This is a genomic window from Nocardia sp. MH4 (assembly GCF_019266065.1).
GTDB classification, from domain to species: domain Bacteria; phylum Actinomycetota; class Actinomycetes; order Mycobacteriales; family Mycobacteriaceae; genus Nocardia; species Nocardia canadensis.
The window spans coordinates 1-55243 of sequence record NZ_LPNR01000108.1; the positions used below are offsets into that span (position 1 = coordinate 1).

General features: G+C 69.1%; 56 protein-coding genes, 1 tRNA gene and 2 pseudogenes (1 of these 59 cut by a window edge). 26 read left to right on the forward strand and 33 right to left on the reverse strand.

Annotated elements, in window-relative coordinates; genetic code table 11:
- Window positions 1–288 (reverse strand): annotated as a pseudogene (locus ATM97_RS19440) (iron hydroxylase); the annotation flags it as partial.
- Between the two features lie 327 nt (window positions 289–615).
- Here ATM97_RS19440 and ATM97_RS19445 point away from each other — a divergent pair.
- From ATM97_RS19445 to ATM97_RS19485, 8 genes are all read left to right on the forward strand, one after another.
- Entirely contained in the window at window positions 616–2127 is a 1512-nt protein-coding gene (locus ATM97_RS19445) for an ABC transporter substrate-binding protein (RefSeq protein ID WP_218719454.1), read from the forward strand.
- Window positions 2124–3062: an ABC transporter permease gene (locus tag ATM97_RS19450; RefSeq protein ID WP_218719455.1), complete on the forward strand. Its 939-nt coding sequence runs from the start codon at window positions 2124–2126 to the stop codon at window positions 3060–3062. The genes ATM97_RS19445 and ATM97_RS19450 overlap by 4 nt, the downstream gene beginning before the upstream one ends.
- 124 nt (window positions 3063–3186) lie before the next feature.
- Window positions 3187–5892: an ATP-binding cassette domain-containing protein gene (locus ATM97_RS34505; RefSeq protein WP_308248553.1), complete on the forward strand. Its 2706-nt coding sequence runs from the start codon at window positions 3187–3189 to the stop codon at window positions 5890–5892.
- 106 nt (window positions 5893–5998) lie between these two features.
- Complete coding sequence (locus ATM97_RS19465) at window positions 5999–6724, forward strand: lytic transglycosylase domain-containing protein (protein WP_255588087.1); 726 nt, start codon at window positions 5999–6001, stop codon at window positions 6722–6724.
- Between the two features lie 115 nt (window positions 6725–6839).
- Window positions 6840–8126 (forward strand): phosphopyruvate hydratase, encoded by a 1287-nt coding sequence (gene eno / locus ATM97_RS19470; protein ID WP_218719456.1) that lies wholly within the window; start codon window positions 6840–6842, stop codon window positions 8124–8126.
- Between the two features lie 49 nt (window positions 8127–8175).
- Complete coding sequence (locus ATM97_RS19475; RefSeq protein WP_218719457.1) at window positions 8176–8769, forward strand: septum formation initiator family protein; 594 nt, start codon at window positions 8176–8178, stop codon at window positions 8767–8769.
- Window positions 8766–9287: a DUF501 domain-containing protein gene (locus ATM97_RS19480; RefSeq protein WP_218719458.1), complete on the forward strand. Its 522-nt coding sequence runs from the start codon at window positions 8766–8768 to the stop codon at window positions 9285–9287. Before ATM97_RS19475 ends, ATM97_RS19480 begins: the two co-directional genes overlap by 4 nt.
- A 67-nt stretch (window positions 9288–9354) precedes the next feature.
- Window positions 9355–10305 (forward strand): Ppx/GppA phosphatase family protein, encoded by a 951-nt coding sequence (locus tag ATM97_RS19485; protein ID WP_218719459.1) that lies wholly within the window; start codon window positions 9355–9357, stop codon window positions 10303–10305.
- Window positions 10306–10432: 127 nt separating this feature from the next.
- Here the strand turns inward: ATM97_RS19485 and ATM97_RS19490 are convergent, their stop codons facing one another.
- Together ATM97_RS19490 and ATM97_RS19495 are read right to left on the reverse strand one after the other, a co-directional pair.
- The gene (locus ATM97_RS19490) at window positions 10433–11083 is read right to left on the reverse strand and encodes a hypothetical protein (protein ID WP_218719460.1); all 651 of its coding nucleotides are present in this window, start codon (window positions 11081–11083) and stop codon (window positions 10433–10435) included.
- 155 nt (window positions 11084–11238) lie between these two features.
- Entirely contained in the window at window positions 11239–12441 is a 1203-nt protein-coding gene (locus ATM97_RS19495) for a TfoX/Sxy family DNA transformation protein (RefSeq protein ID WP_218719461.1), read from the reverse strand.
- Window positions 12442–12469: 28 nt separating this feature from the next.
- Between ATM97_RS19495 and ATM97_RS19500 the strand changes: the two genes are divergently transcribed.
- Both ATM97_RS19500 and ATM97_RS19505 read left to right on the forward strand, forming a co-directional pair.
- Window positions 12470–13705, forward strand: coding sequence for a cytochrome P450 (locus ATM97_RS19500; protein ID WP_218719462.1), 1236 nt, complete (start codon window positions 12470–12472; stop codon window positions 13703–13705).
- On the forward strand, window positions 13702–14286 hold the full coding sequence (locus tag ATM97_RS19505; protein WP_218719463.1) for a TetR/AcrR family transcriptional regulator: 585 nt from the start codon (window positions 13702–13704) through the stop codon (window positions 14284–14286). Before ATM97_RS19500 ends, ATM97_RS19505 begins: the two co-directional genes overlap by 4 nt.
- 18 nt (window positions 14287–14304) lie before the next feature.
- Here the strand turns inward: ATM97_RS19505 and ATM97_RS19510 are convergent, their stop codons facing one another.
- Complete coding sequence (locus tag ATM97_RS19510; RefSeq protein WP_218719464.1) at window positions 14305–14871, reverse strand: carboxymuconolactone decarboxylase family protein; 567 nt, start codon at window positions 14869–14871, stop codon at window positions 14305–14307.
- A 115-nt stretch (window positions 14872–14986) separates the two neighbouring features.
- Between ATM97_RS19510 and ATM97_RS19515 the strand changes: the two genes are divergently transcribed.
- Window positions 14987–16213: an acyl-CoA dehydrogenase family protein gene (locus tag ATM97_RS19515; protein WP_218719465.1), complete on the forward strand. Its 1227-nt coding sequence runs from the start codon at window positions 14987–14989 to the stop codon at window positions 16211–16213.
- Window positions 16214–16256: 43 nt separating this feature from the next.
- Window positions 16257–16703 (forward strand): cupin domain-containing protein, encoded by a 447-nt coding sequence (locus ATM97_RS19520; protein WP_218719466.1) that lies wholly within the window; start codon window positions 16257–16259, stop codon window positions 16701–16703.
- A 115-nt stretch (window positions 16704–16818) separates the two neighbouring features.
- On the opposite strand, the gene ATM97_RS19525 is transcribed toward ATM97_RS19520, so the two are convergent.
- Window positions 16819–18057 (reverse strand): hypothetical protein, encoded by a 1239-nt coding sequence (locus ATM97_RS19525; RefSeq protein ID WP_218719467.1) that lies wholly within the window; start codon window positions 18055–18057, stop codon window positions 16819–16821.
- 227 nt (window positions 18058–18284) lie between these two features.
- Between ATM97_RS19525 and ATM97_RS19530 the strand changes: the two genes are divergently transcribed.
- Window positions 18285–18725 carry a hypothetical protein gene (locus ATM97_RS19530; RefSeq protein WP_218719468.1) on the forward strand — a complete coding sequence of 147 codons (441 nt, stop codon included), beginning with the start codon at window positions 18285–18287 and terminating at the stop codon, window positions 18723–18725.
- 234 nt (window positions 18726–18959) lie between these two features.
- Here the strand turns inward: ATM97_RS19530 and ATM97_RS19535 are convergent, their stop codons facing one another.
- Both ATM97_RS19535 and ATM97_RS19540 read right to left on the reverse strand, forming a co-directional pair.
- The gene (locus ATM97_RS19535) at window positions 18960–19139 is read right to left on the reverse strand and encodes a hypothetical protein (RefSeq protein ID WP_218719469.1); all 180 of its coding nucleotides are present in this window, start codon (window positions 19137–19139) and stop codon (window positions 18960–18962) included.
- Window positions 19136–19366 (reverse strand): hypothetical protein, encoded by a 231-nt coding sequence (locus ATM97_RS19540; protein ID WP_218719470.1) that lies wholly within the window; start codon window positions 19364–19366, stop codon window positions 19136–19138. The genes ATM97_RS19535 and ATM97_RS19540 overlap by 4 nt, the downstream gene beginning before the upstream one ends.
- Window positions 19367–19543: 177 nt before the next feature.
- Between ATM97_RS19540 and ATM97_RS19545 the strand changes: the two genes are divergently transcribed.
- Window positions 19544–20518, forward strand: a complete 975-nt coding sequence (locus tag ATM97_RS19545; protein ID WP_218719471.1) for a helix-turn-helix domain-containing protein — start codon at window positions 19544–19546, stop codon at window positions 20516–20518.
- A 39-nt stretch (window positions 20519–20557) separates the two neighbouring features.
- A complete protein-coding gene (locus ATM97_RS19550; protein WP_218719472.1) occupies window positions 20558–21208 on the forward strand; it encodes a hypothetical protein in 651 nt (216 codons plus the stop codon).
- On the opposite strand, the gene ATM97_RS19555 is transcribed toward ATM97_RS19550, so the two are convergent.
- From ATM97_RS19555 to ATM97_RS19580, 7 genes and pseudogenes are all read right to left on the reverse strand, one after another.
- Window positions 21120–22664, reverse strand: coding sequence for a site-specific integrase (locus ATM97_RS19555; protein ID WP_218719473.1), 1545 nt, complete (start codon window positions 22662–22664; stop codon window positions 21120–21122). The genes ATM97_RS19550 and ATM97_RS19555 overlap by 89 nt on opposite strands.
- 1 nt (window position 22665) lies before the next feature.
- Complete coding sequence (locus ATM97_RS19560; protein ID WP_218719474.1) at window positions 22666–23307, reverse strand: recombinase family protein; 642 nt, start codon at window positions 23305–23307, stop codon at window positions 22666–22668.
- A 133-nt stretch (window positions 23308–23440) separates the two neighbouring features.
- Entirely contained in the window at window positions 23441–23947 is a 507-nt protein-coding gene (locus ATM97_RS19565; protein ID WP_218719475.1) for a hypothetical protein, read from the reverse strand.
- 63 nt (window positions 23948–24010) lie between these two features.
- Window positions 24011–24238 (reverse strand): annotated as a pseudogene (locus tag ATM97_RS35055) (hypothetical protein); the annotation flags it as partial.
- Window positions 24239–24538: 300 nt separating this feature from the next.
- Window positions 24539–26671: an AAA family ATPase gene (locus tag ATM97_RS19570; RefSeq protein WP_218719476.1), complete on the reverse strand. Its 2133-nt coding sequence runs from the start codon at window positions 26669–26671 to the stop codon at window positions 24539–24541.
- Window positions 26672–26811: 140 nt separating this feature from the next.
- Window positions 26812–27531 (reverse strand): hypothetical protein, encoded by a 720-nt coding sequence (locus ATM97_RS19575; protein ID WP_218719477.1) that lies wholly within the window; start codon window positions 27529–27531, stop codon window positions 26812–26814.
- On the reverse strand, window positions 27528–27773 hold the full coding sequence (locus ATM97_RS19580; protein WP_218719478.1) for a hypothetical protein: 246 nt from the start codon (window positions 27771–27773) through the stop codon (window positions 27528–27530). Before ATM97_RS19580 ends, ATM97_RS19575 begins: the two co-directional genes overlap by 4 nt.
- Window positions 27774–28181: 408 nt before the next feature.
- Here ATM97_RS19580 and ATM97_RS19585 point away from each other — a divergent pair, with 408 nt between their 5' ends.
- On the forward strand, window positions 28182–29345 hold the full coding sequence (locus ATM97_RS19585; protein WP_255588072.1) for a hypothetical protein: 1164 nt from the start codon (window positions 28182–28184) through the stop codon (window positions 29343–29345).
- 632 nt (window positions 29346–29977) lie between these two features.
- Here ATM97_RS19585 and ATM97_RS19590 read toward each other — a convergent pair.
- Window positions 29978–30322, reverse strand: a complete 345-nt coding sequence (locus tag ATM97_RS19590) for a hypothetical protein (RefSeq protein WP_218719479.1) — start codon at window positions 30320–30322, stop codon at window positions 29978–29980.
- A 105-nt stretch (window positions 30323–30427) separates the two neighbouring features.
- Here ATM97_RS19590 and ATM97_RS19595 point away from each other — a divergent pair, with 105 nt between their 5' ends.
- On the forward strand, window positions 30428–30688 hold the full coding sequence (locus ATM97_RS19595; protein WP_218719480.1) for a helix-turn-helix domain-containing protein: 261 nt from the start codon (window positions 30428–30430) through the stop codon (window positions 30686–30688).
- A gap of 87 nt (window positions 30689–30775) precedes the next feature.
- On the opposite strand, the gene ATM97_RS19600 is transcribed toward ATM97_RS19595, so the two are convergent.
- The 3 genes from ATM97_RS19600 to ATM97_RS19610 form a co-directional block, all read right to left on the reverse strand.
- Window positions 30776–30852, reverse strand: a tRNA-Leu gene (locus ATM97_RS19600).
- Between the two features lie 115 nt (window positions 30853–30967).
- Window positions 30968–32476, reverse strand: coding sequence for an amino acid permease (locus ATM97_RS19605; RefSeq protein ID WP_218719481.1), 1509 nt, complete (start codon window positions 32474–32476; stop codon window positions 30968–30970).
- 48 nt (window positions 32477–32524) lie between these two features.
- Window positions 32525–34012: a peptide MFS transporter gene (locus ATM97_RS19610; RefSeq protein ID WP_218719482.1), complete on the reverse strand. Its 1488-nt coding sequence runs from the start codon at window positions 34010–34012 to the stop codon at window positions 32525–32527.
- Between the two features lie 163 nt (window positions 34013–34175).
- Here ATM97_RS19610 and ATM97_RS19615 point away from each other — a divergent pair, with 163 nt between their 5' ends.
- From ATM97_RS19615 to ATM97_RS19625, 3 genes are all read left to right on the forward strand, one after another.
- Complete coding sequence (locus ATM97_RS19615; protein ID WP_218719483.1) at window positions 34176–34622, forward strand: SRPBCC family protein; 447 nt, start codon at window positions 34176–34178, stop codon at window positions 34620–34622.
- Window positions 34623–34649: 27 nt separating this feature from the next.
- Window positions 34650–34727, forward strand: coding sequence for an SWIM zinc finger family protein (locus tag ATM97_RS35060; protein WP_218719576.1), 78 nt, complete (start codon window positions 34650–34652; stop codon window positions 34725–34727).
- Between the two features lie 156 nt (window positions 34728–34883).
- Window positions 34884–35681, forward strand: coding sequence for an MHYT domain-containing protein (locus ATM97_RS19625; RefSeq protein ID WP_218719484.1), 798 nt, complete (start codon window positions 34884–34886; stop codon window positions 35679–35681).
- Between the two features lie 6 nt (window positions 35682–35687).
- Here ATM97_RS19625 and ATM97_RS19630 read toward each other — a convergent pair whose 3' ends face one another.
- The 3 genes from ATM97_RS19630 to ATM97_RS19640 all read right to left on the reverse strand — a co-directional run bounded on the left by ATM97_RS19630 (window position 35688) and on the right by ATM97_RS19640 (window position 36814).
- Window positions 35688–35903 (reverse strand): hypothetical protein, encoded by a 216-nt coding sequence (locus tag ATM97_RS19630; RefSeq protein WP_218719485.1) that lies wholly within the window; start codon window positions 35901–35903, stop codon window positions 35688–35690.
- A gap of 32 nt (window positions 35904–35935) precedes the next feature.
- Window positions 35936–36091: a DUF6131 family protein gene (locus ATM97_RS19635; protein ID WP_218719486.1), complete on the reverse strand. Its 156-nt coding sequence runs from the start codon at window positions 36089–36091 to the stop codon at window positions 35936–35938.
- 123 nt (window positions 36092–36214) lie between these two features.
- Window positions 36215–36814 carry a TetR family transcriptional regulator gene (locus ATM97_RS19640; protein ID WP_218719487.1) on the reverse strand — a complete coding sequence of 200 codons (600 nt, stop codon included), beginning with the start codon at window positions 36812–36814 and terminating at the stop codon, window positions 36215–36217.
- Between the two features lie 172 nt (window positions 36815–36986).
- Here ATM97_RS19640 and ATM97_RS19645 point away from each other — a divergent pair, with 172 nt between their 5' ends.
- From ATM97_RS19645 to ATM97_RS19655, 3 genes are read left to right on the forward strand one after another with little or no spacing between them, the layout of a single operon-like run.
- Window positions 36987–38513, forward strand: a complete 1527-nt coding sequence (locus ATM97_RS19645; RefSeq protein ID WP_218719488.1) for an LVIVD repeat-containing protein — start codon at window positions 36987–36989, stop codon at window positions 38511–38513.
- Window positions 38510–39133: a DUF305 domain-containing protein gene (locus tag ATM97_RS19650; RefSeq protein WP_218719489.1), complete on the forward strand. Its 624-nt coding sequence runs from the start codon at window positions 38510–38512 to the stop codon at window positions 39131–39133. Before ATM97_RS19645 ends, ATM97_RS19650 begins: the two co-directional genes overlap by 4 nt.
- A gap of 41 nt (window positions 39134–39174) precedes the next feature.
- Window positions 39175–40767 (forward strand): GMC oxidoreductase, encoded by a 1593-nt coding sequence (locus tag ATM97_RS19655; RefSeq protein ID WP_218719490.1) that lies wholly within the window; start codon window positions 39175–39177, stop codon window positions 40765–40767.
- A 42-nt stretch (window positions 40768–40809) separates the two neighbouring features.
- On the opposite strand, the gene ATM97_RS19660 is transcribed toward ATM97_RS19655, so the two are convergent.
- The 8 genes from ATM97_RS19660 to ATM97_RS19695 form a co-directional block, all read right to left on the reverse strand.
- Window positions 40810–41088 carry a hypothetical protein gene (locus ATM97_RS19660; protein WP_218719491.1) on the reverse strand — a complete coding sequence of 93 codons (279 nt, stop codon included), beginning with the start codon at window positions 41086–41088 and terminating at the stop codon, window positions 40810–40812.
- Window positions 41089–41151: 63 nt separating this feature from the next.
- Window positions 41152–41883, reverse strand: coding sequence for a GntR family transcriptional regulator (locus ATM97_RS19665; RefSeq protein WP_218719492.1), 732 nt, complete (start codon window positions 41881–41883; stop codon window positions 41152–41154).
- A gap of 163 nt (window positions 41884–42046) precedes the next feature.
- Window positions 42047–42421, reverse strand: coding sequence for an SHOCT domain-containing protein (locus ATM97_RS19670; protein WP_218719493.1), 375 nt, complete (start codon window positions 42419–42421; stop codon window positions 42047–42049).
- Window positions 42422–42604: 183 nt separating this feature from the next.
- Window positions 42605–43912, reverse strand: coding sequence for a serine hydrolase (locus ATM97_RS19675; protein WP_218719494.1), 1308 nt, complete (start codon window positions 43910–43912; stop codon window positions 42605–42607).
- An 87-nt stretch (window positions 43913–43999) separates the two neighbouring features.
- Window positions 44000–44515 carry a hypothetical protein gene (locus ATM97_RS19680; RefSeq protein WP_255588074.1) on the reverse strand — a complete coding sequence of 172 codons (516 nt, stop codon included), beginning with the start codon at window positions 44513–44515 and terminating at the stop codon, window positions 44000–44002.
- 171 nt (window positions 44516–44686) lie between these two features.
- Entirely contained in the window at window positions 44687–45310 is a 624-nt protein-coding gene (locus tag ATM97_RS19685) for a DUF305 domain-containing protein (RefSeq protein ID WP_218719495.1), read from the reverse strand.
- Window positions 45311–45382: 72 nt separating this feature from the next.
- Window positions 45383–46063 (reverse strand): hypothetical protein, encoded by a 681-nt coding sequence (locus ATM97_RS19690; RefSeq protein ID WP_218719496.1) that lies wholly within the window; start codon window positions 46061–46063, stop codon window positions 45383–45385.
- Window positions 46064–46126: 63 nt separating this feature from the next.
- Window positions 46127–46705 carry a hypothetical protein gene (locus ATM97_RS19695; RefSeq protein ID WP_218719497.1) on the reverse strand — a complete coding sequence of 193 codons (579 nt, stop codon included), beginning with the start codon at window positions 46703–46705 and terminating at the stop codon, window positions 46127–46129.
- 400 nt (window positions 46706–47105) lie between these two features.
- Here ATM97_RS19695 and ATM97_RS19700 point away from each other — a divergent pair, with 400 nt between their 5' ends.
- Both ATM97_RS19700 and ATM97_RS19705 read left to right on the forward strand, forming a co-directional pair.
- Complete coding sequence (locus tag ATM97_RS19700) at window positions 47106–48254, forward strand: methyltransferase (RefSeq protein ID WP_218719498.1); 1149 nt, start codon at window positions 47106–47108, stop codon at window positions 48252–48254.
- A gap of 154 nt (window positions 48255–48408) precedes the next feature.
- Complete coding sequence (locus ATM97_RS19705) at window positions 48409–49269, forward strand: Bax inhibitor-1/YccA family protein (protein ID WP_218719499.1); 861 nt, start codon at window positions 48409–48411, stop codon at window positions 49267–49269.
- 59 nt (window positions 49270–49328) lie between these two features.
- On the opposite strand, the gene ATM97_RS19710 is transcribed toward ATM97_RS19705, so the two are convergent.
- Both ATM97_RS19710 and ATM97_RS19715 read right to left on the reverse strand, forming a co-directional pair.
- Window positions 49329–50549 (reverse strand): acetyl-CoA C-acetyltransferase, encoded by a 1221-nt coding sequence (locus ATM97_RS19710; RefSeq protein WP_218719500.1) that lies wholly within the window; start codon window positions 50547–50549, stop codon window positions 49329–49331.
- Window positions 50550–50609: 60 nt separating this feature from the next.
- The gene (locus tag ATM97_RS19715; protein WP_218719501.1) at window positions 50610–51479 is read right to left on the reverse strand and encodes an SGNH/GDSL hydrolase family protein; all 870 of its coding nucleotides are present in this window, start codon (window positions 51477–51479) and stop codon (window positions 50610–50612) included.
- Window positions 51480–51615: 136 nt separating this feature from the next.
- Between ATM97_RS19715 and ATM97_RS19720 the strand changes: the two genes are divergently transcribed.
- Window positions 51616–53004: a cystathionine beta-synthase gene (locus ATM97_RS19720; RefSeq protein WP_218719502.1), complete on the forward strand. Its 1389-nt coding sequence runs from the start codon at window positions 51616–51618 to the stop codon at window positions 53002–53004.
- Between the two features lie 42 nt (window positions 53005–53046).
- On the opposite strand, the gene erm is transcribed toward ATM97_RS19720, so the two are convergent.
- A complete protein-coding gene (erm, locus tag ATM97_RS19725) occupies window positions 53047–53787 on the reverse strand; it encodes an ErmE/ErmH/ErmO/ErmR family 23S rRNA (adenine(2058)-N(6))-methyltransferase (RefSeq protein WP_255588093.1) in 741 nt (246 codons plus the stop codon).
- A gap of 337 nt (window positions 53788–54124) precedes the next feature.
- Window positions 54125–55243 carry the 3' portion of an NAD(P)-binding protein gene (locus tag ATM97_RS19730; RefSeq protein ID WP_218719504.1) on the reverse strand. It continues 66 nt past the right edge of the window, so the window shows 1119 of its 1185 coding nt (coding positions 67–1185); its start codon lies beyond the right edge, outside the window; it ends in the stop codon at window positions 54125–54127.

Consider the following 55243-nt stretch of genomic DNA (forward strand, 5'->3'; position numbering starts at 1 on the left):
GGCCTGCCAGTGCGGCGGCGTCGGGCCGAATTCGGCGTCGGCGACGGGCAGCCCGCGCACCACGGTGGCGCCCGCGGCGGTGGCGGGTGGCCGCACGGCGTGGCGCACGGCGGCGGGGAGTTCGCCGACCCGCTCCTCGATCTGGGCCAGCAGCACCGGGTCGTGCAGGGTGTCGGTGTGGGGTTCGTCACCTAATCGGTGGCGGATGTCGGTGGCGAGCGCACGGACGGCCGAGGCGGCGTCGGGGGGTAGCTCGCGATGTTCGATGTCGTGCAGGTGAAGCGTCATACGTTCGGACAGAACGCTTTTCACCGGCCATCCCTTCTTCGCATCGGTCGAACGCGGGTGAACTTCAGACTCGATGTGCGAAGGTAGTGCCTGTGCTTTGATTAGGCAAGACTTACCTAATGTGTTGTCCGAGAAATAGCTGATTCATATAACGCAGAGTTCTACCGGAACGGACGAAACGGAGATCATCCGGGGTCCCGGGACGGGCTGCGGTTCGATGACGGTCGCCGGGAAGCTCCCCAGCCGGCGATTGTTTTAGGCTAGCCTCGCCTAGTTTGCGGCGCCAGGAGAAGTGGTGCGGCGCACGCGGTTCGAGGGAGGAACACGATGGGTTTCACGCGCAGGCAGCTCCTGCAATCCGGGCTCGGCGTCACCGCACTACTTCTGGTAGCCGCGTGCACGAGCGACGACGAGGCCGACGGGCCCGCGAAGCAGGGCGGCACGCTGCGGGTCGGCGCGCTCGGCACGACCGCCCGCGCCGAACGCGACCCGCACGCCAATCTCAGCAACGACAGCGACTTCCTGATCGCCTCGCTCGTCTACGACGCGCTGACCGTCCCCGGCGCCGACCCGACCGTCGCGCCGCGACTGGCTTCGCGCTGGGAGGCTTCCGCCGACAACCGGCGCTGGACCTTCACGATCGCCGAGGGCGCGAAGTTCCACAACGGCGCGCCCGTCACCGCCGACGACGTGGTGTGGTCGATGCGCAGGCTGCGTTCGGTCGGTGGCGCGTCGAAGATGCCGGTGGCCGAGAACGACATCGTCGCCGACGGGCCGAACCGCGTCGTGTTCACCGTCGCCGCGCCCAATGCCCAACTGCCGCTGCTGCTGCGGCTGATGACCTTCACCGTGCCGCAGGGCACCACCGACTTCGCCGCTGCGATCGGCACCGGCCCGTTCCGGCTCGAGTCCTACCAGGGCGGCAACGCCCGGCTGGTCCGCAACGAGCAGTGGCACGGCACCCCGCCGCTGCTCGACGCGATCGAGGTGACCATGTTCGACAGCGTCACCGCGCTGGGCAACGCCGCGCTGGCCGGGCAGATCGACCTCGCCTCCAATGTCGGCGCCATCGCGGGCCGCACCGCCGCGACCCGGGGCGACCTGCAGGTGGTCCGGCGCGCGAACGACACCATGCTCGGCGTGGCCATGCGCGCCGCCGACGGACCGTTCGCCGACGCGCGGGTGCGCACCGCGCTGCGTCTCGGCGTCGACCGGACCGCGCTGGTCAACCAGGTGCATTCCGGCTACGGCACCGTGGCAGGCGATGTCCTCGGCACCGCCGACCCGCTCTACGACGCCGCGCTCGCGCGCCGTGATCGGGATGTCGAGCGTGCCAAGACCCTGTTGCGCGAGGCGAACTTCGACACCGGCCGCAGCTACCCGTTCGTCACCAAGGCCGAGGTGCCGGGCGAGGTGGAGTCGGCGAAGGTGATCGCCGCCCAGCTCGCCGACATCGGTGTCCGGCTCGACGTGCAGGTGGTCGAACCCGCCGCCTTCTACGACTCGACCTGGCTCAACGCCCCGCTGTACACGGTGTCGTGGGGGACCAACGATTCGGTGCTCTTCTTCGCCGACAAGCTGATGACCTCCACGACCAACCGCAACGAAACCGCGTTCCGCGACCCGGAATTCGATGCCGCGACCGCGAAGGCGCTGGCGTCCTCGGGCGCGGAGTTCACCAAGGCCTGCCATGACATCCAGCGCATCGAGTTCGAGCGCGGCGGCTATCTGGTGTGGGGCATGGCCGACGGCGTCGACATCGCCGCCGCACCGGTGCGCGGCCTGCCGACCCTCGGCGGCTTCGCCCGCGTGCAGCTGGAACGCGCCTGGCTGGCGTGACCGTCGTGCGGACCTTCGCCCTGCCGCTGCTCCGGCGGATTGCGCTGCTCGTGGCCCTGCTGGCCCTCGTGTTCGTCGCGGTGGACCTGCTGCCCGGCAGCGCGGCCCGGTCGGCGCTGGGCCGCGATGCCGGGCAGGGCGAGCTGGCCGCGAAGGAACACGAACTCGGCCTGGATCGCGCGCTGCCGGTGCAGTTCTGGCACTGGCTCACCGGCGTGCTGACCGGTGACTTCGGGCAGACCGCGCGCGGCACCTCGGTCGGGGATCTGCTGGCCGACAAGTTCCCGCAGACGCTGCTGCTCGGTGGCATCGCGCTGGCGCTCACCGTCACGGTGTCGCTGGCGCTGGGCTGCTGGTGGGCGCTGCGCCCGACCGCGTTCGGGGCGCGGCTGCTGCAACCGGCCAGCACCGTCGCCGTCGCCGTGCCCGAATTCGTCTGCGGCACACTGCTGATCCTGGTGTTCTCACTGGCCACCGGCTGGCTGCCCGCCGTCACCATCACCGATCGTTCGGGGTTCCCCGCCGGACCGGAGATGCTGATCCTGCCGGTGCTGGCGCTGGCGATACCGCAGATCGGCTGGAACGCCCGCGTCGTGCGCTCGGCGCTGCTCGATGTCGCCACGGCGCCCCACGTGGAGAACGCGGTGCTGGAGGGCCTTGCGCCGCGCACCGTGCTGCTGCGGCACATGCTGCCCTTCGCGGCTCCCGCCATCGTCGCCGGCTACGCCACCTCCGTCGGCATGCTCTTCGGCGGCGCGCTGGTCGTGGAGACCCTGTTCAACTATCCCGGCGTCGGTGCGGTCCTCGCCGGTTCGGTCGCCGACCGCGACACCGCGACCGTCGCCGCGGTCGTCGCCCTCACGGCCATCGTGATCATGATGCTGCTCGCTGTCGCCGACTTCGTGCGCACCTGGGCGTCGGGCGGCACGCGATGAGCCACGGGGAGCGGATGTTTCGGCCACCACGCCTCGTGGTGGTGCGCGAACCACAGCAGGCGCCGGTGAACCGCGGCGAACGCGAGATCCCGCACCGTGGCAGTCCTCGAGCGCAGGAGGTGTGGTGAGTTCTCGCGAGCAAGATTCCGGGTCGGGCGATGCGCGGCCGGTGCCCACGCCGCGTGGGTCCCGATGGTGGCGGTGGTCGGCGGCGGCCGGGGTGGGGCTGGTGGTGCTCGTCGCGGTGGTGGGACCACTGCTCGCGCCCTACCCGGCGGAGCGCGCGGTGGGGATGCCGTTCGCTCCGCCGGGTGGGGGAGCGGTGCTCGGGACCGATCGGCTCGGACGGGATGTGCTCAGCCATCTGCTCACCGGCGGCACCGAGCTGCTGGTGGTCGCGGCGGTGATCGCGGGTGCGGTGACCGTGCTGTCCGCGGTGCTCGGCGCGATCGCCGCGGTCCGGCCCCGCGCGGGTGCGGTGATCGAGCTCGGCGGCGATCTGGTGATCCTTTTGCCCGCGGTGCTGGGCATCCTGCTCGTCCTCACTGCGTGGCCGCAGGGCGGCGTGGCCGCGCTGATCGGGGTCTCGCTGCTCTTCGGCGTCCCGTACTGCGCCCGGATCTTCGCCGCCGCGGCGGCCACCATCGCCGCCGGTGGCTATGTGGAGGCCGCGATCGCCAGCGGAGAGTCGCTGTCACACCTGGTCTTCCGCGAAATCCTGCCCAATCTGCGCTCGGTCCTCACCACCCAGCTCGGCCTGCGCTTCGTCGTCGCCATCTACCTCGTCAGCACCGTCTCCTTCCTCGGCCTGCCCGCCCTCGACGCCGACAACTGGGCGAACATGGTGCGCGACAACGCCTCCGGACTGTTGCTCAACCCCTGGGCGGTGCTCGCGCCCAGCGCGGCCATCGCCGTCGTCGCGGTCGGCGTGAACCTGGTGGTCACGGGTGGGGGAGCGCGCAAACCCGGCCGCCGGACCGCGATCGGTGCGCAGCTGAGCCGTACGTCGTCCACCGATTCCGCGGACCGCGCGCCGGGACAGCGGCGTGGAGGGGGTCAGGAGTGTGGGATCTCGGTGGTCGACGCCGGGAACGCCGCGGTCGTCGAGGGGCTGACGGTGATCGCCGAGACCGGTGCGATCCTGCTGGCGCCGTTGTCCTTCCGGCTCGAGGCCGGGACGGTGACCGCGCTGACCGGGCCGTCGGGTGCGGGCAAGTCGACCGCGATGCGCGCGCTGCTCGGTCATCTTCCCGCCGGTGCCAGGCAGGAAGGGGCGGTGCTGGTCGCCGGGCACGACGTGTTCACGCTCGATTCCGGTGCGCTGCGGAAGTTCCGGCGCACGCGCGTCGCCTATGTCGGCCAAGATCCCGGTTCCGAACTGAACCCGCTCCTGCGCGTGCGCGCCCTGCTCGCCGAGGCCGCGCCCACCGCCACCGACGCCGAGCGCCGCGCCGCCCTCGAACTCGTCGGCCTCGACGCCACCCACCTGCGCCGCCGCTGCGCCCGCCTGTCCGGGGGCCAGCAACGCCGGGTCGCGCTCGCCCGCGCCCTGCTGCGCAAACCCCAGGTCCTCGTCCTCGACGAACCTCTCGCCGGCTTGCACGGCGCCCTTCGCACCGACATCGCCCGCCTCATCGCCGATCTGGCCGCCCGTGCGTCCACCGCCGTCCTGCTGTCCGGCCATGACACGACCACCGTGCACGCCATCGCCGACACCGTGGTCGAGGTGCACCCGCCGGGGGGTGGGCCAGTCCTCGACGGCGCGTCGCCGGTCGACACGGCACCCGGGCACCATGGCAACCCGGCAGCTGATCGGGTGAGCCGCTCCGGGCGAGGCCCCGCACCCGTGGCCGTCGCCGCGTCGGCAGGCCAGGACTCGTCGCCGGACGTTCCCGGCGACGCCGACCTCGCTGTGGCCGGGGTCGACCGCGTCGAGGCACCACAGGAGCCCGTGCTCTCGGGCGTAGGGTCCGGCGGCGCGCCGGTGTCGCGGTACCGGGGGCTGGAACCGATCGAGCGCCCGAGGGCGGATCAGCCCGGTCCGTCAGGGTCCGCCGGCATCGGTCGGGTGACCGCCGTAGCGGCCGCGGGAACCGAGCCGCCGACCCTGCGCGTCGAGGGAATCGGCGCGGTCGCCGACGGACATCAGATCCTCGCCGGTGTCGACTTCACCGTCCGCGCCGGGGAAGCGCTCGCGGTGGTCGGTCCGTCGGGTGCGGGCAAGACGACGCTCGCCCGGGTGATCGCGGGACTGCACGTGGGTGCGGGCTCGCTCGAAGTGGCCGGAGCCCGCGTCACCGTCGATCGCCGACGCCGAATCACGGCGGCTCCCCGGGGTATTCAACTGGTCACCCAGAACCCGCTCGCGGCACTGAATCCCCGCCGCACGGTCGAACAGACCCTCGCGCGTCCGCTGCGCCGGATCGCCCGGGTGCCGAAGACGCAGCTGCGCGGCCGCGTCGAATCCCTGCTCACCGCGGTCGAACTCCCCACCGAGCTGGCCGCCCGACACCCGCACGAACTCTCCGGTGGGCAACGTCAACGCGTCGCCCTGGCCCGTGCCCTGGCCGCCGACCCGGCCGTCCTGATCTGCGACGAGATCACCACCGCCCTGGACGGCGCCACCGCCGCCGCGATCATGACCCTGCTCGACCACCTGCGGGCCGCGCGCGGCACCGCCCTCGTGCTGATCAGCCACGACATGGCGCTGATCACCACGCACTGCACCGAACTCGTCGTGCTCGACCACGGCCGGGTCGTCGAATCCGGCACCCCAGCCGCCGTTTTCGCTGATCCGGCCCACCCCGCGACCGCGGCACTGCTGGGCTGAACCGCTCGCGAGCAGGCGTTTTCGCGCGGGAGAATGCGACGAGTCGGTCCCACCGCACTCTGAGAAGTCGCTGTGAGAGGTGCCAGAGGTGTCGGTGACCTGGATGATGGGTGGGGTGTCTGTGCAGAAAGTCGGCGTGCTCGCCGCCGTGGCGGTGACCGCGCTGCTCGCGGGGTGTAGCTCGCTCGCGTCGATTCCCGGTGACATGCCGCCTGGCCCCGGTGCCGCGCTGCCCGCGATCGACGTCGACGCGCCGGGGCGGGCGGCCGAACAGTTGCGTGGCTGGGCCGACGAGCAGTCGGGGGCGGTCGGGATCGAACCGGTGGCGCTGGAGGCCTACGGGTACGCGGCGGCGGTGCTGGCCCGGTCCAAGCCCGAATGCGGGATCGCCTGGACCACGCTGGCCGGGATCGCCAGCGTCGAGAGCGGGCACGGCACACACCGCGGCGCCGGCGTCGACGCCGACGGGACGGTGCGTCCGGCGATCATCGGGGTCGCCCTGGACGGCACCAGGGGCAATGCCGACATCCGCGACACCGACGGCGGCACCCTCGACGGCGACACCACCTACGACCGGGCGGTCGGTCCGTTGCAGTTCATCCCCGAGACGTGGCGGCGCTGGGGTGTCGACGCCAACGGCGACGGGGTCATCGACCCCCAGAACATCGACGACGCGGCCCTCACCGCCGCGCGGTACCTGTGTGTCCGCGGCGGCGACCTGACCTCGGCCGACGGCTGGCAGCGCGCCCTGTTCGCCTACAACCAGTCGAACAAGTACATGCGGGTCGTGCGCGACCGGGCCGCGACCTACAGCATCGGCCGCCGCGTGTAGTTACCGGCCGGCCGGAGTGCCGGTTACTCCACGTCACGCCGAGACGATAGGCTCGGCACCGCACGGACCATCCCGTGAGACCTACCGTGCCTTTCAGTCGTAAGGAGTCGTTTTCGTGGCCATCATCGAACAGGTCGGAGCGCGCGAGATTCTGGATTCGCGCGGCAATCCCACTGTCGAGGTCGAGATCGCCCTCGACGACGGCACCCTGACCAGGGCGGACGTTCCGTCCGGCGCGTCCACCGGTGAGCACGAGGCCGTCGAACTGCGTGACGGCGGCGACCGCTACAACGGCAAGGGTGTCACCAAGGCCGTCGAGGGCGTCCTCGACGAGATCGCGCCCGCCATCATCGGCCTCGACGCCGTCGAGCAGCGCACCGTCGACCAGGTCCTGCTGGATCTGGACGGCACCCCCGACAAGTCCCGCCTCGGCGCGAACGCCCTGCTCGGCGTCTCGCTGGCCGTGGCCCGCGGCGCGGCCGAGTCCTCGGGCCTGGAACTGTTCCGCTACCTGGGCGGCCCGAACGCCCACGTGCTGCCCGTGCCCATGATGAACATCCTCAACGGTGGCGCGCACGCCGACACCGGCGTCGATGTCCAGGAGTTCATGGTCGCCCCGATCGGCGCCCCGACCTTCCGTGAGGCGCTGCGCTGGGGCACCGAGGTCTACCACTCGCTCAAGGCCGTGCTCAAGGAGAAGGGCCTGTCCACCGGTCTCGGTGACGAGGGTGGCTTCGCCCCCGACGTCGCGGGCACCGTGGAGGCGCTGGACCTGATCAGCCTGGCCATCCAGCGCGCGGGCTACAAGCTCGGCACCGACGTCGCGCTCGCGCTCGACGTGGCCGCCACCGAGTTCTACACCCCCGGCGAGGGCTACAAGTTCGAGGGCAAGGTCCGCACCGCCGCCGAGATGGGCGAGTTCTACACCGACCTGCTCACCCGCTACCCGCTGGTCTCCATCGAGGACCCGCTGTCGGAAGACGACTGGGACGGCTGGGTCGCGCTGACCGACTCGATCGGCGACAAGGTGCAGCTGGTCGGCGACGACCTGTTCGTCACCAACCCGGAGCGCCTGGAAGAGGGCATCGCCAAGGGCGCGGCCAACGCGCTGCTGGTGAAGGTCAACCAGATCGGCACCCTGACCGAGACCCTCGACGCCGTCGAGCTGGCGCACCGCAACGGCTACAAGACCATGATGTCGCACCGTTCGGGCGAGACCGAGGACACCACCATCGCCGACCTCGCGGTCGCGGTGGGCTCGGGCCAGATCAAGACCGGCGCCCCCGCCCGTTCCGAGCGGGTCGCCAAGTACAACCAGCTGCTGCGCATCGAGGACGCCCTCGGCGACTCGGCACGCTACGCGGGTGACGTGGCCTTCCCGCGGTTCACCGGCGAGTTCTGAGCAGCAGCAGTACCGCAAGACAGGCAGTGAGATGACGGGGCGGTAGCGAATGACCGAGCGACGTGCGCGTGGAACCAGTCCGGGTGGACGAGGCGACCGCCGCACGTCGCGGGCCGCTCGCTCCCGCCCTAGTCATCTCGACGCCCCCGGCCGCCCCGCCGCGGCCAAACGCACCACCCGGCGCCGCCCCGAGTCCGCTACCGGCGCGACGGCGGGCAAGCGCAAGCCCACCGGCAAGCTCGAGCGCAGCGAGCACACCATCCTCGGTCTCTCGACCGGCAAGGCGGTGATCCTCGCGGCCGTGCTGTGCGGGCTGGCGCTGACCCTGGCCGTGCCGACCCGCACCTACTTCAGTCAGCGGGCCGAGGCGGCCGCGCTGGCCCAGCAGCGCGCGGAACTCGACGCCGATCTGGCCGCCCTGCGTGATCGCCGGGCCCAGCAGCAGGACCCGGCCTACATCCGCTCCGAGGCCCGCGACCGGTTGCGCCTGGTGATGCCCGGCGAAACCCCCTACATCGTGCAGATTCCCGGCATCGAAGCACCGGCGCCGCCGCCGATGAGCACCCGAACAGCGGCGCCCGACCCCTGGTACACCGACCTGTGGCGCAGCATCTCCGAACCGGCCCCGGAAGGACCAAGGTGACCGCACCGAACGAGCGCGACCTCGAGATCATCGCCCAGCAGCTGGGCCGCGAGCCGCGCGGTGTCCTGGCCGTCGCCTACCGCACTCCCGACGGCCTGCCCGCCGTGGTGAAGACCGCGCCGCGACTGCCCGACGGCACCCCGTTCCCCACCCTCTACTACCTGACCGACCCGCGGCTGACCGCCGAGGCGAGCAGGCAGGAGTCGGCCGGGGTGATGCGCGAGATGACCGAACGCCTCGCCGCCGATCCCGAGCTGGCCGCGGCCTACCGCGCCGCGCACGAGAGCTACCTGGCCGAACGCGACGAGATCGAGTCGCTCGGCACCGATTTCACCGGTGGCGGCATGCCCGACCGGGTGAAGTGCCTGCACGTGCTGATCGCGCACTCGCTGGCCAAGGGCCCCGGCGTGAACCCCTTCGGCGACGAGGCCGTCGCCCTGGCCGCCGACGCGGGCCTGCGCGGCACCGCCATTCCCGCCGACTGGCCCGCCGCACGCACGCCCGAAGAATCGGCATAATCGCGGACAGCGCGTGGCGCCGGTATCGCACCGGCGCCGGGCGACCGGCCCGACCAGGAGGAACCTCATGACCGAGCGCATCGCCGCGGTGGACTGCGGCACCAACTCGATTCGTCTGCTGATCTCCGAGGTCGGCGCCGACGGCAGCCTCACCGACGTGCACCGCGAGATGCGCATCGTGCGGCTCGGCCAGGGTGTCGACGCGACCGGCCGGCTCGCGCCCGAGGCGATCGAGCGCACCCGCGTCGCGCTGGCCGACTACGTCGATGTGATGCTCGCCCAGGGTGTTTCGCGGGTACGCATGGTCGCCACCTCCGCCACCCGCGACGCCGCCAACCGGGACGACTTCTTCGACATGACCCGCACCGAACTGGGCCGGGTCGTGCCGGGCGCGGTCGCCGAGGTGATCACCGGCGACGAGGAGGCCCGGCTGTCCTTCGCGGGCGCGGTCGGCGAATTGTCCGCCGACGCCGGGCCTTTCGTGGTGGTCGACCTCGGCGGCGGCTCGACCGAACTGGTCGTCGGCGACGGTGACGGCGTGCAGGCGGCCTACTCCGCCGACATCGGCTGCGTGCGGATCACCGAGCGCTGTCTGGCGGGCAATCCGCCGACGGCCGAGCAGGTCGCGGCGGCCCGGGAATTCGCGCAGACCAAGCTGGACGAGGCGTTCGCCGAGGTCCCGGTCGACCGGGTGCACACCTGGGTCGGCGTCGCGGGCACCATGACCACCATCACCGCCGTCGCCCTGGACCTGCCCGAATACGATTCGACCCGGGTCCACCTGACCCGGCTGAGCCTGGCCGAGGTCCACGACGTCTGCGACCGGCTGATCGGCATGGACCACGACCAGCGCGCGGCGTTGGGCCCGATGCACCCCGGCCGGGTCGACGTCATCGGCGGCGGCGCGGTCATCACCGAGGTGCTGGCCGACGAACTGGCCCGGCGCGCCGGGGTTTCCGAACTGGTCGTCAGCGAACACGACATCCTCGACGGCATCGCCATGTCGATCCTCGCCTGAGCCGGGCACACCGGGGCACGACCCGACGCGAGCTGTTCTCCGCCGCGCTGTCGGTGTGCCGCCGACTAAACGACAGCGCCGCGCACCGGAACGTTCTCCGGCGCGCGGCGACCCAGCGGGTGTCGGATCAGGGCAGCACCTGCGGGATGACGTCGGGCGCCACGGCACCGACGGCCGCGCCGATGAGCGCACCGACCAGGGCGTTGGGCAGGCCGATCAGCCCGACGCACGGCAGGTACAGGATCATGGTCGTGATCATCGGCACGCACACCACCGCGGCGGCGATCAGGCCGACGCCCGCGCCGATCGCGGCGGCGTTGTGCACCGGATCGGAGTACTGCGCGGCCGGATTGGTGGCGATGGTCTTCAGCTCGGTGGCCGCGCCCTGGGACACTTGCGGCGTCGCCTTCAGGGTGCGCCCGTCGGCGGAGATCTCGGTGGCCACGGTGATGGTGTTGCCGCCGACGGTGCCGAAACTGGTCGGCACCTGCGCGATCGGGCTGCCGGTCGCCGATTCGACCGTCAGCGTGCCGTCCTGGCCGAGGACGAATCGCCCGTCGTCGACGGTCGCCGACACGGTCCGCATGTCCGGCGTGACTTCCGTGCGGTAGCCGATGCCCTCGGCCTGCCCCTGCGAGGCCAGGCCCTGGACGAACCGGGCCTGCTGATCGGCATCGACATCGGCCGAGGCCACCCCGGCGCACGCGACGGCGACGGCGAACGGCAGCGCGCCGGCGAGCAGACGCCGGCCGAGGCCGGAACTCGAGTTCTGGAACATATCGGAGAAACTCCCTCTTCCGAATTCGCCCGAAGAAATCGGCCCCCGGTGAATCCGAAATATCGTGGTCGATGAACACAGATGATTCGGATTGCCCTGCCGCCTTGGATGGAATTCCTGCCCGCTCTATTCATCCCGGGCGTGGCGCGGAGTGGTCAGCGCGGACGCGGCCGGACCGGCGCGCGATAGCGCGGGCGCGACACCCGCTCGGGGCGGGGCGGCGGACCGAGGGCGGAGACCAATTCCCGGCGCCGCTGCGGCTCGATGAACCGCGGGTCGCGATAGGTGAGCGCGCCCTCCATCGCCCAGAGCATTTCCAGATTCAGGCCGCGCACGTCCGCCGCGCGCAATCGCCGATAGGTTTCCACCGCGCCGAGTTCGGCGAGTTCGTCGAGCGAATGCACGTCGGCGTGCGCGAGCATCGCCGCCGCCGCGTCGCCGAGTTCGGCACCGCGTCCGCGATAGACGCGAATGCGCACATGGGCGTCGCCCCGGACGATTTCGGCCGTGCGCCACACGGCGGCGCGCAACTCGTCGGGGGAGGACGGTATTTCGCCGCCGCCGAGAACCCGAGCCCGCGCCCGCCGGGCGATACCGACCATCGGGCGAAATGCCCGGAAGATCTGGATCTCGCCGTCGTGGCCGCGCCGCCATTCGTCCAGATACACGTGATCGCTCCCGAATCCGGCGGAGTCGAGCCGCGCCGCGTCCAGCGCCCACCGGCGGCAATCGTCGGGCGTGCGCGCGCTCAGCACGAGCATCCCGCGGCGGCGCGTGATCTCGCCGCCTGCCCATCTATACCGCTGCTGTGCCCAGCGCTCCATCGCTCGCGGCTCCATCGTCCGATCAAGTCCGAAGGTCCGCCAGCGCACCGTCCCCGTCGAAGCGGTCGCGTGCCCCCGCTGTCGCAGGGCGGTGAGGGACTGACCGTCGAGGTGGGTGTGCCAGCCCGGCACCAGCACGATGGGATCGGCCGGGTCGGCGTCGAACGGCGTCGGCACCAGGAACTCCCGGTCGAGCAGGATCACCGTCCCCGGGCGGGATTGATACGACAGCCCCCACAGCAGCCGGGCCAGCAGCTTCGCGCCGTGATCGTCCGACAGCACATGCCATGTCTCGTGGAACCGATTGGTACTGAACCGGGCACGCGTACCCGGTCGCGGCACGATCACCGTCCGCACGCCACGACCTCCCCGCACCGCGTACCGGTGCAGTTTCAACCCGTCCCCGATATCCCGGGCGTTCCCCGGTCGTTGTCTTTTCATCCCTCCAAGGAGGCCACATCGCCGGGCGGGCGGGCAATCGCTTTTCCGCCCGCCCTCGGCGTCCTGGCGCCGCCGGAAACCGATGTTAGACATATGGTGGAAGATGTCTTACCGTGGAGGCATGAGTTCAACGACGTCTCATGCGGTCGGGTTCGAGTTGCGGTCCGGGGAAACCTGGCGCGATCCCTGGTCCATGTACTCCGCGCTGCGTGACCAGGACCCGGTCCACCGGGTGATTCCCGAGGGGCGGGAAGCCGACGACTTCTACGTGCTGTCCCGCCATGCCGACGTCTGGGCTGCCGCCAAGGAGCCCGAAACCTTCTCCTCCGCAGCGGGATTGACCGTCGACTACGTGGACCTGGCGGCCGCGGGGTTCGGCGCCGTCAAGCCGTTCGTCTTCATGGACCCGCCCGAGCACACCGACTTCCGTCGCCGGGTCGCGCCAGGATTCACCCCGCGCCAGGTGAATTCGGTGGAACCGGCGGTGCGGCGGTTCGTCGTCGAGCGGATCGAGCGGCTGCGCGCGGCGGGGGCGGGTGACATCGTCGAGCAGCTGTTCAAGCCGCTGCCCACCATGGTCGTCGCGCACTATCTCGGTGTGCCGGAACAGGATCACGGCAAGTTCGACGAGTGGACCGAGAACATCGTCGGCGGCGCGGTCGCCGGGGCCGGGTTGGCCGCGGGAGACCAGAACGCCTTCACCGCGGTCGGTGAGCTGGTCGGCTACTTCTCCGAACTGATCGCCCGCCGCCGGGTCGAACCGGGCGACGACACCATCTCGCACCTGCTGGCCTCCGGCCTCGGCGCCGACGGCGACAACGAGGGCCTGATCGCGATTCTCGGCTTCGCCTTCACCATGATCACCGGCGGCAACGACACCACCACCGGCAACCTGGGCGGCGCGGTCCAGCTCCTCACCGCCTACCCCGACCAGCGCCGACTGCTCGTCGAGGACCCGTCGCTCATCCCCGACGCCATCGAGGAATTCCTGCGGATGACCTCGCCGGTGCAGGGCCTGGCCCGCACCACCACCCGCGACGTCGAACTGCACGACACCACCATCCCCGCCGGCAGGCGCGTGCTGCTGCTCTACGGCTCGGCCAACCGCGACGAGCGCGAGTTCGGCGCGACCGCCGCCGAACTCGACATCCGGCGCAACCCCAAGCGCATCCTCACCTTCAGCCACGGGCATCACCACTGCCTCGGCGCGGCCGCCGCCCGGATGCAGGCGCGCGTCGCGCTCGAGGAGCTGCTGGCCCGCTGCCCCGACTTCACCGTCGACCTCGACGGCGTGCGCTGGTCGCAGGGCAACTACGTGCGCTGGCCGGTCGCGGTGCCGTTCCGGGCCGTGGCATGAGCGGCGACTGGCTGGCCACCGACCGCGCCGACCTGGCCGCCGAGCGCATTCTCGACGCGGCCGCCGAACTGTTCGCCGAACGAGGGGTGGCCGCGGTCGGCATGCGCGATATCGCCGCGGCGGCCGGGTGCTCGCGAGCCACGCTGTATCGCTACTTCGACAATCGCCAGGCCGTGCGGATCGCGTTCGTGCACCGCGAGACCCGGCGCATCGTCGCCGGGCTCACCGATCAGATTCGTGACATCGCCGACCCGGGGGAGCGGATCGTCGCCGCGATGCTCGGCGCGATCGCCGCGGTGCGCGCCGACCCGCTGCTCATCGCCTGGTTCCGCCCCGGCGATTCCGGCACGGCCGGTCGGATCAGCCAGGACTCCGACGTCATCGAGTCCCTGGCCGCGACCATCTTCGCCGACATCGACCTGAGCGATCCCGAACGCAGCAGGCTGGCCCGCTGGCTGACCCGCGTCATCGTCTCGTTCCTGGCCACTCCCGGCCGCGACGACGCCGACGAACGCGCGATGCTGCGGGAGTACGTCGCCCCGATCATCGCCCGCGCCGCCCCGACCCTGACCGTCCACTGAATCACCGGCCGGGGCCGATCACCCGCGCTTGTCCGCGAGGTGGGCGACGCGCGGCTCCGGCATCGCGCACACCATGCCGTCGGCCATGCCGGTCGGCTGCACCCCGAGGCCCTGGTTGAGCCGCGCCCGCTGATTCTCCCACGCGATGGTCGCGGCCAGCTCGGTCAGCTGGGCCTTGGACAGGTGGGTGAGCAGGGTGGTGCGCAGCTCCTCGAGGTCGACCGCCGGCGTCGCCGTCATCGCCTCGGCGAACGCGATGACCAGCTTCTCCAGCTCGGTGTAGGCGTCGCTGGTCCGGTAGCGGGGCAGCTCGGTGATCTGTTCCCGCGTCAGTCCGGAGGTGTGCGCCAGCGCCGACCCGATGTCGAGGCAGAACTGGCAGGCGACCAGTCCCGCCGTCTTGAGCTCGGCGAGTTCTTTGAGCCGGGGATCGAGCTTGTTGCTGAAGAGCAAGGCCGTCTCATAGGCCATGGTCGCCGCCCCGATCTGCGGCCGGCGTCCCAGCCATCCGGCCAGATCGCCGCGATGACGTCGCGCCTGTCCGATCACGGTCGCGTATCCCCTGATCCGTTCGACCACTCGCATCGTTCACACCCCTTCGTGTCGACGATTCCCCTGCCTCCGAACCTACGCCCCCGAGTCGACTAGAACGTGTTCTATATTCGAGTCAAAGTTCCGGCTATCCCTCGGGAGTCCAGAGATGTACCAGTGGTCCGACGAAGACCTGATGTTCCGCGACGCCGTGCGCGGGTTCATCGCCAAGGAGATCACCCCGCACGTCGACCAGCTGGAGAGCGGCGCGCTGCCGCCGTTCGACATCATCCGCAAGCTCTACGCCACCTTCGGGCTGGACGAGATGGCGCGCGAGGGGCTGGAGAAGGCGCTCGCCCGTGAGGAGTCCGGCACCACCGGTGCGGGCAAGTCGGGCGGCGGTTTCAGCGGCGCGGGCAGCATGGGCGTCATCCTCAACAGCGAGCTGGCCGGGGTCAGCCTGGGCCTGGTGGCGTCCATGGGGGTGAGCCTCGGCCTCACCGCGGGCACCATCCGCAGCCGCGGCACCCTCGCGCAGAAGAAGCGCTGGCTGCCCGAGCTGGTCACCATGGCCAAGGTCGGCGCCTGGGCCATCACCGAGCCGGACTCGGGCTCCGACGCCTTCGGCGGGATGAAATCCTATGTCCGCCGCGACGGCGCGGACTACATCCTCAACGGCCGCAAGACGTTCATCACCAACGGCCCGTACGCCGACGTCACCGTCGTCTACGCCAAGCTGGACGAAGGCGACGGCACCGACCGCCGCGACCGCAAGGTGCTCGCGTTCGTGCTGGACAAGGACATGCCCGGCTTCGTGCAGAGCCCGCCGTTCAAGAAGATGGGCATGAACTCCTCGCCCACCGGCGAACTGTTCTTCGAGAACGTCCGCATCACCCCCGACCGGCTGCTCGGCGAAACCGAGAACCCCGCCAAGGGCGACGGAAAGGACAGTGCCAAGGAGTCTTTCGCGGCCGAACGCATCGGCATCGCGTCGCTGGCACTGGGCATCATCAACGAATGTCACCGCCTGTGCGTCGATTACGCCAAGTCGCGCACGCTGTGGGGCAAGGAGATCGCGCAGTTCCAGCTCATCCAGCTCAAGCTGGCCGAGATGGAGATCGCGCGAATCAATGTGCAGAACATGGTCTTCAACGCCATCGAGCGCACCGCCGCCGGGGACAAGGTGACCCTCGCCGAAGCCTCGGCGATGAAGCTCTACTCCTCGCGCGCCGCCACCGAGGTGGCGATGGAGGCCGTGCAGCTGTTCGGCGGCAACGGCTACATGGCCGAGTACAAGGTCGAGCAGCTCGCCCGCGACGCCAAGTCGCTGATGATCTACGCGGGCAGCAACGAAATCCAGGTCACCCACATCGCGAAGGGGCTGGTCGCGGGGTAGAAACGGCGGGTCGGTCCGGTGGTCGCGCTCGTATACTACGAAGATGCGGAACCACCGGAATGCCCTCGCCGGCGCCGTGGTCGCCACCGCGATCGTCGCTCTCGCGCCCTCGACGTCGGCCACCCCGCCCTCGGGCGTGACTGTCGAACAATTGACCGAGGTCGACGTGAGCGGATTCGGTCCGTTCGCCGCGCTGCCGAGCGTGTTCACCTTCCGGCGTATCACCATCGCGCCGGGCGGCACCCTCGGCTGGCACTATCACGACGGCACTGTGCTGGCCCTCGTGACCAGGGGCGAGGTGACGCGCTACGAGTCGGACTGCGTGCCGACGACGTACGCGGCGGGTCAGGGGCTGTCCGAGACCGTCGGCCCCGACCATGTCCACGTCGGCCGCAATCTCGGGACCGGGCCCGCCGAGCTGTACGTCGCCTACATCAACCGGGCGAACGAACCGCTCTTCGTCGACGCCGCGGCGCCGGACTGCGCGTAGCCGCGGGCCGAAACGGCCTCCGTAGACGCGGCGACCGGTCGACGCTCCAGCCCGTCCGCCGATTTCGCCGCGACCGTCGAAATGGCTCGCCCGCCCGACTGGCTACCAGGCGATTTCAGGCGAGGCAGGCGTCGGCGCCGCCGGCGGAGAACGTCTCGGCGCTGCAATAGGCGGCGTGCGGGTAATACGGACCCATCGTGATGGCCGGGTCGCTGCCGGAGTCCTGGGAGGCCTGGACCGAGTCCGGGTAGAACGCCGCGCTCGGGGTCATGTTCCGCAGGAACAGCACCTTGTCCACGTCGGTGCTGCCCCACGCAATCGTGGTGACGGTCGGCGGGAGGTTCGCCGGCAGGTCCGCGGGGGCGGCGAGAACGTAGGTGTAGTAGCCGGACGCGTCGAGCGCGGTCTGGAAGTCGGCGGCGCAGGCGACGACGGGGTAGGGGGTGCGCAGGTCGTTCTGGCACATCGACCAGTACCGCAGTTGGGTCGGCGCGGTCGGTGACTGCCCGGCCCGGGTATCCGGAAACGTCGGGGCTTTGCCGCGCACCACCAGCAGGCGGCCCGGCTGATAGCTGACGCGGGTCCCGACGTACTTGTTGTCACCGTTCGGGAACAGCCCGGCGGTGCTGGCCGGATTGCCGAAGGTGGCCTCCGGGGCGCCTCCGGGGAAGGCGCCGGAGGCGGCCGCGGCGATCCCCTGATCGAAGGCCGCTTTCGCGGCGTCGGCGACGGGGCCGGTGTAGCCGGCCGGGTCGAAGGGCTGCGCGCACGGCTGCGCCGGAACCTCGCTGCCCGCCAGGGTGAGTTTCACCTCCGGCAGCGGCACACCACCACTGAGTGAGGCCGGGTCGGTCGGCACGTAGACCCGGACGATGACGAACCCGATCGGGGCGCGCTGCCCACTCGCGACCGCCTGGATCTCGTTGCGGCTGTGGTCGGCCGGGCCATTGACCAGCTTGGCGTGCCACCGCTGCTGCGCCGTGGGCAGCGTGGCGGCGGAGGCGTCGGTGTACGGGTTCCCGCTACCCGGATCCGGCGCGATCTGGTTGTCGCGCAACGTGTCCACGGTGTCGAGATTCGTCCCGTAGGTGTTCACCGAGAAGTACCGCGCGGCCGGATAGGTCCCCGACAACTCGATCGAGTCACCCGGTCCCAGCGCGTACGGCATCAGCCAGTACGTCGAGTTCGCATCGGGGAAAGCCACATTCAACACGGCGTCGTTCGACATGAACCGCCACGCGCACAACGCCGAGTCCGGCGGCCCCGCCACGGCCGACCCGCCGAACCCCACCGCGGCCAGCACGGTCGCCACCACACATCCGACACGAACGATCAAAGCCACAACCGACTGCATGACGATCCCTTCGCTGCGCTCGAACTGCCGAACTGCCGAAGAATCCGCCCGTCCACGTCACCGTGGTCGGCCCGCGACCAACATAGACCACCCCATGCCGGCGATCGGCCACCGGTTGTTCGTGGGGAGAGCGGGCGGTAGCCTTCGGGCGGGGGATTCGGGCAATCGGCGTGCGCTGTGAAAGCCGTTCTCGCCTGCCATTTCACTTGTCACACGGGGGTTTTCGAATGTCTCAGACCAATGCGATGCGGGCGGGCGTGCCATCGCCGTACGCGAACGAGCCCGCGGTTCGGCGGGTGACCCGCCTTGCCGGATTCGCTGGAATCGCGCTGGGTGTCGTGCTGGTGGCCTGCGCTGCCGGACTCGTGGTGGCCGGGCTGGTCGATACCCGATACCTGATCGTCGTCTGCGTGGTCGCGCTGTTGCCCGGCATCCCCGGCCTCAGCCTGCTCGCGGCGTCGCGGCGGATTCTGCGTGGCGAGATCAACGGAACGACCAGGGCGATCACGATGTTGGTCACCATCAGTGGCCTCGTTCTGCTGGCAACGGTGGGCGCCCTCATCGAAGGGCCCTGGCCCGCGAAGATTCTGATGGTCGCGCTCACCATCGGCACGTTCACGACCGCCGCCTTCGTCAATCGCGCCGATCGCGCGTTGAAGGGCCGATAGCGCGGGCTCGGTGGGGCGACAGGGCGTCCACCAGCCCCGATGGAGTGCCCCCACTGGGACTCGAACCCAGACTGCGCGGATTTTAAGAACCTCCGGCTCGGTCCGGCGACAGCGCGGTGACCTGCGGAAATAGGCCGCATCAGCTCTCAAAGTCCCACTGGCCTTGTGCTTTTGGCGTGTTCTGCGGGGTCTTGCGGGGCCTACAGGTAGGTTCGCGGGGCCTTGAGAACGCCCCTAGCGGGGTGGGCCGGAGCTGGGGCCGCGTCTCCGCAGGTGGGAGCCATTTTCGCTCTTGATGCGCTGCTGAATGGCTGACACGGTGCGGTCCGGAGGAATGCGCTCGGGCCACAGCACCACTCCGACGATCACGGCCAGCGGCAGGCCCACCGCGACGACGAACCCGAGCGTGATCATCCGTCTGCCCGCCCGCTGGTCTCGGCCACGGTAAGGGGACACCCGTCGCGCTGTTCGGCTGCGGTGAGCCAGGCGGCTACGTTGTCGAGCGACCCGTGGCAGACGACCCGGAACGGGCTGTACAGCTCCCACCCGTAGGGCGGTTCGGGTGCCCGGCGGATTGCCATCGACCGGCACGCGGCCCGCTTGGTCAGCGCATCAAGCTGAGGTTTGATCGCGTCGCTCATCAATTCCCCTGTGGGTGTCGGTACCAAGTGCGCCCACCGCCGGAGAGCTTTCGCCATCGTCCGCGCAGCTCGCTGCGCCCGATGCGCCGAGACATTCCTCGGCGTCGGTCCGGCGGTGGGGCTGAGAACTACTCTCGGGGACTACCGAGAAAATGGCCCGACCAATACGGTTTACCTATGTTTACCGATGGCGGGGCGGTGACCGGGGGCCTGTTGCGCGAGCTGCGCACGATCGCCGGTATCGGGCTGCGGACGATGGCCGCACGTACGTGTTTCACGACTGGCTACCTGTCGCTGGTGGAGACCGGGCGCAAGCCGGTAACCCCGGCTGTCCTGGCCGGATACCGGTCTGTACTGGGTGATCCGACGTTGGGGCTGGCGAATGTTGACCCGGAGCGGCTACAGGCCACAGTCACCGACCCGTCCGGCGCTGGCAGTTCCAGCCTGGAAGACGTGGCGGTAATCCTTGAGCGCACACGGCATTTGGAGGATGTGGCGGGCGCTGAACTGGTCGCGCCGGTGATCCGGGGGATGGACGGTGTAGCGCGGGCGCTGGCCGCTGAGCGGATTGGCGGGAGCGCGGCGGCGTGTATGGCGTCGGAGGTCGCCCGATACCGAGGATGGCTGGAGCACGCTATCGGTAGCCCGCACGTTTCCAACCGCGCGTTGGAAGATGCTGCGCGGCTGGCGGAGGTGGCGGGGGATCGGTCCCAGCTCGCCCACTCCTACAGCTTCCGGGCGTACACCGCGCGCCACCAGGGCGACACCGCGCGGGCTGTAGCGCTCACAGACGCCGCTATTGGCGTTGACGGTGCACACCCGATTCTCGGTGTGTATGACCGGTACCAGCGCGCGGAACTGCTTGCGGTACGCAAGGAATCGCGCCAGGCCGGTAAGGCGCTCGCGCTGGCCGACAAAGCGGCCGAGGCAGCAGACGGAATCGAGTTGCCTGCCTTCGGCTACTGGTACACGGCCGGATTCTGGGGCGTGCAGCGCGGCATCGTGCTGGCGCAGCTCGGGCGCAAGGCTGATGCCATTGCCGAGGCCGCCCAGGGCGTAGCGGCGATGCCCGCCGGGCACCAGTCCGCCGGATGGTTGGCGTCCATGCTGGCGCAGATCGACCCGGAAATGAACTTGAACACGGGCGCGTAGTTCACGGTGCCGCCGCGCGGTGCCTGGGATGATTGACGGATGCCGCCTGACCATGTCATTCAGATTTTTCAGAGCTCGGCCGCATGGTGGCAGGCGTGGCTACCGGTGCTGGGCTCAGTTCTTGTAGCTGGCGTTGCACTTTGGGGCGTCGTCGTCAGCAATCGAACTAACCGCGATGCAATTGCGGCGGCTGATGAGCGTGCTCTTATGTCTTGGCGAAGAGACGAAGTGCTCAAGGTGGTCCTGTCAGTGCTCGAAACATCGGATGACATTCTGCAGGAGTTTCGCTACCAGCACTCGTGGACAGCGGAGTATGCCAAGAAGGACAACGAACTCAAGCGAAAAACTGACAAATTGTCGTTGAACTATAGTTCGTTGGAACTGTTAGCGCCTGGGGCGCTTCCATCACGGTGCAAGGAGCTCCACGAGGCGTTATTCAATGCGCGGGAGGCAGTCGTTAATCTGCAAGAAGTCCGTGCCAGGAATATGCCAGAGCTGTTTGAATCCCGTGTGGATGCGCAGACTAAAGAGGAGGATGCCAAAGCCGCCCGGACCAACTTCATCCAGGCAGCTCAGGCCAAACTGGGCACCTCTGACACGTTTACCCCGCTGACCGCCGCCCGAACAACGACACCACGTTGCCGCCTACGTTGGCCCCGCTCGGGAACTGCGGCGGTACAACGGGAGTAGGGGCGACGGGTTCTGGCAGATTGTTAGCCGCGCCGCCGTCCTCCTCGGGAATCCAGTCGCCGTAGGTGTTCAGGGTGAGGGTGAACGTGCTGTGCCCGAGCCACTTTGACACCTGCATGAAGTGTGTTCCGGCCATCAACTGCATCACCGCGAAGGTATGCCGCAGGTCGTGGAGGCGTACGCCGCTCTGCGCGGGGATGGCCGGGCTGGTGTCGGTGGCGGGCACTTCGGGCGCGCTGGCGGGCAGCCCTACGGCCACCAGCGCGGGCTTCATGATGGTGTCGTAGAAGGTGCCCATAGCCATTGGCTGCGACCAGTCAAACGGCACCGCTACCCGCTGGCCTCGGAGGCGCAACCCGCCGCAGTTCTGCCGCGACGGCCACACTGGCGCGGTGGGCTCCGCGGAGCGCGGGTGCTGGATGGCGCGGTGTTGGTCCTCGCCGAACAGGTAGGCGTGCATCCGCGCTGCCAGCCAGGCGGGGAGCGCCACAGAACGCTTGGAGCGCTTGGACTTTGGTGTGCCAGTGACCCATTCGCCGCCCTTGCGAGTCTTGGTGCGCCGTACGTGCACCGTGCAGCGGACCTGCCCGCGTACGACGCGGAACTCCAGGTCGCGAACCTCGAGCCCGGTGTTCTCGCTGGCCCGCAGCCCGGTGTACGCCAGGAATGTCACCATCAACCCGTACACCGGATATGCCGGCAGTTTGGCTGAGGCGGCTTGGCCTGCAGGCAGTTGGGTTGAAGCGGTTGTCAGCTCACCCGAGATGGCCGCGCTGAGCTGCGCCACCTTCTCAGCGCTCAGCGGGTACGGCTCAAAGTCCTCATGGTCCCCGGTGGCGTGGTTGGTGGTGAAGTCCACCCGATCAACCGGGTTGGCCGTGAGCGCGCCCCGCTGCACCGCGTACTTCATCACCCGGCCGAACGCGCTCCACGCATGCTTGACGGTGGCAGGGCTCAGGGTGTCGGTGGCGTTGCCTTGCCGGGAGCGCTGCGACACCAAGCCCAATAGGAAGTCTTCGCACTGCTCGGCGGTGATGGACGCTACGGCCGTACCGGCGAAGGTCTTGAGCGCGTAGCGCTGCAAGGTCTTCTCGTAGTCATCCAGCGTGCGCTGCTTGAGCCGCCCCTGGCTGACCTTCACCTGCAACGACTTCAACCAGCCCTGCGCGTAGAACCCGAACGGCAAGTCACCCGCCTTGCGCGCCTCAGCGAGCGCGGAGGTGTGGCCGGTATGACGTGCGGCGTTCAGCTCATCGCGCCGGGCTTCTGCGGCTTCCCGTGTGGGGTAGGTCTCCTGGTGCTGCTTCTGCTTCTTGCGGCCGTTGGGCCGCGCAGGGTTGACCGGGATCGGCAACCCGAACTCGTCACGTGCCGCCTCCTTCCAGACCACGACGTAGGTCTTGACCGGCTTGCCGTTCTTGCGCTGGGCGGTTTCGCGGGTGTGGATGTGCGCCATGTCAGGCCACCGCCTTCTGAATCCGAGCCAGCACGCCACGGACCGTGCTGTAGTGCCAGGTGTCGCCGCCTGTGGCGGTTGGGATGCCTTCGGCGGTGAGCGCCGTGGCAATTGCCTTGGGGCCGAGCCCCTCCCGGTGCAGGATGGCAATGCGCCGTTCCACGTCAGCGCCGATGAGTCGGGGACGGCCGATGCGCTTGCCTGCCTGGCGAGCGCGGGCGATGCCTTCGCGGGTGCGCTCGCGGGTCTTGCGGCGTTCCTCGGCGGCGAACTCCAGCCTCACCCCGGCCAAGAAGCGCTGGTCAGGGTTGCGGCTGTCCGCGCCGTCCATGCTCAGCAGCGCCCAGCCGTAGTTCTCAGCGCGCTTGAACAGTGCTGCGCCGTCCTCCTGGTCACGGGTAACCCGGTCAAGCGCGCGGACCAGCAACCCGTCAGCCATGCCCGACTCGATGTAGTGAATGGCCATGGCCCGGCCGTACATCTCATCGGTCTTCGCGCCGCTGATCACGTCCGACGCGATAGTCAGCAGGTCATGTCCTGCCGGGGAGCACCAGCCCTCCAGCGAATCCCTTTGTGCTCCAAGGCCATAGCCTTCTCTCCCTTGGTCCTCAGTACTCACTCGTACGTAGCCGATCAGTCTCACTGGCGTTCCTTCCGCGTAGCTAGGGTCGCGAAACGTCAAGGTCCGTTTAACGTTTCGCGCCCCCTACGCTACGCCAGCTAACTTGTGGCGAACTCGCGAACGCTTTTGTCCCAGTGCAGCTTTCGGCGTCGGGTCAGCGCCTGCCGCGCGGGTTGTGCGGCGCTGGGTCCTCGTAGAGCACTGGCAGGAATGCCCCGCGCCGGTTGAGTTCAGCAGCGCGCGCCACAGCGTCATCACCAGTCACCGCGTCCGACGCTCCCGCTGAGAGAGCCCTAGGGGTTCCGGGTACACCCGGCCGCCCCGCAGGTTCGGCGGTGTGGGCGTCGGGAGGGTAAGTGTGCGGCTCCTGCGGCCCGGTAGCGCCGGGGTCCGGGGTGTCAAGCTCGTAGATGACTACTGTGTCTGGCACGTCTGGTTCTGCCGCTTCGGCCATTGCGAGCACCCGCTCATACGCCCCATCGTCGCCACCGTCCCGGCTGATGCTCTCGAACACCTTCTCCCAGGGCTTGAGGTTGACCTCCACCTCAACGGCAGTCTTGGCCGAGACCCCCGCCCGGTCGAGCGCGTCCTTGATCGCGGCGAGTTTCACCGCGTACGGCGCGTCGTCGTCTGTGGCGATGCCCAACAGCTTCTCGGCCATCCGGTCCGCCGCGTTCTCAAGCCGCGCTCGGGCTTTGGCCTTGACCTGTGGGGCTGCTCCGCCGTGCGTCCGGCAAACGGTCGCCCCCTCAATGGCAGCCTTGCGGCACGGTTCGCCGTTCGTCCGTCGCGCGGTACACGGCCGTCGAGGACTGCGCCCGTCGTTCCAGAGTCCTTCCATAGGTGCACCCTTTGATGCATCGTCCTCTGCCGCTGCTGGTTCCAAACCTTCCGGATTCACACTTTCCGGCTTGAACTCCACTGGTGCCTGCTCGTTCTCGTTCTCTGGCATGGATGCTCCAATCGTGTTTATTTCCAATGGTTTTCAGTGCCGAGGTCCCGTACCGGCAACTACGCCCCTTTCAACCCGGCCCTTAAGGCGGGGGCCGGGGCGGGGTTGAACCCGCCCCGCCCCGCCCCGACGCCGCGCGGTTCAACTCGGCCCCGGCTAGGGGCGGAGTTGAAAATGTGCCGCTACCTGCGGTAACCCCCGTTTCCACGGCCAACTCGGCCCTATTCGGCCCCTCCGCCGGGGCGCGGTTCACCCGCCGGGGCCGGGCTGAAGCGCCGGGGCGGGGTTGAAACCGGCCGTTCACGCGCCCTCAACTCCGCCCCCTCCGTCCAGGCGCACCCGTCTCACGGGGTCCTGTAGGCCGAAGAGGGTGCGCTTGACGGTGCGGCTGCCCTCGGCCCGTTCGCACTGTTGGCCGATGACGCGGCCCTCACTGATCATCTGTTCGATCGCCGCGCGGGTTGCTTCCTTCTTGCCGCCAACCGCACCCAACAGTGCTGTTTTCGACAGCTCAAAGGGATGGTCTCGGAGGGTCTGCTCTATGGCCTCGCGGACGCGGTCACCGCCGCGCGGCCTAGCCCCTTCCGTGCCAGCTCGGCGCACGGCCCAGCTGATCCCCGGAGCGGTTGCCTCGCCTGATTCGAGCTCGCCCACGGCGGGCAAGGTCCAGTCAATTTCGTACCGCGCGCCGCCCCACTGCCGCGACCCGAACTCCACGCCCAGCCGGTACTCCCCGGCGGCCAGATCGGGCGGTTCGCGGTGCTGCTGCAAACCCCACGAGTCGGCCCACTGGCCCACGCCCGCCTGCGAAATGGAGTCGAGGTCGAGCCCGCCCGCCCCGGTTTTGTTGAAGTGGTCCGCGACGATCAACGCCGCCTCACCCCCAATCAACCCCGACAGCTCCGCGAGCATCGGCCCGCGCGCGTAGAGGTTCTGCGCCTCCACGCCCGTCGGGTGGAACGCATACAGCGGATCGAGGATCACCAGCGCCGGTTGCATCTCGTCCAGCCCGGCCTTGACCGCGTCGGTGAACTCGGTGCTGGTGAGGGAGGCGACGTCAAACACGGCATCAATCGGAAGCTCCGCGAGGTCCACGCCGTACGCCCGCGCCATGGCCTGTAGGCGACGCTGGAACGGTTCTTCGCCGCCCTCGCCCACGAAGTACAGCACCGGGCCAGCCGTGGCGACCTCAAATTCGCCAAGCATCGGCTTACCGCTAGCCAGGGCCACGGTCAGCGCGAGCAGGTTGTACGACTTCAGCGTCTTCCTCGCACCCGCCCACGGCCCGAACGAATTCCGGGGCCAAACCCCACGGATCAGCCACTCCATCGGCGGTATGGGCTTGGCGAGCTCCCGCGCGCTCACGCGGGCGAAGCGCGGCCGACGTTGCACGGCGTTGCCCTCAGCATCGAGCAGCCCCCGCGCTCGCAGGGCTTCGCGGTCTTGGCCGGGGTAGGGCGTGTCCCTGTGCCATGAGCCGCCCGGCGCGAACGCCTGGCTGATGGTTGCCTGAGCAATGAAGAGCACGCGGTCGGCGGCGATGAGCTGACCACCGCCCGCAACAAAGCGGTCGAACTCGTCGGCTGCCACCTCCACCCCGCGCACCGGCCCAAGCACGGCCACGTAAGCACTTCTCAACGTGCTCAGCGCGGTAGGTACGCCGGGCTCGCCGTTCGCGCCCAGCCGGATCAGCGCAGCGGTACGGTCTCGGACCGCATCAAAGCGCGAACCATCCTCGCCATCCAGGCACTGGATCGCGGCGGCCAACGTGCGCAGTACCGCAGGAGATGGTGCACCGGCTGCCAGACCCTTTAGCAACTCGGAACCCTCAGCGCGGCTGGCCTTCTGGGTCGGGACGGTCGCCCCGTTGACCAGCGCGTGCGCGAGTGGTGCCGGCAGTTCCGTGAGATCCTCCAGCCGCGGCACGTCGTTGGAAATCTCCCCGGACGGGTCGTACCAGCGGACAACGTTGCCGTTCGGGTGAAGGCTGGGGTACGCCATCGCGTAGCGGTGCCCAGCTTGGAGCAGTTCGACGCCGCTACCGGGTAGCTTGCCGGGCCACGCCTGGCCAGTCGGCACACGGTAGAACCGTTGGCCGCTACCGTCGCCCCGCGCTGTCGACGACCACGTAGGCGGGAACTTGCACCCCGCGTCGGCCTCGAACTTGGCCAGGGTTGCGAGGCCACGCTTGCCGCCGTAGTTGTCGACGTCGATAGCCACCACGCCGTCCGGTAACCGCAAGGCCACGTTGGCGTTTGGCGGTCGCTCGGCGCACCAGCGCTCAACCTGCGTATCGTCTGGGACTCGGCCGTTGTAGCCGGTGAAGCCTTCGGGCGGGCTCGACTTCTTGCCTGGCGGCAACGGCAACACGGACTGCCAACCGGCCGCGCGGTATTCGTGTGCAATATCGCCGTAGCCCTTTGGAATTGACATCTCGGACGGGGTAGCAATTTCGGCCCGGCCGTTACGCCGGTCAGAGGGTATAGTCACTATTGGTTCCTTCTTTGTGGCTAAAGAAAAGGCCAGTGCCCCTGTGGAGTGCTACCCAGCCTCCACGGGGGCGCTTCTGCTTTTCAGAGGTATTTGTCAATCGGCCAGCCGGACGAATGAGCCCAGCCGTCGTTTGTGATGAAATGCAGAACGCTGGCGTCGGGCCTACCGATTTCCCGGTCGAAACCCATTCGGCAATCTGTGCACGTCGGGAACATGCGCAAGACCGCGCCACATGAGATGAGCATTGTGAAATCGATTGCTCGGCCTGGCGTGTCGTCACGCCAACTGCCGCACCAGTAGCAGCACCGCGCGAACGCCCATGACATCAAGTACGCCACGCGCAAACGGCTGTACCCGTACGGAACTGGCCATGCTGCCAACGCCGGTTCCGCTACGCCCAGGTTCACCGGCATGTGCGGTCGAAACACTGGCGCGGTGGGTGCGTGAAGGACAACGATCGGTGCGGGCGATTCGGTCGCCGCAACCAAATACTGCTCGAACTCCAGGTTGAGCATCGCAAGCTCAGTTTCGGAGTGCCCCTTGAGGAATTCGGCTGCGAGGTCGTACCCGCCCGCGTTGAAGGTCAGCGGCTGCCTGCCCGGCAGGTTGCTGTGTAGGTAGTCCAAGCCCGAGTTCACCAGCGCTGCTGGCGTCGGAACGGTGGGGGACTGCGACTGCTCCCGGACCAGGTCGAGCGCTGCGCTGATTCGCGGGAACTCCCTTGCGTATGGGGAGAATCCGGGTCCGCCGTCGTCAGGCTGATCTACCGCATCCAGTTGATCACCGAACGCCGCGCTCATGCCGACACCTGCTCAGGCTGAGCCGCTCGGCGCTTCGACATCAGGTAGTCCATCAGGTCTTGAGTGGCGTACCAGAGTGACCCGGAGACCATGAAGCTAGGAAGCTCACCGCTGGACGTTTTGCGGTCCAGCTCGTTGTACTTGAACTCGACACCGAGCGCATCTCGGTACCAGTTGATCGCGCCCTGCTTGCCCTTGATAGTCGGGTACGGCGTCAGTTCGGGTATAGGACTGCGGGACATGGCTACTCCTTGCGAACGGAGTGCCTAGATCTGCAAAAACCCAGGCACTCACAACAATTGGTCGTTGAGTGAACCTGGGCGTGACGCTGCCAGCCCGGCTTGCCATGTCCATCCTGAGCCAGAGTCGGTGATCGGTACTCGCTCTGACCCGCGCCTTGAGCGTTCAATGGCTAAAGGACGGCTTGCCTGCCCCGGTGACTAATCGGGGCGTCGCCCGGAGAACCGGACGGCTTCATCTTACCCTAGCGCCCGGCGAGGCCGTTTAAGGCCGCACAAGGCCGCAATAGTTACCTATGCTCACGGCTTATACTTGATCTTGAAGCGGCGCGCGGACTCAGGGCATTCCGAGGCGCAGTTCAAAACGAATTCGAATTCGTTTATCGCACTCTGTGCTCCGAAGGAGTTCTTATGTCGCAGGTGATTATTGGCTATGTTCTCGGTGAACCGGTGTATGCGCTTTGCGGCGGCGACAGCGGTTTCAGCACCCAGAGTGACGTTCTGGTAGATCAGACGGCGGACGGCGTTGACCTGAACACGATTTGGGGCGACGTCGCTACCGCGCTCTCGATGTACAACACCGAGCGCAGCACCATCGCCTCAATTCTGTCGTACCGGACGACCAACACTGCTGATGCTGTGCCGCAGTCGATTTCGTATGACAGCTTTGAGGAAGCGTCGGAATTCGGCGTGCCGACGGCCATGCGTGAATCGCCCGACGTGCTGCTCATGGGCTACGACTTCAAGGACTACGACAAGGCCACCCGCTTTACCTGGAAGTTCCTGCGAGACGCCACGGCGGAACAGGTCAACTCGGTGGTGAACCGGGTGCTTGAGGCGGATAACCGCCGTGTCACTGGCAAGATTCTCGACCGGCTGTTCAACCCAGCTGAGCGCGTGAACGAGTTCGGCGCGAAGGTGTTTGGCCTGTGGACGGGCTCGGATGGTCTCGGTCCGCTGCCGTACCTGGGCAAGGAGTTTCCGACCTCCACGAACCACTACCTCGCGACCCAAGCCGCGCTGATCGACTCGGGCGACGTGGAAGGCGCGATCAAGCTCATCACCGACAAGGGCTACGGCCGTCAGCCGGGTACACAGTTGCTGATCCTTGCGAACCCGCAGGAAGGCGAGCTCATCCAGACCTGGAAGGCTGGGGAGACCAACAACAACAGTCAGATCGCAAAGCACGACTTCGTCCGAAGTGCCACTGCGCCTGCGTATCTGACCCAGGACAACATCATCGGCAAGGTGCCGCCCGGTGAGTACAACGGCTTGCCGATCGAGGGCAGCTACGGCCCGGCCTGGCTGATTCAGTCGGAATTCATTCCGGCAGGATGGTTTACGGTCGTGGCGTCCGGCGGACCGAACAGCACTCTCAACCCGGTCGCCATGCGCGAGCACATCAAGCCGCAGTACCAGGGGCTGCGTCTGATCGCTGGCCGCCAGCCCGGTTACCCGCTACAGGAGTCGTTCTTTGCACGCGGGTTCGGTACCGGCGTTCGATTCCGAGGCGCGGCCGTCTGCGTCCAGGTGACCACCAACGCGTCGTACACCGCGCCCGTTATCCCGATGTGAGCGCGGGCATGATTACCCCACGCGACCCCGCCACCCACGACGGCGCGTCGGAATTCTGCTGGGGGCCGGGGCTCACCCCGCCCGGCCTCGAAGACGCGCCGCCGAGCGCGGGCGGTCGGTACCGAGGCCAGTGCCCGCCGTTGGACGGGCGAGCCCTCGCGAAAGCAGAAGCGCTCGCGCGCCTGAACTCTGGAGGTAGCGATGGCTAGGCGCGTGCACAAGCGCGATCGGTTGGGGCGGTTCGCGGGCAGCGCTGCGGGCGCGGCTGCCGGTGCGGCCGTCGGGGGCGCACTCGGCAGCAAGCGCGTCCGCGCCCGGTACATCGCAGGCAGCCTCAAGTCGGAATCGCACGTCGGCACCTCAGCCGACGGCAAGTTCACCGGGGCCAAGCTCGGCGCGCGCTACACCGCGCCGGGCGGGCGTGAGGTTGTGGTTAAGGGGATCATCGGCATCTCCACGCCCAAGCAGAGCAAGCCCACTCCGCCGCCGAGCGCTAAGGCTGCGGCCAAGTCGGCTACGTCTGGCGCTAAGGCTGCGAGCGGCCAGAGGGCTACCGCCGCCACGCCCCGCACGGGCAAGTCGGTAGCTGCCAGCTCGGCCGGGCGCAAAGTGCGCCGGTAGCGCGTCGGCGGTCAGTCGGCGGGCTTACCGAGCCACTCGCGCCAGTCTGGCTTGACGGCCGGGGTCGGGCTGACCAGCTTGCACTGCCAGCACTCGTAGTCGGCCTGGTCCTTGGCGACGTTCTGGCGCGCGGTGCAGCGCGGACACGTCACAGCGCGCATACCCGCCGGGGGAGCCGGTTCGCCTCGCGCCACAAGCACCGTCGCCAGAACGCCCAGCGGGCCGAAGAAGAAGCCGACCAGGAAGAAACCGCCGGGGCTGCGGCGCTTCTTCTCGGCGATGATCATGCTGACGATGCCGCAGGCGAAACCGACCATTACGGCGAACACCAGCATCCCGAGCGCTTCATTGCTCATGACGATTCTCCATTCCGAATTCGAGTCGGGAGAATCCTAGGCGTTTGCGCTCTAGACGTTTCCACTCTGGATCAATGCGCGCTAGACATATGTGCTTGGTTTGTCATGGCAACCCCTCCGAACAAACCGCCCGCAAACCCGACGCTGAAGGCGTTCGGGGAACGGGTACGTGCGCGGCGGCTCGAGCTGGGGTGGAGCCAGGAGGCTGCCGCCCACGAGATCGGCGTGCACTGGACGCACCTCGGGCAGGTTGAGCGCGGCCAGCGCAGCGCGCGGGTTGAGAACATCATCAAGTTCGCGGCCGGGCTCCAGACGACGCCCGGCGCGCTGCTGGACGGGTTACCTGCGCCTACCGGCGACGCCTGAGCCCGCTTCGGGGATGGCACGGGGGTGGGGCGAAAGGCCGTCAACCTGCAAGGAAATGACGCCGCGACCCATCTACATGGGTCTTCTTGGTGCCCCCACAGGGACTCGAACCCTGACTTGGCGGATTTTAAGTCCGCTGCCTCTGCCAATTGGGCTATAGGGGCGTCCGGGACAGCCTAGCGACTCGTACGGGTGTACCGGAATCGTGTCGGTAGACAAGGTCGGCCCGGCGTGTCGTCGATGACAGCGCCGAACCGACCTTATCGCCGATGGGGCTGGTCAGCCGGTCGGCGGGCGATTACCGAGGACGGAGTGGCGGCGGCCGTAAGCGAAGTAGACGGCGAAGCCGAGGACCATCCAGACGATGAAACGCAGCCAGGTCTCCACCGAGAGGTTGACCATCAGCCACAGGCACGACAGCACCGCCAGGATGGGGATCAGCGGGACCAGCGGGACGCGGAAGCCGCGGGGCAGGTCGGGGCGGGTGCGGCGCAGCACGATCACGCCGACCGAGACCAGTACGAAGGCGAACAGGGTGCCGATGTTCACCATTTCCTCGAGCGTGCCGAAATCGACGAAGCCGGCCAGCACGCAGCAGACGATGCCGACGATGACGGTCAGCCGGACCGGCGTGCCACGCGAACCGGTGTGGGCCAGCCAGCGCGGCAGCAGTCCGTCGCGCGACATCGCGAACAGCACGCGGGTCTGGCCGAGGAACAGCACCATCACGACGGTGGTCAGACCGGCCAGCGCGCCGATGGAGATGACGTTCTTGGCCCAGTCGACGCCGTGGATGGCGAAGGCGGTGGCCAGCGTGGCGTTCTCGCCCGCCAGATCGGTGTAGGGCACCATGCCGGTGAGCACCAGCGACACCGCCACGTAGAGCACGGTCACGATGAGCAGCGAGCCCAGGATGCCGCGCGGCACCGCCTTCTGCGGGTTCTTAGTCTCCTCGGCGGCGGTGGCGACGACGTCGAAACCGATGAACGCGAAGAACACCAGGCTGGCCGCGGCGAGCAGGCCGTACCAGCCGAAGGTGCTGTTGCCCGCGCCGGTGAGGAACGAGAACAGCGACTGGTGCAGGCCGCCGGCGCCCTCTTCGGTGGGCTGCGACGGCGGGATGTAGGGGCTCAGGTTGGACGCCTTGAAATAGGTGATGCCCAGGACCAGCACCAGCGCGATGACGGCGAGCTTGATCGCGACCGCGATCGCCGACACCCGCGAGGACACCTTGGTGCCGACGGCCAGCAGCACGCCGAGCACCGCGATCAGCGTGACCGCACCCCAGTCGAAGGTAATCGACCCGAGTTGCACGGTGGCGGACTCGAATCCGAAGACGGTGCCCAGATATTGCGACCAGCCCTTGGCGACCACCGACGCGGCGAGCGCGAATTCCAGAATGAGGTCCCAGCCGATGATCCAGGCCACCAATTCACCGAAGGTCGCGTACGAATAGGTGTAGGCGCTGCCGGCGACCGGCACGGTCGAGGCGAATTCGGCGTAACAGAACGCGGTCAGGCCACACGCGATGGCGGCGAACACGAACGCCAGCGAGACCGACGGCCCGGCCACATTGCCCGCCGTGCGCGCGGTCAGCGTGAAGATACCGGCGCCGACCACCACGGCGACACCGAAGATCGTCAGATCCCAGGCCGTCAGGTCCTTGCGGAGTTTGGAATCGGGCTCGTCGGTGTCGAGGATCGATTGCTCGACCGACTTGGTGCGGAACAATCCGCTCTGTCGGCCGGTTGGTCGGCCTGCCTCTGGCGTGGCGTCCGGTGTCGGCACGGTCTTCTCCTTCTGTGCGAACGTCTTCGGGGGATACCCGCAGGCAGGTCAGTGCACGCCCTGCATATGGCGCTTGATCCACGGCGCGAACCCGGCCACCACGAGACCGGCCACGATGGCCGCGGCACCGCTGATGCCGAAGTACGCGGCCTCGTTGTCGGGGTTGTAGTAACGGGCCAGGGTGCCCGCCATGGACGTGCCGATACCGACCGAGAAGAAGTACAGGGCCATCATCTGCGAGCGGTACGCGGCGGGGGCGAGATGGGTGGTCACCGCGAGACCGATCGGCGAGAGCAGCAGCTCGGAGACGGCGAAGCCACCGAGGATCGCGAACACCGCCAGCACCGGCACGGTCTTGTCCTCGAAGCCGCTCAGCAGCGCGAACATCCAGAAGGCGATGCCCATGCCGATGACGCCGAGCGCGAACTTGATCGGAGTGCTCGGCGCCCGGTTGCCCAGCTTGGTCCACATCAGCGCGAACAGCGGCGAGAGCGCGATGATCCACACCGGCTCCACCGAGCCGATCCAGCTGGCCGGTGCCTCCCAGCCGAAGATGTGCCAGTCGATGCGCTCGTCGGAGTACACCGCGAGCATGGTGAACATCTGCTGGAACAGCGACCAGAACACGGCGTTGGCGATGAACAGCGGAATGAACGCGCGTACCCTCGTGCGCTCGACCGGGGTCACCTTGGCGCTGGTGAGCAGCACGGCGAAGTAGACGATCGAGGCGACCACGATGACGCCGGTGGTGACATCGGACAGATTGTCCAGGGTGAGCAACCCGGCCAGTACCGCCACCAGCACCGCGACCGCGGCGACGGCGACGCCGATGAGCACCGGGTTGAGCTCGCGGCGGGTGAGCGGATTGGGCACATCGCGGCCGTGCGTGCCGAGGTTGCGCCGGAACACCACGTACTGGGTCAGGCCCAGGGCCATGCCGACCGCGGCGGCGGCGAAACCGGCGTGGAAGCCCCATTCGCGCTGCAGCAGACCGGTCAGCAGCGGGCCGGTGAAGGCGCCGAGATTGATGCCGAGATAGAAGAGGGTGAAGCCGCCGTCGACGCGCGCGTCGCTCGGCGAGTACAGCGTGCCGAGCAGCGATGAGGCGTTCGCCTTCAGCGCGCCGCTGCCGAACGCGACCAGCACCAGGCCGACCCCGACCCCGGCCAGCCCGGGCAGCACGGCCAGCGCGATGTGGCCCGCCATGACCACGACGCCACCGTAGAAGACGGTGCGTTCCATGCCCAGCACCCGGTCGGCAATCCAGCCGCCGAGCACGGTGGACAGATACACCAGGCCGCCATAGGCGCCGACGATGCCGAGCGCCGTGCTCTGGTCCAGGCCGAGGCCGCCCTCGGTGGTGGAGTAGTAGAGGTAATACCCCAGGATCGTGAGCATGCCGTAGAAGGAGAAACGCTCCCACAGCTCGACACCGAACAGATTGGTGAGTCCGATCGGGTGGCCGAACAGGGTACGTTCGGCGGCCTCGTCGGCGGGGCCGGGCGGGTCGCCGAGCCGCGTTTCTTCGGTGGACATAGGGGAACGATCCCATGTCCGAACGGTGTACAGCAATTTTCCCGCATCATGGCGGGTTCGGCGCGCCGCACCGTCTCGGGTGGGTGTTCTCACCGCGCGACGGGCCCGCGCGCGAATTACCCTTGGAGTGGCCGGATTCCCGCGACGGACGAGGAAATCAGACATGCTGACTGCCGAGGTGACCGTGCCGGTCGACCCTACGGCGGCCTTCGCGACCTTGGCCGACGGCTGGCTGTACGCGAGCTGGGTGGTCGGCGCCTCGCATATCGGCCGGGTCGACCCCGAGTGGCCGGCCGTCGGCAGCCGCATCCAGTACCGATTCGGGCTCTGGCCGGTGCTGATCAGCGACACCACGGTGGTCCGCGCCGTGGATCCGCCGCATCGGCTGGAGCTGGAGGCGCGGCTGTGGTCGGTCGGGTCGGCCTGGATCCGGCTGACCCTGACCGAGGCGTCGCCGGGGTGCACCACCATCCGGATGACCGAGCGCGCGTCGAGCGGTCCCGCGCAGCTGATTCCGGGGGTGGCGCAGGATCTGGTGTTCGCCGCGCGTAATCAGGAGTCGCTGGATCGGCTGGCGGATTTGATCCGGGCACGGGCGCAGAACTCCTGAGCACGGGGTCGCAACCGGTCGGTTCGAATTGAATGCCCCTATTTCCAGGGGCGCGGTTTTCGATGTTCGCACATTGCTGGCTCCGAATCGACAATGGCGAAATAGAATGTGCTGGAACAGAATTCGAATCACGAATATCGAACTGTCGTTATCGCCGGAATTGTCGGGCCGAATGGTCTAGTCTCTAGCCATCGCGCATGCGGAAAATGATCGACCCCGGGGGACAACGTGCTGCACATCGAGCACTTCAACAATGGCTGGATGAATCCGGTTCTCGCGTTCAGTTTGTCGTTCATCGGCTCGGTATTGGGGTTGCGCTGCGCGGTGCACGCGAAAACCTCGACCACGCCGATCGGGTGGTTGATCGCCGCGGCGGTCGCGATCGGCGGGGCCGCGATCTGGGTCATGCATTTCACGGCCATGCTCGGCTTCAGCATCGATGGCGCGCCGATTCGCTACGACGTGCCGACCACCTTGCTCAGCGCGGTCACCTCGATCGGCGTCGTGCTGATCGGGCTGACCATCGTCATCCGGGGGCGGCGGGAATGGCTCACCCTGCCGCTGGGCGGTGCGGTCACGGGCTTCGGCGTGGCCGCCATGCACTACCTGGGGATGCGGGCGATGCGCAGCGGAGCCGTCATCGCCTATCGGCCGCCGCTGGTGGCGCTCTCGATCGTCATCGCGGTGGTCGCGGCGACGACGGCGCTGTGGTTCATGCTGCATGTGCGCGGTCTGGTCCGGACGGCGGGCGCGGCGCTGGTCATGGGCATCGCCGTGTGCGGCATGCACTACACCGCGATGGCCGCGATGAGCGCGCACCACAGCGGCGCCGAGCGGCCGGTCGGCGGGGTGGCGCCGGTGCAATTGCTGTTGCCGTTGATCGCGAGCGTCTCGCTGGTGGTCACCGGACTGGTGATCCTGGTCGGGTTGGCCGAACTGGAGAACAATGCCGAGGACCGGGCGCGGCCGGAACCGGTGCGCGCGACGAGCGGAGTCGTGCGCAGCACCGATCCGGCCACGTTGTCCCACAGTGGCAGGCAATGGCCCCGTCAGGGCTGAGCCTGCCTACTGGCTGGGCTGGGGCAGGGCGCAGTCGTCGACCTTGGGGTTGACGCCCGCGTAGTTCAACGGCCCGGCCAGCACCGTCACCGCGATGGTGCCCAGGGTCGCGCAGTTCTGCTCACGATCGGTGAAGTAGCCACGCTGAGCTGCGGCTACGACGCCGATCACCAGCCACACCAGCACCAGGATCGAAACTATTCGGGGCAGATTCGCCGACATGTTGTTCCTCCTCGAGAAGGGTCCGGCGGGGATCAGTAGTAGTGACGCCTGCCGCCGACCGGGCGGCCGACGCTGCCGGCCAGGGCGAGGACGACGCCGACCACCAGCAGGACGACGCCCACGGTGGACAGCAGGGAAATGCCGAAAACGAGTCCGGCGATGAGGAGTACTGCGCCTAGAAGAATCATTGGAGCTCACCTGTTCGGTACGGGTACTACGTCGTGACGTGCCGGATCGCACGTCACAGGGGGCGTATGCCCCGTTCTGCCGATCGGAAACAGGTATCGGTTGCGCGGGAACGGATCTGCGGGTCAGTGGGTGGGCGGCGCGGTGGTGCCGCGCCGGGCGGCCGACTCGTTGTCGGCGGTCATCCGGTAGACGGTGCGTTCGAGGGTCGGCAGAATGCCGGTGATCGGCAGGGTGCCCGCGGCGAATCGCCCGATCAGGGCCAGTGCCATATTGCCCAGGATCAGGCCCAGGTCGTCGAGGTAGCCGGGGTCGAGATCGCGCAGGGCGATCTCGGCGACCGGCAGGACCGCGGTCAGGCCCTGGGTATCGAGGCGTTCGCCGCCGGGGCCGGTGCGGGCGTGGTGGTAGGCCTCGAGCATCTTGGGGTTGCGCTCCCAGGGCTCGAAGACGGTGCGCAGCACGCGGATCAGGCTGTCGCGCACGGATTCGTCGGGCGTCGGCGGGGTCACGTCGGCGTAGGCGTTGGTCGCCATCCACTGCTCCAGCGCGGCGATGATCAGCTCGTCCCTGGTCCGGAAGAGCCGGTAGATCTTGGCCAGCGAGACGTGGGCCTCGGCGGCGACGGCGCGTAGCTGCACGGCCTCGTAGCCCTCGGTGTTCAGCAGACCCAGCACCACCGCGATGATCTTCGCCGATGCGTCCGATTCCGTTCCGCTGCTCACGGGTGAAATGGTAGCGTCGCCCAGTGGTAACCCAGTTACCGCTGGATGAGGTCGGTGCACGCCTCGTCCACACGACGCGATACCCGACCACTCCCGAGCCCCGGCGCCGCTGCCGCCGCGGGCTCGCTGGACACAGGAAGGCGGCCCCGTTCGCGGGGCCGACGACAACTCCATGACTCGTTTGTTCCCCCGTGCGGCCCGCCGCTGCGGTCTCGTCGCGGTGGCGATGCTGCTGCTGCCGCTCGGCGCCGCCGCCCCGACGGCGACCGGTGCACCCACCCGCCAGACCGCCTGCCTGCCCGGCTCCCTGCCCGAGACCGGCTTGCAGGGCGACGTCCCCGCCGCCGACCGCGACAGCGGCCGATCTCGCGACGGATTCCGCTGCAATATGCGGCTGCTCGGCAGTTCGCCGGGCCGCGGCGGCGGCATCACCTCGGTCACCTTCGACCACTGCGCCTACATCGGCACGTTCTTCCCCGGCAATCTGCTCGGCCCGGACGAGGGGGTGCGGGTGCTCGATATCGCCGACCCGTCCGCGCCGGTCCACACCACCACCCTCACCGAGCCGGCGATGCTGGCCGGAACCTGGGAAAGCCTCAAGGTCAATGCCGCGCGCAAACTCCTTGTCGGCGCGGGTGTTCCGGCGTTGACCGGGGCCGGCCTGCTCTCGGTCTACGACATCTCCGACTGCGCGCACCCCCGGCTGCTCAATCCGGGACCCGGTACCGATCTCGCCCTGCCGGTGCCGATCACGGCGCACGAGGGCGGCTTCTCCCCGGACGGCCGGACCTACTGGGCCTCGGGAACGGCGCCGGGCCTGCTCAGCGCGGTCGACCTCACCGACCCCGCGAATCCTCGAGTCCTCTGGCAGGGCCTGCCGGGTCTGTCCATGCACGGGTTCGGCTTCTCGCCCGACGGCAACCGCATGTACCTGGCGAACAACATGGGCGGCCTGAAGATCCTCGATGTCGCCGCCGTCCAGCGCCGCGACCCGCGACCGCACGTCCCCGAACTCGCCGATCTGCCCTGGACCGACGGCTGGGCCACCCAGCACGCCGTCCCGGTGACCTATCAGGGCACGCCCTACGTGTTCGCCGTCGACGAGGCGGGCTCGGGCGGGGTCAAGCTCATCGACGTCTCCGACGAGCGCGATCCCCGGATCGCGCGCTCGATCAAGCTCGCGATCAATCTGCCCGAGAACCAGGACAGCATGCTCGCCTCGGCCTCGGGTGGTTCGCTGTTCGCCTACGACGCGCACTACTGCGCGGCCGACCGCCCGGCGGACCCGACCGCGCTGGCGTGCAGCTGGACCTCCTCCGGTATCCGGGTCTTCGACGTGCGCGACCCGGCCGCCATCCGGGAGATCGGCTACTTCAACCCGCCCGCCCGCACCGGCGCGAACAGCGAGCTGTGGAACTCCCCGCACGCGCTCGCCTCGATCATCGGTCCGCCGCTGCTGGCGACGCCGACCGTCGCGCAGGCGATGTTGCAGGGCGCCTTCGATCCCGAACAGGCGATCAGCGCGCGCACCGGCACCCTGGCCTTCGGTGATCTGTCGACCGACTGGTGCTTCTCGCCGCCGGAATGGCGCGGCAACCAACTGTGGACCACCTGCGCGGACAACGGATTCCTCGCCCTGGAACTGGCCCCCGAGGTCTACACCCCACCCGCGGGGCAGATCTCGACGACCGGATCATGATCGGGCACAGGGGAATCCGGGCGGGCGCGCTGGCCTGTGGTGCGGTGCTGCTGCTCGCGATGGGTGCGGCACTGCGCCCACTGCTGCCCGCGCCCGCCGCGTCGCCGGTGCTCACCGCGACCGAGATCGGTTTCGTCCAGGACATGGTCGCCCACCACAGCCACGCGCTCGTCCTGGTCCAGCGCCTCGATCGGGGTGTCGATCCCGCGGTCCTCGTGCTGGCCGGACAGATCGCCGACACCCAGCGCACCGAACTGGGCATGCTGCTCGGCTGGCTGCGGCTGGCGGGCGCGCCGGTCGCGGGCGCCGACCCGATGGCCTGGATGCGGCCGCCCGGCGCGCATCGGCACGCCGGTACCGCTGCCGCGCACCACGACTCGGTGATGCCGGGCATGGCGACCGCCGGCGAACTGGACGAACTCGCCGCCGCGACCGGTTCGCGGGCCGAGGTGCTGTTCCTGCGGCTCATGCGGCGCCACCACTACGGCGGCATCGAGATGGCCGCCACCGCCGACGCGCTGCTCGACGGCGGCGAGGTCGAGCGCGCCGCCCGCGACATGATCACCGGCCAGGGTCGCGAGGCCGGACTGCTCGGCCTGCTGCTCGACCGTCGCGCGTGAGCGGACACCCGAAAATCCCTACCCCGATGAAGGTTTGCCGAATGTCGAAGTTCTCCCGCCGTACCCTGCTGACCGGTGCGGCCGCCGCGGGTCTGACCCTGGCCGCCGCGGGCACCGCCGGGGCGCGGCCCGTCGCCGCCCGCACCGGCGCCATCCCGCTCACCACCGAGGACCGCCGGGTCGTCGTGATCGGCTCGGGCTTCGGCGGCGGGGTGACCGCGCTGCGCCTGGCCGAAGCGGGCGTCCCGGTCCTGCTGCTCGAGCGCGGCAGGCGCTGGGCGACGGGCCCGAACTCCCAGACGTTCCCACTGGCCACCCGCCCGGACAAGCGGATGCTCTGGTACCGCTCCGATCCGATGGTGTTCGGCCGACCGCTGGTGTTCGAGCCGTATGCCGGTCTGCTGGAAGCGGTTCCGGGCGCCGGGATGACCGCGCTGTGCGCCGCCGGACTCGGCGGCGGTTCCCTGATCTACCAGGGCATGTCGCTGCAACCCGCGCGCGAGGTGTTCGAGACGCACTTCCCGGCGGGACTGGACTGGGGCCGGATGGACCAGGTCCACTATCCCCGGGTGGCCCGCATGCTCGGGCTCGCCACCGCCCCGGACGAGTTGGTCGCCCATGAGAACTACGCCGCCGCGAGAATCTTCGCCGACCGCGTGCGTGGCGCGGGCCTGCCGCTGTCGAAGATCCCGATGCCGATCGACTGGAACTACGCCCTCGCCGAACTGCGTGGGGAGATGACGCCGTCCTATACCAACGGCGACGGCGCGCTCGGTGTGAACAACGGCGGCAAACACTCCGTCGACGTCACCTATGTCGCCGCGGCGGAAGCGACCGGCCTGGTCGAGGTGCGCACCCTGCACGAGGTGACCGGGATCGAGCGCGCCGCCGACGGGCGCTGGGTGGTGCGCGTCGACCGGGTCGACACCGCGGGCACCGTACTGGAGAACAAGGTCATCACCACCGGCGCGCTGGTGCTGGCGGCGGGCAGCCTCAACACCACCCGGATGCTCGTGCGGGCCCAGGCGCTGGGCCACATCCCCGATCTGCCCGACGAGCTCGGCCGGGGCTGGGGGACCAATGCCGACCGGATCTACGTGTGGCGCGACGGATCGGCGGGATTCGGTGCGGCACAGGGTGGTCCGGTGGTCTACGGCAGCAAGAACTGGGACGACCCGCGGGCCGCCTTCACCGTCATCCAGGCGTCGATCCCGTCGCTGCCGGTCGACCCGGGCGCCACCATGCTGGTCGGCTACGGCGTCAGTTCCGGGCGGGGCGAGTTCGGCTACGACGCGGGCGCCGATACCGCGACCCTGCGCTGGCCCGGCGACGGTGACCGGGCGATCCAGGACGGTCACATCGATCCGGCGGTGCGGCGCATCGCGGGCCCGGGCAGCACGCTCATCGACACCAACGCCTTGTTCCCCTCGACCTGGCATCCCCTCGGCGGGGCGAATATGGGCGCGGTCTGCGATCTCGACGGTCGCGTCCTCGGGCAGCGTGGGCTCTACGTTCTCGACGGGGCGCTCATGCCGGGCAATACCGCGGCGTGCAATCCGTCGATGACCATCGCCGCGGTCGCCGAGCGCGCGCTGGAGAATCTGGTCCGTACCGACGTGGGCACGCTGATCTGAGCGGGGATCGGCGCGCCACCGAGGTGGCGCGCCGACCGTCGATCAGCCCGCGGAACCGGGGAGCACCGCGGAGCCCGTCGAGGGCGGCCGCGGTCCGGCCGAGCCGAGGTCGGCGTCGAAGGAGCCGGTGCCGCTGCCGAAGTCGGCGTCGACCGAGCCCATCGAACTGCCTGTCGGCGGACCGATTTCGACCGAGCCCGAGGGCCACAGGTCCCAATCGAGACCGCCGGCGGCGTTGGCGGTGCCGCCCGCACCGAGCAGGGTTCCCGCGGCGAGCACGGCCAGCAGGCCCGCCCGGGTGGTGGACTTACGAATGGACATGGGGTGATACCTCCGAGCACTTCGCTGTGATAGCGCTCATACAGTATCTGAAATATGACAGTTTCATACCTGTGATCGACGGCCGACTTCCATCTGCACGCGATAGCGGTCGGCGCGATACCAGCTGTGGGTGTGCTCGATCGGCACCTCCGCGCTGAACGACACCCGGTCGAAATGCAGGACGGGAGCGCCCTTCTTGACGCCGAGCAGCATCGCGACGCCGGACTCGGCGCCCTGGGCGTCGACGGTCTGTTCGGCCCGCTCGATCGGCCTGCCGTAGCGATCGGCGGTCGTCCGGTAGATCGAACCGGTGAGGTCGTGCGAGATCAGGCCGGGCAGCAGCTCGGGGTTGAACCAGGCGTCGTCGACGCTCACCGGCTCCTCGTCGGCCAGCCGCAGCCTGCGCACGTGGTAGGCGTCCGCGTCCGGCGGCAGCCGCAGCGCGCGGGCGGTGGCCTCCGGCGGCACCGCTTCCTCGGCGACCAGCACCAGGGTGGTCGGCTGATGTCCGAGGGCGCGCATCTCCTCGGTGAAGGAGGCCAGATGCAGTCGCGACTGCACCGGCCGGTGCGCGACGAAGGTGCCCTTGCCGCGCACCCGGACCAGATAGCCCTCGTTGACCAGCTGCCCGATCGCCTCGCGTACGGTGATCCGGCTGACGCCGTAATCCTGCATGAGGTTGCGTTCGCTGGTCATCAGATCGCCCGGCTGTAGCTCGCGCGTGCATTTCTGCAGCAGGATCGCGCGCAGCTGTTCGTGTTTGGGCACTGCGCTGTCGCGCAGCGGTGCGGGCATGAAGGTGGCTCCTTCGGTGAGGGTGCACCGGTCCCTACTGGTCCTGTCCGGTGTGTTCGAGAATACGCGACGGCGACCCCTCGGCCCAGGGAATTCTCCTCCGGAACGCCGAAAGCCCCGCTGACCGAGGGTATCGGTGCGGGGCCTGCGGTGGAACGGGTGATCAGGACAGCGCTTTGGCCTTGAGCTGTTCGTATTCGGCCTGGGTGATCGAGCCTTCGTCGAGCAGCCGCTTGGCGTCGGCGATCTGCGCCGCGGGATTGGTGCCCGCGGTCTCCTTGATGTAGGAATCCTGCGCCTGCTGGATCTTCGCGGCCTCGGCGTTCGAGCGCTCGGCCATGCCCTGACCGCGCACGATCAGGTACACCAGCGCGGTGAGGAACGGGAAGATGAGCAAGCAGACGATCCAGATCGCCTTCACCCAGCCCGAGGTCTTGTGATCGCGGAAGAGGTCTCCGATGATCATGAAGAGCATGAGCAGGTAGGCGACGAACGCGAAGCTCACAATGATGAGCCAGATGACTTCCCAGAATGACATGGCACACCTCGAGGGGGAGAGGGATCGATCGTCTGTTGTGGGGCGATCGATTGAAGCACGCTTCTTGCTGGAAAATTGCCGGTCGTCGGGTGTTTCGTTGACCCTGTTCAGGGTGGGTACCAGTCAGCGTACGCGTCAGGACCCGGACGGCACAGGTGGCGGCGCGTCGCCGCCACCCGCGGGTCAGCGGATGCCGGGGGTGGCCGGGTTGTTGCCGACGCAGCCGAGGACGACGCAACCGGGCGGCCAGTCGGAGAACGGCGGCTTCGGGGTCTCGCCCAGGCAGTCGAGGAAACTGCACCCAGGGTAGGCGTAGGGCCCGATCCCGAAGGTGCCCAGCAGCGCGTCGGGACGCGCGATCATCGGATCGGTGACGCTCACGTCCGGGCGTTCCCGGTACGGTCCGGGATCGGGGAGTTGCTGGTCGACGAAGGCCGAGACCAGCGTGCGCATCACATTGTGGGTGTAGGTGGACGAGGCACCCGGCGTCGCGACGCCGGTCCAGTTCAGCATCAGGCCCAGGCTGGGCACAATGTAGCTGTCGTTGCGCAGCATGCCCGACATCTTCACCGCGTCCAGCGGCAGGCCGGGGAACTCGAGGACGCACGGCGCGCCGTTGATCACGAACAGGAAGCCGTAGCAGGGCATGCTCGCCGAGGGTGACAGCGCCGCGCGCATGTAGTCGTCCGAGATCACCTGCTGATCGTTCCAGCGACCCCGATTGCCCACGAGCAGGCCGAGTTTGGCGAAGTCGTCCGGTGGCAGGATCAGATGCGCGTGGCCGTAGGTGTTCCCGGCGCGGTCGCGGGCCCAGAAGTAGTCGCCGCGGGCGATGCCCAACGGGTCGAACAGTTTTCGCTGCGCGAAGCTCTGGAAGTCCTCGCCGACGGACTGCCCGATGACGTAGACCAGCAGGTCCACCGCGCGCTGGCTGTAGCGGAACATGGTGCCCTGCGGGCGCTCGATCGGCATCGCCAGCGCCTGGGCGACGACGTTCGGATCCAGCGCGGCCAGCCCGGTCGCGCCCTCGGCGGCGACGGCGACCTCCATCCCGGAGGACTCGGTGAGCAGGTTGCGCACGGTGATCGACCGGTGCGCCTCGTCGCCGAGACCCGCGGGCAGATAGCGCCCGATCGGCTCGTCGATGTCCAGCCTGCCCTCGTCCACGGCCAGCCCCGCGACCAGCGCGACCACGCTCTTGGTCCCGCTCCACAGATTCCAGGCCACGCCGCCGGATTCGGCATTGCGCGGCCCCGTGGCGACCAGGCAGTTGTTCCGGTACAGCTGGATGTTGAACCGGGTGGTGTCGATCGCCAGATTCATGGCGTCGGCGAGCCGCGCGGGGTCGAAGGCGGCCTCGGCGGGCGTCGCGGTCTGCGGCGTGCGCCCCGAGCTGACCTCACACTGCTTGGCGGTCACCGGTTCGGCCTGCGCCACCGTGGGCAGCAGTGCACCCGACGTCAGCGTCAGCGCCGTAACCGCCGCTGCCACAACATGTTTCAGATAGCTGCGCACTCCACCCTCCAGAAAGAGATTCCGGAGGTGAATCGTGAACAGTCACGTTCTTGTTACGGGTGCTCAGTTTCCGTATGGCTTGCACACGTCGATCGCGGTGTCCTTGGCGGCGTTGAACGTGTCGATCACGCCGTTGAGTTCGTCGGTCGGCGCGCGGCGCTCGAGCGTGTCGGCGAGGGTGTTGGTGTTGTCGCGGTAGGAGCGCAGCGGCGTGGCCAGCGTCGAGATCACGTCGTTGGTGATCTTGCGGCCCAGGTCCTTGGCGTTGTTGCGCAGCGTGGTGACCGCGTCGTTGGCCTTGGCGTCGGTGTCGGCCGCCCTGGTGTTGCTGGCGTCGATATAGGCGTTGAACGCGGTCACCGAGCTCTTGTTGGCCGCGCGCAGGCCGTCGCAGGCCGCGTCGTTGGCCTTGGCCACCCGCGCCGCCGACGAGGCGGCGACCTCGGAAGTGTAAGAGGCGAGGTCGGTCTGGTTGGCCTGCGCGTCGCCGGGCACCTGCTTGGTGCAGGCGACCAGGACCAGGCCGGTCGCCACGGCCACGAGCGCCGTGCCGACCCCCATTCGTTCCCGTTGTCTCATGTCTCCCTCTCCTCCCTCGGGACCGTCGGCCCGCGGATTGCGCCGGAGCCGAACATATCGACCGTACTGGCTGGAGGCGGGTGACGTCAGCTCGCGGTGGCGATTTCGATGACCAACCGAGACGTCGACCGGTCGCGGCGCCGGGACCGGCTGCCCCGGCGCCGCTCCCGCTCAGCTCTGGCCGAGCATGCCGCGCATGGTGGCGATCTCGGCCTGCTGATCGGCCACGATCGCCGTCGCCAGCTGCCGCGATTCCGGGTTGACGCCGCCGGCGAGCTCGGTCTGGGCCATGGCGACCGCGCCCTCGTGGTGGGCGATCATCATCTCCAGCCACTGCTTGTCGAAATCGGCGCCCTGGGCGGATTGCAGCGCGCTCATCTGCGCGTCGGTCATCATGCCGGGCATGGCGTGCCCGTCGTGGCCGCCGCTCGCGCTGGGCGCCGGCTTGCCGAAGCCGGCCAGCAAACCGGTGATCTGCTGCATCTCCGGCGCCTGAGCCTTCTCCACCTGCGCGGCCAAGGCGATCAGCTGCGCGTTCTGGGTGTGCGTCGGCACCATCTTCGCCATGTCGACGGCCTGCGCGTGGTGCGGGTACATCATCTGCAGGAAGGTGACGTCGGCATCGTTGAAGTCGGTGCGGGCAGCGGCCGACGGCGCGGCCGAGCTGGTGGTGCTCGTCGCGGAGTGGGTGTCGTGCGTGGCCGTGTCGTTGTCGTCGCTACAGCCCGCGGCGAGCAGCAGGGCGCTCGCGGCGGTGACGGCGAGAACGGTGGCGCGGGTACGGCTGATGGACATGGTGATCCTCCTGGGGATTCGATGTGGATGTGATTCGGTCCTGCCACCGGCGAAGCCGGGGCGGTGGACCTGTCAGATCCGCAGAATCGCCAGTTGGGACAGGGTCAGGACGGTCCACGGCGGCGGGCGCTCGCGCCTGCCCCGCCAGGGCCGGGCGGCGGCGCCGCCACCGGTCGAGTCGTCGTCGGTGAGCCGGTAGAGCAGGACCAGGGTCAGGGCGGCGGCGAGCGCGGCCAAGACGAAGACACAGCCGTGGATACCCGCGCGCTCGTCGCACCCCGATGCCCCACAGCCGGATCCCATCGCGTGCTTGTCGTCGCCGGGGCGGGCGATGTGGGTGGCGTCGGACCCTGCGGCGGCGAGTCGGCTGTCGCCGGGGGGTGCGATGTCGGTGTCCGTGAGCTGGTCCTCGCCGGGGAAATCGAGGTGCGCGGCGGCGTCGACTGAGCCGGTGGCGGCGAGTGGGTCGTCGCTGGGGAGGGCGGCCGCGAGCAGGCCGTGGTTCGGCGGGCCGTCGGCGAGACCGGAGGTCGTGGTGTTCGCGCTGTCGCTCGGTGCCGGAGCGGCGTGCCTCACCGCGGCGGTGTTGAGCGTGGCCGGGAGGGCATGCGACTCGGACGCGGTGTCGTGGGCGTGGGCGTGGGCGGTGCCGAAGACCGCCGAGTGCATGGCGACGATTCCGGCCAGCAGCGCCAACACCGCGAGCACCCTGGCGATGCCGGGTGCGCGCACGCGCGAATGCTGGTCGGTCACGACGCCCAGTCTAACCAGCGCGATCGGGGGACCCGGAATACCCGCACACGGTAGGGGTAGCGGCTACGGGCTCGCGATGTCGACGACCAGGCGCGGCGGGTCGGTCAGCGTGGTGACCGCGAACGCGGGCGCGTCGGCGTCGACACCGATGAACGACTGGGTGGTGCCCTCGTACACGATCTTCTTGTAGACGCCGGTGATGTTCGGGACGTTCGGGTCGGTCACCGGGTCGGGCCCGGCGAAGGGCGGCACCGGGGAATCGAACGGATAGGCCGATCCGAGAATGCGCACCTCGAGAATCGAGCGACCGGCCACATCGACGGTCTTGCCGCTGCCGTCCTGAACCGCGCGATCGGTGTACTCGACCTGCCAGCCGGGGGTGCCGGTGCCGCCGAGCTCGAAGACCACCCGGTCGAAGCCGGGCTGCTTGCCGATCCTGATGTCGGTCACGGTCAGGGCCGCGCCCGCCGAGGCCGCGCCGGACTTGGGGGCGTTGTCGCTGGGCGCCGCGCCGGTGGCATCGGCGAAGGTGCTGGTGGTGCTCGTCGGAGGTGGCGTAGCCGCCGGCGCGTCGTCGGTGCCGCAGCCGGGCAGTGTCAGCGCGGCGAGGGCGACCAATCCGAACACGAGAGCGTTACGCATGAGGCTGATGGTACGCAGGGCAGGCGCCGTGACGAGGGCACGAACGTGGGTGTGTTCGGGCTACGGTGAGTTTGCTGGAGTGCCGAACCGCGCGCGGAGCGGCCCGATCGCCGCTGGTGCCGTGCTCGGCCCGCGGTGGCGACGGATTCGCCCGCCCGCCCGGCCGCCGTCACCGCGATGTTCGGGGCCGGTCTCTGTTCGTTCATCTGGCCGAAACATTGGGGAACAACGGGATTCGTGAGATCGGCCGGCTCGCGCCGGTCTGCAAGGGTGTCGCAAATCGGCGGAAGCTGTTCGTGCCCATCGGAATACCCACTCCCATTACGCACTGTGAGCAAGGCCACCGGCGGATATCAGGGCCGGATGTGACGGTGGGGCAACGATCTAGCACACTTGTCGCGTGGACAGAGTCGAGGACGTATTCACCCGGCTGCGCCGGTATCCGGACGTGGAGGCGCCGAACCTCTATGCCGTCGACGCCGCCGACCGTTTGCTCCTCGACACCGCGTCCGAGGCCCTGACGGCGGTGGGTAGCGGCGAGGTTGCGGTGATCGGCGACGCCTACGGCGCACTCACCATCGGCGCGGCCACCCGCCACGACCTCACCGGTGTGCGGGTGCATCAGGACCTGCTCACCGGGGAACTCGCGCTCGCGGGCAACGCCAAGAACCTCGGCCTGACCGACCGCTACACCGCGCACGGCCTCGACGCCGAGTTGCTGACCGGTGCGCGGGTGGTGCTGATGCGCCTGCCCCGGATGCTGTCGGGGCTGGCCGAGATCGCCGAGGCCGTCGCCAGGTACGCCGCGCCGGAGGTCGTCGTGTTCGCGGGCGGCCGCGACAAGTACCTCACCCCGGCCATGAACGAGGTGTTCGCCGAATCCTTCGGGCAGGTGCGCGCGGGCCGGGGCAGGCAGAAGTCCCGGGTGCTGGTCGTCGCGGAGCCGAAGCCGGTCGGCGAGTCGCGGTTCCCGGTGGCCGAGCGCATCGCCGAGATCGACGGTGACGTGCTCGCCTACGGCGCCGCCTTCTCCGGGCCCCGCCTCGATATCGGCACCCGCTTCCTGCTCGAGCATCTGGACCGGATGAAGCCCGACGCGCGCGAGGCCATCGACCTCGGTTGCGGCACCGGCATCCTCGCGGTGGCGCTGGCCAAGTCGCGGCCGCACCTGCGGGTCGTCGGCACCGATCAGTCCGCCGCGGCGGTCGCCTCGGCCCGGGCGACCGCGGCCGCCAACGGTGTCGCCGACCGGGTGACGGTGGTGCGCGACGACGCCATGTCCTCCGCCGCCGACAACAGTGCCGACCTGGTGCTGTGCAATCCGCCGTTCCACGTCGGCGCGGCCGTGCACACCGGCTCGGCGATCAAGATGTTCGCCGAGACCGGCCGGGTGCTGCGGCCGGGCGGGGAGCTGTGGACGGTCTACAACTCGCACCTGAACTATCGCGGCGTGGTCGAGCGGATGGTCGGGCACACCGATGTGATCGGCCGGAACCAGAAGTTCACGGTGACGCGGTCCGTTCGTGGTCTGCGCGACGTACAACGATAGAGCCGGTCGGACGCGGTAGAGTCCGATTTGTCCGGTCGGGCGGTGCGGCGATCCGCTGGGAACTATGTCCGATCACGACGCGTTGTACAGGGCAGTTGGAGCTGTTGCCCGCCGTCAGGCGAACAGCGACTATTCACTCCAAGAAAGGCGCACGGTGCGTACCTCATCGAATCCGGTGTTCAAGAACTTACCTCGCCAGGAGGGTGTCGGCGGTTACGCGAACTTCGGTTCGGGCGTGGCCGGCGCGGGTCAGCTGGGCAACCAGCAGCAGTACGGCGAGTACGGGCAGCAGTACGGCCAGCAATTCCAGCAGGCCCCCGCCACCCGCGCGATGACCATCGACGACGTGGTCACCAAGACCGGCATCACCCTCGCGGTGCTGACCGTCGCGGCGATCGCCTCGTTCGCGCTGTCCTCGGCCAACCCCTCGCTGGCTCCGCTGTTCGTCATCGGCGGCGGCCTGATCGGCTTCGTGCTGGTGATGGTCGCGAGCTTCGGCCGCAAGATGGACAACCCCGCCATCGTGCTGTCCTACGCGGCGTTCGAGGGCCTGTTCCTCGGCGCGCTGTCGCTGATGTTCACCGACGTGACCTTCGGCGGTGTGGGCGGTAGCGCGCTGATCGGCCAGGCGGTGCTCGGCACCTTCGGCGTGTTCTTCGGCATGCTGGTCGTCTACAAGACGGGCGCGATCCGGGTCACCCCGCGCTTCACCCGCATGCTGCTCGGCGCCATGGTCGGCGTGCTGGTGCTGATGGTGGGCAACCTGATCGCGAGCTTCTTCACCGACGGCGGCTTCGGCCTGCGCGACGGTGGCGCCCTGGCGATCGTGTTCAGCCTGGTCTGCATCGCCATCGCCGCGTTCAGCTTCCTGCTGGACTTCGACGCCGCCGATCAGCTGATCCGCGCCCAGGCCCCCGAGAAGGCCGCCTGGGGCGTCGCCCTCGGCCTGACCGTCACCCTGGTCTGGCTCTACGTCGAGATCCTGCGCCTGCTGAGCTACTTCCAGCGGGATTGACAGCCGAGACATAAAAGAGCGGCCCACCGAATTCGGTGGGCCGCTCTTTTCGTGCTATCTCAGCTGAGGCGCTCGATCACGAGGGCCATGCCCTGGCCGCCGCCGACGCACATGGTCTCGACACCGAACTGCTTGTCGTAGGTCTGCAGGTTGTTCAGCAGGGTCGCGGTGATGCGGGCACCGGTCATGCCGAACGGGTGGCCCAGCGCGATGGCGCCACCGGAGACGTTGAGCTTGTCCTCGTCGATCTTCAGCTCACGAGCCGAGCCGAGCACCTGCACGGCGAAGGCCTCGTTGATCTCGAACAGGTCGATGTCGGAGACCGACTTGCCCGCCAGCGCCAGCGCGCGCTGCACGGCCTCGACCGGGCCCAGGCCCATGATCTCGGGGGACAGGCCGGACACGCCGGTGGAGACGATGCGGGCCAGCGGGGTCAGGCCCAGCTCCTTGGCCTTGGTGTCGCTCATGATGACCAGCGCGGCCGCGCCGTCGTTGAGCGGGCAGCAGTTGCCCGCGGTGACGGTGCCGTCGGGACGGAAGACCGGCTTGAGCTGGCTGACCGCCTCGTAGGTGACGCCGGCGCGCGGGCCGTCGTCCTTGCTGACGACCGAGCCGTCGGGCAGGGTCACCGGGGTGATCTCGCGCTCGAAGAAGCCGTTCTTGATGGCCTCCTCGGCGCGGTTCTGCGAACGCACGCCCCAGTGGTCCTGGTCCTCGCGGGAGATGCCGGTCAGCGTCGCGACGTTCTCGGCGGTCTGGCCCATCGGGATGTAGACGTCGGGGAGCAGGTTGTCCTCGCGCGGGTCGTGCCACTGGCCCGCGCCGCCCTCGGCGGTCTTCTTGGTGCGGGCCTCGGCCTCGGCGAACTCGGGGTTCTTGGTGTCGGGCCAGCTGTCGGCCGAGCCCTTGGCGTAGCGGGAGACGGTCTCCACACCGGCGGAGATGAACACGTCACCCTCGCCGGCCTTGATCGCGTGGAAGGCCATCCGGGTGGTCTGCAGCGACGACGCACAGTAGCGCTGGACGGTGGTGCCCGGCACGGTGTCGAGGCCCAGCTGCACGGCGACGTTGCGAGCCATGCCGAAGCCGCCCTCACCCGCGGGGGAGCCGGTGCCGAGCATGATGTCGTTGATCGTGCTCGGGTCGAGCGCGGGGACCTTGGCCAACGCGGCGCGCACCATCTGGGCGGTCAGGTCATCCGGACGCATACCCGCCAGGGACCCCTTGACGGCACGGCCGATGGGGGAGCGGGCGATGGAGACGATAACGGCCTCGGGCATGAGGACTCCTTTTCGGATGGTTCTGTGAACGGCTGTTTACCTTGCCGGTCTTTCGTGAATCTACGTCTCGCCGTGCGCGACGGGAAGGGCAGGTCGGCTGCGCACCGCCTCGACGAGGACCGGAAGCAGCTGGGCGGCGGCCAATTCGTACCCCGCCGCGGAGGGGTGGAATCCGTCGGTGGCGAACAGTATTTCCGGGGCGGCGCGGAACTCCGAGGCGACCAGTGGTGAACCCATCGGCACCGGGGTACCACCTGCCAGCGTGGTGGCGACGGTCTGCGCCTTGGCCAGACGCACGCTCCAGTTCGCCACCACCGTGCGCAGCGGCTGCTGGATCGCGGTGACGGTGCCCAGGTTCGGGCAGGTGCCGACGACGACCAGCGCGTCGGCCGCGCGCAGCCGCGACACCGCGGCGGCCAGCCTGCGCGCCGAGGCCCGGATGGAGTGCTTCTTGGTGATGTCGTTGGCACCGACCAGGATGACGGCGGCGTCCGGCGGCGGCCCCGCGACGAACATCGCGTCCACCTGCCCGGCCAGGCCCTTGGAGGTGGCGCCGGAGATCGCCTTGGTGCTGAGCCGGATGCGCGAGCCGGTGGCGTCGGCGAGCCCGCGCGCCAGCCGCACGCCCGGGACGTCGGCCGCGCTCAGGCAGCCGAGTCCGGCGGCGGTCGAGTCACCGAAGATCATCAGGTGCAGGTCGCTGGGTACGCCCTTGCGCCACGGTTCGGGCAGCTGCGCGCCGGGAGCGTAGACGCCGTCGGCCTCCGGTGGTTTGGAGGTGTCGCGCCCGATGACCGCGCGCGCCGCCCCGGCCTGCGTCATCAGCAGTCGATACGTCGCCCAGGAGACGGTGCCCGCACTCGATCCGGCGAGCACGGTGGTGGCCCCGGTGACGACAGCGGTCCGCCAGCTGATTCGAGGTGCGCTCACATCCGAAAATTCTACGGCGCGAATCGGCCGCGCAGCAGCTGCCGGACCGGCCGAGCGCGGCGCCGCCGGTGGTGCCACTGCTCACAGGATCCGACCAGGTCGCGACGTCGAGCTACGGCTCTGCAACGATGGGGGTATGCGTATCGCGGATCATGTCGTCGACCTCATCGGCAACACCCCTCTGGTTCGGCTGAACTCGGTGGTCGGCCCGAACGCGGGCCTGGTCGCCGCCAAGATCGAATACCTCAACCCGGGCGGCAGCTCCAAGGACCGGATCGCGGTCAAGATGATCGACGCCGCCGAAGAGGAAGGGCTGCTGAAGCCGGGCGGCACCATCGTCGAGCCCACCTCGGGTAACACCGGTGTCGGCCTCGCGCTGGTCGCCCAGCAGCGCGGCTACAAGTGCGTGTTCGTCTGCCCGGACAAGGTCAGCGAGGACAAGCGCAACGTCCTGCGTGCCTACGGCGCCGAGGTCGTGGTCTGCCCGACCGCCGTGCCGCCGGAGCACCCGGACAGTTACTACAACGTCTCCGATCGCCTGGTCCGCGAGATCGAGGGCGCCTGGAAGCCCAACCAGTACGCCAACCCGGGCGGCCCGGACAGCCACTACGAGACCACCGGTCCGGAGATCTGGCGCGACACCGAAGGCAAGGTCACCCACTTCGTCGCCGGCGTCGGTACCGGCGGCACCATCACCGGCACCGGCCGCTACCTCAAGGAGGTCTCGGGCGGCAAGGTGAAGATCATCGGCGCCGATCCCGAGGGCTCGGTGTACTCCGGCGGCACCGGCCGCCCGTACCTGGTCGAGGGTGTCGGCGAGGACTTCTGGCCCTCGGCCTACGACCCGAGCGTTCCCGACGAGATCATCGCCGTCTCCGACGCCGACTCCTTCGAGATGACCCGCCGCTTGGCCCGCGAGGAGGGCCTGCTGGTCGGTGGCTCCTGCGGCATGGCCGTGGTCGCCGCGATCGAGGTCGCCCGGCGCGATCCCGACGCCGTGGTCGTGGTGCTGCTGCCCGACGGTGGCCGCGGCTACCTGTCGAAGATCTTCAACGACAAGTGGATGAGCTCCTACGGCTTCCTCACCACCCCGCTGGAGGCCGGGCCCGAACCGCTCGTCGGCGACGTGCTGCGCGGCAAGTCCGGCGCGCTGCCCGACCTGGTGCACACCCACCCGTCGGAGACCCTGCGCGACGCGATCGAGATCCTGCGCGAGTACGGCGTCTCGCAGATGCCGGTCGTGGGCGCCGAGCCGCCGGTGATGGCGGGCGAGGTCGCCGGCAGTGTCACCGAGCGCGACCTGCTCTCGGCCGTCTTCGAGGGCCGGGCACAGCTGACCGACTCGGTGGCCCAGCACATGAGCCCGTCGTTCCCGCTGATCGGCTCGGGCGAACCGCTGTCCACCGCCACCAAGGCGCTGTCCGACTCCGACGCCCTGATGGTCGTCGAGGACGGCAAGCCGGTCGGCGTCATCACCCGCCACGACCTGCTCGGCTTCCTCAGCACCGGCTCCATCGGCCACTGAGCCCGCTGCCGCCCCGCGCGCCGGGGCGGCAGCGGTGCCCGGCTAGCGGGTGAGCGCGGAATGCAGGGCGACCCACTGTTCCGGGTGGACGTAGGCGACCACGGTGTCATCGGCGATGCCCGCCTCGGCCAGGGCCGCGTCCACGCCCTGGTATCGGGCGCGCAGCGAGGCGCGCACCGTGCCGCCGACCCCGGAGAATCCGGTGCGCACCAGTTCGGTGTAGGAGTCCCGGTGCGCGACAAGCGGTTCCGGACGCCGGTCGATCCGCAGGATGGCGGAGTCGACGGCGGGGACCGGCCGGAAGCTGGTGCGGTGCACCTGTCCGTGCAGCCGCCAGCCGAACCACGGCCAGCTCGTCGCGGTCAGCAGACTCCACCGCCCGTAGTCGCCGGTGCGTTTGCGCGCGTATTCCCGCTGGGTGAGCAGGGTCGCCGAGGTGAGCGCCGGTGCGGCCAGGCACCAGTCGACGATCTCGGAGGTCACCGAGAACGGGATGTTCCCGACCACCGCGAACGGCGTGCGCGGCGCCTTGGCCTTGGTGAAATCGCCACGCACCACGCGGATTCCGCGCTCGGCCCTGGTCTGCGCCGAGAGTTTCGCCGCCAGCAGCGGATCGATCTCGTAGGCCGTGACCCGCGCGCCACGGCCGGCCAGCGCCCGCGTGAGGACGCCTTCCCCCGCGCCGGGTTCGAGTATCTCGCCCGCCGGATCGGCGACCGTCAGCATCGCGTCGACGGCCGTCCGGTCCACCAGAAAGTTCTGCGAGAGCGTCCTTCTCGCCAGATCGCGCGGCGTCCGGCCGCCGCCGCGCCCGGTGACCTTGCGCTGAGTGTGTGAGTAGTTTCGGTGTGCAAAATCCTGCGCCACGGCAGTTGCCCCTTCGGGTCATCGAGTAGGTGAGAGCTCGATGGGCCCTGGGCGCGCCGGTGGACGCCGATGAGGTATCCGCGTCCGCTAGCGGGCCAGAGCCCGGGCGGAGCGGATGCGAATGAACACGTTGCACGCGAACATGGAAGACGACATGTGGCTCACCCTAGGAATCGGGTGGCGAGCGGCGCAACCGAATTTCGGCCCGACCCGACCGACATCGGGAATCGTCGATCGGATCGGTCACCGACGGCTAGGCGGGGTCGGTGCTCGGCACAGCGCTGGACGCTGTACGCAGGCCGGCGACGGCCGACGCGGCGGCGGTCAGGGCGCTGTTGATGGCGATCTCGCCGCGCATTCCCGGTGCCGCGACCATGTCGCCCACCAGATACACCCCGTCGCCGCGATCGATGGCGGGCCGGTCGCGCCAGGTGGTGCCGGGCAGGTCGAGAGCGCCCGTGCGGCCCTTCGCCGTCGCCGTTCGGTGGAAGGTGGTGCGCGAGCGCCACTCCGGGACGGTGGCGTCGGCGAAGGCTTCCAGGCGGCGGTGCGCCTCGGCGCGGGACTCGGTGTCGCGCACCGGCATCTGGAGCTGGAACAGTGATTCGCCCGTCGGCGCGATGGTGTCGTCCTGCATCGTGTAGCTCTCGTGGAAGCCGCCCGCGTCCAGGTCGAAGACCAGGTTGCGGTCGCGGCTGTCCTTCGTCACGCCGAGGTCGAGCAGGGCGGTGAAACCGCTGACGCCGCGCAGGGAGTCGTCGCCGAGCAGCCGTCGTGCGGAGTCCAGGTCGGTGGCGACGATGACCGGCCCGCCGGTGGGCACCGCGTCCACGCGCGAACCAGTATCGATCGCCACGCCCAGTTCGGTGGCGCGGGTGACCATCCGGTCGATGGTCTGCTGCCAGCCGCCCCGCACCCAGCGGACCGCGGGCACGGCGGGCCCGAGCACCCGCTGGAACAGGTCCCAGACGAAGGCGGCCGAGAGCCTGCCGGTGTTCGCGTCGTAGGTGACCACGCTGATCGCGTTGGCGATCTGCGTGGCGGTGCGTTCGCCCCAGCGCTCGGCGGCCCAGCGGTGGAAGTCGACGTCGACCGGGGCCTGGAGCCACTTGCGTGACTGGGCGCGCAGCATCCCCAGCGGCGGTGCCTTCCGGATCCGGTCGTCGGCGCGGAAACCGATCTTCACCGCCTCCCCGATCGACGGGAAGCCGAGGCCGGCGACGAAACCGCGTTCCTTCAACCAGCGGTAATGCGGTCCGTCGGCGTAGAACACGTGGGCGCCCTCGTGTGCCACGTACGGCGCCGGGGTGGCCCGCCCGCGACCGCCGAGCGTGCGGTGCGCCTCGTGCAGCACGACCGGTGCTCCGGTCTC

What these genes read in the sequence shown, in the direction of transcription:
- ATM97_RS19565 (WP_218719475.1), bottom strand. Translation starts at nt 23,947, where the DNA reads ATGGCCGAGAAGCTGTTGGGCATCGCCACAGACGACGACGCGCCGTAC.
- ATM97_RS19570 (WP_218719476.1), bottom strand. Translation starts at nt 26,671, where the DNA reads ATGTCAATTCCAAAGGGCTACGGCGATATTGCACACGAATACCGCGCG.
- ATM97_RS19610 (WP_218719482.1), bottom strand. Translation starts at nt 34,012, where the DNA reads ATGTCCACCGAAGAAACGCGGCTCGGCGACCCGCCCGGCCCCGCCGAC.
- ATM97_RS19475 (WP_218719457.1), top strand. Translation starts at nt 8,176, where the DNA reads ATGACCGAGCGACGTGCGCGTGGAACCAGTCCGGGTGGACGAGGCGAC.
- ATM97_RS19710 (WP_218719500.1), bottom strand. Translation starts at nt 50,549, where the DNA reads ATGCCCGAGGCCGTTATCGTCTCCATCGCCCGCTCCCCCATCGGCCGT.
- ATM97_RS19550 (WP_218719472.1), top strand. Translation starts at nt 20,558, where the DNA reads ATGCCGCCTGACCATGTCATTCAGATTTTTCAGAGCTCGGCCGCATGG.
- ATM97_RS19575 (WP_218719477.1), bottom strand. Translation starts at nt 27,531, where the DNA reads ATGAGCGCGGCGTTCGGTGATCAACTGGATGCGGTAGATCAGCCTGAC.
- ATM97_RS19555 (WP_218719473.1), bottom strand. Translation starts at nt 22,664, where the DNA reads ATGGCGCACATCCACACCCGCGAAACCGCCCAGCGCAAGAACGGCAAG.
- ATM97_RS19545 (WP_218719471.1), top strand. Translation starts at nt 19,544, where the DNA reads ATGTTTACCGATGGCGGGGCGGTGACCGGGGGCCTGTTGCGCGAGCTG.
- ATM97_RS19645 (WP_218719488.1), top strand. Translation starts at nt 36,987, where the DNA reads ATGACTCGTTTGTTCCCCCGTGCGGCCCGCCGCTGCGGTCTCGTCGCG.
- ATM97_RS19505 (WP_218719463.1), top strand. Translation starts at nt 13,702, where the DNA reads ATGAGCGGCGACTGGCTGGCCACCGACCGCGCCGACCTGGCCGCCGAG.
- ATM97_RS19685 (WP_218719495.1), bottom strand. Translation starts at nt 45,310, where the DNA reads ATGTCCATCAGCCGTACCCGCGCCACCGTTCTCGCCGTCACCGCCGCG.
- ATM97_RS19615 (WP_218719483.1), top strand. Translation starts at nt 34,176, where the DNA reads ATGCTGACTGCCGAGGTGACCGTGCCGGTCGACCCTACGGCGGCCTTC.
- ATM97_RS19500 (WP_218719462.1), top strand. Translation starts at nt 12,470, where the DNA reads ATGAGTTCAACGACGTCTCATGCGGTCGGGTTCGAGTTGCGGTCCGGG.
- ATM97_RS19595 (WP_218719480.1), top strand. Translation starts at nt 30,428, where the DNA reads ATGGCAACCCCTCCGAACAAACCGCCCGCAAACCCGACGCTGAAGGCG.
- ATM97_RS19630 (WP_218719485.1), bottom strand. Translation starts at nt 35,903, where the DNA reads ATGTCGGCGAATCTGCCCCGAATAGTTTCGATCCTGGTGCTGGTGTGG.
- ATM97_RS19580 (WP_218719478.1), bottom strand. Translation starts at nt 27,773, where the DNA reads ATGTCCCGCAGTCCTATACCCGAACTGACGCCGTACCCGACTATCAAG.
- ATM97_RS19540 (WP_218719470.1), bottom strand. Translation starts at nt 19,366, where the DNA reads ATGAGCGACGCGATCAAACCTCAGCTTGATGCGCTGACCAAGCGGGCC.
- ATM97_RS19720 (WP_218719502.1), top strand. Translation starts at nt 51,616, where the DNA reads ATGCGTATCGCGGATCATGTCGTCGACCTCATCGGCAACACCCCTCTG.
- ATM97_RS19590 (WP_218719479.1), bottom strand. Translation starts at nt 30,322, where the DNA reads ATGAGCAATGAAGCGCTCGGGATGCTGGTGTTCGCCGTAATGGTCGGT.
- ATM97_RS19635 (WP_218719486.1), bottom strand. Translation starts at nt 36,091, where the DNA reads ATGATTCTTCTAGGCGCAGTACTCCTCATCGCCGGACTCGTTTTCGGC.
- ATM97_RS19665 (WP_218719492.1), bottom strand. Translation starts at nt 41,883, where the DNA reads ATGCCCGCACCGCTGCGCGACAGCGCAGTGCCCAAACACGAACAGCTG.
- ATM97_RS19525 (WP_218719467.1), bottom strand. Translation starts at nt 18,057, where the DNA reads ATGCAGTCGGTTGTGGCTTTGATCGTTCGTGTCGGATGTGTGGTGGCG.
- ATM97_RS19695 (WP_218719497.1), bottom strand. Translation starts at nt 46,705, where the DNA reads ATGCGTAACGCTCTCGTGTTCGGATTGGTCGCCCTCGCCGCGCTGACA.
- ATM97_RS19495 (WP_218719461.1), bottom strand. Translation starts at nt 12,441, where the DNA reads ATGTCTAACATCGGTTTCCGGCGGCGCCAGGACGCCGAGGGCGGGCGG.
- ATM97_RS19445 (WP_218719454.1), top strand. Translation starts at nt 616, where the DNA reads ATGGGTTTCACGCGCAGGCAGCTCCTGCAATCCGGGCTCGGCGTCACC.
- ATM97_RS19520 (WP_218719466.1), top strand. Translation starts at nt 16,257, where the DNA reads ATGCGGAACCACCGGAATGCCCTCGCCGGCGCCGTGGTCGCCACCGCG.
- ATM97_RS19660 (WP_218719491.1), bottom strand. Translation starts at nt 41,088, where the DNA reads ATGTCCATTCGTAAGTCCACCACCCGGGCGGGCCTGCTGGCCGTGCTC.
- ATM97_RS19680 (WP_255588074.1), bottom strand. Translation starts at nt 44,515, where the DNA reads ATGAGACAACGGGAACGAATGGGGGTCGGCACGGCGCTCGTGGCCGTG.
- ATM97_RS19485 (WP_218719459.1), top strand. Translation starts at nt 9,355, where the DNA reads ATGACCGAGCGCATCGCCGCGGTGGACTGCGGCACCAACTCGATTCGT.
- ATM97_RS19490 (WP_218719460.1), bottom strand. Translation starts at nt 11,083, where the DNA reads ATGTTCCAGAACTCGAGTTCCGGCCTCGGCCGGCGTCTGCTCGCCGGC.
- ATM97_RS19515 (WP_218719465.1), top strand. Translation starts at nt 14,987, where the DNA reads ATGTACCAGTGGTCCGACGAAGACCTGATGTTCCGCGACGCCGTGCGC.
- ATM97_RS19625 (WP_218719484.1), top strand. Translation starts at nt 34,884, where the DNA reads ATGAATCCGGTTCTCGCGTTCAGTTTGTCGTTCATCGGCTCGGTATTG.
- ATM97_RS19585 (WP_255588072.1), top strand. Translation starts at nt 28,182, where the DNA reads ATGTCGCAGGTGATTATTGGCTATGTTCTCGGTGAACCGGTGTATGCG.
- ATM97_RS19535 (WP_218719469.1), bottom strand. Translation starts at nt 19,139, where the DNA reads ATGATCACGCTCGGGTTCGTCGTCGCGGTGGGCCTGCCGCTGGCCGTG.
- ATM97_RS19670 (WP_218719493.1), bottom strand. Translation starts at nt 42,421, where the DNA reads ATGTCATTCTGGGAAGTCATCTGGCTCATCATTGTGAGCTTCGCGTTC.
- ATM97_RS19530 (WP_218719468.1), top strand. Translation starts at nt 18,285, where the DNA reads ATGTCTCAGACCAATGCGATGCGGGCGGGCGTGCCATCGCCGTACGCG.
- ATM97_RS19650 (WP_218719489.1), top strand. Translation starts at nt 38,510, where the DNA reads ATGATCGGGCACAGGGGAATCCGGGCGGGCGCGCTGGCCTGTGGTGCG.
- ATM97_RS19465 (WP_255588087.1), top strand. Translation starts at nt 5,999, where the DNA reads ATGGGTGGGGTGTCTGTGCAGAAAGTCGGCGTGCTCGCCGCCGTGGCG.
- ATM97_RS19510 (WP_218719464.1), bottom strand. Translation starts at nt 14,871, where the DNA reads ATGCGAGTGGTCGAACGGATCAGGGGATACGCGACCGTGATCGGACAG.
- ATM97_RS19655 (WP_218719490.1), top strand. Translation starts at nt 39,175, where the DNA reads ATGTCGAAGTTCTCCCGCCGTACCCTGCTGACCGGTGCGGCCGCCGCG.